Genomic DNA, 57,052 nt, shown 5'->3' on the forward strand with positions numbered 1-57,052 from the left:
CCCTATGAAAAAGATGAGCACGAACCGTTTGTATAGGCCGTGCTCATCTTTGTGTTTTCTTAGAGTAGTAGTGCTCTTCTCCACCTGCAAATCAGTCGGTTTCTCTACGCCATTTTTACGCCATTTCTGCGTGGGGCTGCATAGAGAAATATGAACTTATAATTTGGTCGGTTTTGCGTAAAACGGCGCTGTATCAGGCTCTAGCGGTGTTTGTGGAGAAGTATGAAGATATGGAATCCGGCGTCTGAATGCCGATTCCTAATTTCATTGTTTTTCCAGAACCTTTCCTCTTTTTGATAGCCTTTGGGGAGAGGGCGGATAAAAAATCCCGGCTCTCCCTCACCGGGGGCGAACATCACCGGAGAAGGCGTTTGCACAGTTCCTATTATAATGCCTCCCGCAGCCTGCCGCAACCCTGGAAGGGACCAAAGACTCCCCTCAAAGGGAAAACCGGCCTTTCCCTGGGGACGCCTTCTCCCCCCGCCGCTCAAACAGACTGATTATACCCAATTCTTTTCCGGGAAGCAAGGGCTGGTGCCGTTTTTTGTCCCCAAGGTTTCAAAAGAGGCGTATTTCCACAGAAAAGCTGTTTTTCATTCAAATATTTGTAACCTATCTTGCGGGAAAACGAGTATAATAGTAAAATGAAAGTGAACTGATTTTTTACGCTGGCGGAAGGATTGTTTCCCCAGTGTGACAAGCCCCCCGGCGGACAGAGGCGGACCCCGTCCTTGGCCGAACCCTCCGTCCGTCAGACAAGCAAATGAAAAAGGAGGCCCTTTGTTATGGCTATGGGAAAGATCCTGGTGGCGGACGACGACAAGAATATCTGCGAACTGCTTCGGCTGTATCTGGAAAAGGAAAACTACACCGTGGTCATGGCCCACGACGGCGAGGCGGCGGTGGAGAAATTCAACGCCGAAAACCCCGACCTGGTGCTGCTGGATATCATGATGCCCAAGCTGGACGGCTGGCAGGTCTGCCGGGAGATCCGCAAAAAATCCAACGCCCCCATTATTATGATCACCGCCAAGGGCGAAACCTTTGACAAGGTGCTGGGCCTGGAGCTGGGGGCTGACGATTATGTGGTCAAGCCCTTTGACACCAAGGAGATCGTTGCCCGTATCAAGGCGGTGCTGCGGCGCACCACCTCCGGCACTGCTCCTGTCAACGAGGTCAAGGAAGTCAGCTATGACAAGCTGGTGGTCAACATGACCCGGTATGAGCTGAAGGTCAACGGCAAGGTGGTGGACACTCCTCCCAAGGAGCTGGAGCTGCTGTTCCATCTGGCCAGCAATCCCAACCGGGTCTACACCCGTGACCAGCTGCTGGACGAGGTATGGGGCTTTGAGTATTACGGCGACAGCCGTACTGTAGACGTGCATATCAAGCGCCTTCGTGAAAAGCTGGAGGGCGTATCGGACCAGTGGTGCCTGAAAACCGTATGGGGCGTGGGCTACAAGTTCGAGGTCAAGGAATAAACGGCCTTCCGTTTCCTTCGGGCCATGGCCTGAAGCGGAAAAGGCACTGTCAGGCGGGGGGAATCTCCCGCCTGTTTGCAAAAAGGCCGCTTTTTAAAGTCGGTATACAGGAGGACAAAAGGCCTGCATGAAAAACAAAAGCCTATTTCAGCGGTATTTTTATATCTGCTTTACCATGATCCTGCTGAGTATGTTTATTTTGGGGGCTATTTTTCTGGTATTTGCTTCCCAGTACTTCAAGGAGGACAAATATACCCTTCTCTCCCAAAACCTGGATCAGGCGGCGGATCTGACAGTGGATTGCATGATCCAGATCGGCGGAGTGGTGCATATCACCAGCAATGTGGAAAACTACTATAACACCATTGGAGAATCCATCGGCGCCGATATTTATCTGGCGGATATGCGGGATGGCCGCATCCTCTACAGCGGCGGCGCGGGGGGCAGCGAGCATCAGCTGGAGTATGTGCCCATGTCGGTGATGGAAAGCTTCCGCACCAAAGCGGTGTATACCGAGACCGGACGGATGAAGGGGCTGTATGAATCGGCTCACTACACCGTGGGCAAGCCCATCCTTTCTCCCGGCAACCGGGTCATCTGCGCGGTGTTCGCCTCCACCTCGGCATCGGCTCTGTCCACCTTCCTGGTGGATATCTTCCAGATGTTCGTCCTCAGCGCTGTGGTGGTGATGATCCTGGCCAGCATCATCATCTACTTTGTCACCAGCAATATGATCCGCCCTCTGCGGCAGATGCTGGTGGCCACCGGCAGCTTTGCCCGGGGTGATTTTTCCATCCGGGTGCCGGTGGAAGGGGATGACGAGGTGTCCATGCTGGCGGCAGCCTTCAACGCCATGGCCTCTTCCCTGGCCACTTTGGAGCAAAGCCGCCGGTCCTTTACCGCCAATGTCTCCCATGAGCTGAAAACTCCCATGACCACCATCGGCGGATTCATTGACGGCATTCTGGACGGCACCATTCCTCCCGAGAAGCAGAACTACTATCTGCAGATCGTCTCCACCGAGGTCAAGCGTCTGTCCCGGATGGTACGGGCGATGCTCAACCTGTCCCGGATCGAGGCGGGAGAGCTGAAAATCAATCCTGAGCCGGTGGAGATCACCGATATCGTCACCCGCACCACCCTGATGTTTGAAAAGCCCCTGACGGATAAAAACATTGAGGTGCGGGGCCTGGATACGGAAAAACGGATGGTGGAAGCCGATCCCGATATGATCCAGCAGGTGGTATACAACCTCATTGAGAACGCCGTGAAATTTGTCAATCCCGGCGGATATCTGGAATTCCGCTATTGGGAAGAGGGGGACCGCACACTGGTGGCGGTGAGAAATTCCGGCGAGGGCATCCAGTCGGAGGAACTCAACCGGGTGTTCGACCGCTTCTATAAATCCGATAAGTCCCGCAGCAAGGACAAAAGCGGTGTGGGACTGGGACTGTATATCGTCCGTACCATCATCAACCTCCATGGAGGAGAGATCTTTATCCGCAGCGAAGTGGGCCAGTACACTGAGTTTGTTTTCAGCCTTACCACCTGTCCCCAGAAAAAGCAGCCCCGCTTCCGCAAGGCGGAAAAAGAGAATCTGCCTTCTCAGAAAACGGAATAAGGCGGCGCAGTCATAAAAGGGGTCGAAAACAGAAAAATATTTATCGGCTGGTCAAATCAAGTTTACATTTCTTTGGTATATTTTTTCACTGGATTATTTCACTGGATCACAGCAGTGCATCAAAGCCGCCGGCATATCCGGGGGCACAGGAACGGAGCGAAAAATCATGAACGATCAATTCAATCAACAGGATCCCCGGCAGTTGGATCAGGAATCCACCCAGCGGCCCTATCAGCCGGATTATTATGCCAACGGTCAAAATAACGGCTACAGCGGTCAGAGCGGCTCCAGCGGGCAAGGCGGACAGAATAACGGCTGGCAGAATTATGACCGCCAGTGGCAAAACGGCGGCAGCTACGGTTATCAGCGGGGCAATGGGCCTTATCAGTGGAATTTCGATCAAATGCATCAGACAGATCACCAAAACCGCAGTCCCAAAAAGAAAAATCACGGTCTGCGGGTGTTCGGCGTCATTCTGGGAAGCATCGCAGGACTGGTGCTGGTTTGCTTTGCCGCCTACGGCGGTTATGTGGCCGCTACCGGCAGCGTTCCCCAGCTGTCTTCTCCCACCCAGGAAAGTCAGCAGGAACCCTCCGGCGAGCCATCGGTGAACAGCGTTCCTGATGTCACCCTGGAGGACAAGCCTCAGGGCGAGTCTGCTGCCGCTTCCGACGGCGGAATGGCCAATACCGAGATCTACACCAAATGCTCTCCCTCCGTGGTGGGGATCGTCAGCTACCTGGGTACCACCAGCTATGGCTACAGTGAGCAGAGCCAGGGCTCCGGCATCATCATGAGCGAGGATGGCTACATCATTACAAACGCTCATGTGGTGGAAGGAGCGATGGATCTGGAGGTGGTCCTTTCCACCGGTGAAACCTATGACGGCGTAGTGGTAGGTTCCGACAGCCAGACCGATCTGGCGGTGGTAAAAATCGAGGCGGAGGGACTGACCGCGGCTGAATTCGGCAATTCCGATCAGCTGCTGGTGGGAGAACGGGTGGTTGCCATCGGCAATCCCGGCGGTCTCCAGTTTGCCACCTCTTTGACTGTAGGCTATGTCTCCGCCCTCAACCGGGAGATCGCTGCCGGTGACGCGGGATATACCATTGAGTGCATCCAAACCGACGCGGCCATCAATCCCGGCAACTCCGGCGGCGCTCTGATCAATGCTTACGGACAGGTGGTGGGCATCAACTCCGCCAAAATCGCCATGGAAGGCTATGAGGGCATGGGCTTTGCCATCCCCATCAACGATGCCATGCCCATCATCACCGATATCATCACCAATGGAAAAGTCACCGGCCGGGCCATGCTGGGCATTACCGCCCAACAGGTACAGCTGGAGGAGGCTCAATATTACGGCACACCTCTGGGGCTGCGGATCTATTCCTTCGTGGAAGGGGCCGATATCCAGGCCAAGGGAGCAAAAGAAGGGGACATCATCACCCACATTGAGGGCAAACCCGTTTACTCTTTCAATGAAAGCGCCGAGATCCTTCAGGATTACGCGCCGGGAGATACTGTCACCATCACCATCTACCGTTTGGATAACCGGAGCAAGAGCAGCACCTTTGATCTGGACATTGTCCTGATGGGCTCCTGACGGACAAAAAGTTTACCTCTGCAACTGAAAAATCATCTGCTCAAAAGGCGGCGGGGACCAGTCCCCGCCGTTCAAGCGTGTCGAAAAAGTTCGACACGCTTCCAGGGGGGTATCCAATACCCCCTGGATACGCCGCAGGTTCCTGACGAAACCAGCGGCGATACCCCCGGTTTCGCGCCCCGGTGGGCGCGGGTCGTGGTATAAAAATCAGGCACATGTCCTGATTTTTATGGTTTTGAATTTTTTCTTGGAAACAGATTTTTCTACAGTCTGAGGCGGCGGGGACCAGTCCCCGCCGCCTGTTTGCTTTTGATGGATTTTAATCGCATTGGGGCTGAAAAAAACGCCTTTTCTCCCAGCGCTGCTCCCCCATTCAAAAACACTTATCCTTCCATCTCTCCCCGTCCTCCCAGCACTTCAAAAAACACCTCCCGGAGGGCACGGGTGGCCCTGGAGCGGAATCCATCGGCATACATCAGCGCCAGCTCCAGAAACTCTCCCTCCGGGCCAATGGACAGATAAAGCGCATGGGGATTTCCCGCCCTGCAGGAGCGATAGGTGAAAGCCAGCCCCAGCCCCTGACAAGCCATGGCGGCGGCAAAGGGAGCGGTGATATTATCGTTGTGCACGGTGGGGGAAATGCCCGCTTTCTGAATAATATCCCTCCCACGATGTCCCAGAATCGTGTCCCGGTCACTGAGGATAAACTCAAATTCTCCCAGATCACGGGGGTCCACATAGCTGCGTCCTTTTTCAATGCGGGCTTTGGACAGCACCGGATGATCCGGCGCGGCAATGATGCAGATCTCATCCCGCATCAGCAGCTCCGGCTGAGAGGACAGGCGGGTCAGCGGCAGCGCGATCAGTCCGATGTCCACTTCACCTGCCTGCAGCATCTGCTCCAGCGCCATGCTGTTGGCCTCATGGATGTTGACAGTGACGCCGGGATAACGCCGGGAAAAAACATGAAGCACCGGCGGCAGCAAATAGGTTCCCCGGAAGGTACTGGCCCCCAGCTCCACCGTCCCTGCCTGCAGCTGCTGGATGTCGGAGATTTGCTGCTGCATCCGCTTGTATTCCAGCAGCATGGGGCCCGCTGTTTCCAGAAACACCCGGCCTGCGTCGGTAGGCCGTACACCGGTGGAGGAGCGGACAAACAACCGGGCGCCCAACTCCGCTTCATATTGGGTGAGAAATTCGCTGAGGCTGGACTGCGCCATAAACAGCCGTTCCGCGGCCCTGGAAATACTTCCTTCCTCCGCAATGGCCTTGATATAAAGCAGTTCTTTGAGGTACACAGTTTGGCTCCTTTCTGCTATCGGTTTTACCGATGACTAAAATCGTGATTATTTGTTTCGCCGATGTTTTATTCAGTATATACTGGTACCAGACCAAAATCAACGGAAGATTTTGAAAATAACTGGTTATTTTTGATATTTCTGACTTTTCTGTTACAAGAGGAGGCTGCAATGGGAAAGGTATCTTTACAAGGCGTCATTGATATGCACGTTCACAGCAATCCCGATATCCGTCATCGGGCCTACGACGACTTCCAGCTGATGGAGGCGGGCATCCGGGTGGGCGCCAGAGCCATTGTCATCAAGACCCATCAGGGGGTGACCATGGACCGGGCTTACCTGTGCAACCAGCACAACAAGATTGTCCATGGCGGCAGCAATGATTTCACCATGTTCGGCAGCATCACCCTCAACCGGGTGGTGGGCGGCATCAATCCCGCCGCGGTGGAATCCGCCCTCAAGCTGGGAGCCAAAGTGGTGTGGCTGCCCACTCAGTCCGCAGTCAACCATCGCCTGAAGAACAATGCCAGCCTGGATGGAGCCGTGGAGGTGACCCGGGATGGCAAGGTGCTGCCGGAAGTGCGGGATGTATTCCAGCTGATCAAGGACTATGATGTTGTGCTGGGCACCGCCCACATCTCCCCGGAGGAGTGCTTCATTGTGGTGGAAGAGGCCCGGAAGATGGGTCTTGAAAAGATCGTCGTCACACATCCCGAGTGGTGGATCGTGGGAATGACTCTGGAAGATCAGATCCGCATCACCAAGGACTACAACGTGTACCTGGAGCGGTGCTTTGCCCAGCCCATGGGCGGCGGCAAATATAAGAGCAACCTTCCCTCCAACCTGGAGACCATTCAGGCTGTGGGCTATAAAAATGTCATGATCAGCACCGACGGCGGCCAGGTGGAAAACCCCAACTGGGAAATCGCCCTGGGCCAATATCTGGACTATCTGGCAGACAACGGCATCCCCGAGGAGCAGATCCATTACATGACCCATACCATTCAGCGGCGGCTGCTGAATCTGGAGGACTGAAGTTCTTCCAGCCACGCCATCCATCAGATCATCTGATCAAATTCTGTGATTATTGCTGACAAGAGGAGGATGTATTCCTATGTTGAGCGCGCTGATCGTAGCCGCCATCGCCGTGTCGGTGGCCATCGGCTACAAGACCAAATACAACACCGGATTCTTCGCCATCGTTTTTGCCTATCTTATCGGATGTTTCGGACTGGGGATGTCCACCAAGAGCGTTATTGCCGGGTGGCCCATCAGCACCATGTTCGTCATCATGTCCGTTTCCCTGTTCTATAACTTCGCTCTGGTCAACGGCACCCTGGAAAAAACCGCCCGCAGCCTGCTTTATGCCTGCCGCCGTTTTCCCGGTCTGCTGCCCTTCGCCCTCTATCTGGCCAGCGCGGGCATTGCTGCCCTGGGCGCCGGATTCTTCACGGTACTGGCCTTTATGGCGCCTGTGACCCTGCTCATCTGTGAAGAGGCCCGGATGGATAAACTGGTGGGCGCTGTGGCCGTCAACTGCGGCGCTCTGTCCGGAGCCAACTTCATGACCAGCGGCAGCGGCATCATCTTCCGCGGCCTGATGGAAGAAGCCGGCCTGGACACCGCTGTTTCTTTCAGCAACTCCGCCGTCATCTTTGTGGCAAGCGTGATCTTCTCCCTGCTGCTCATCGCCGGTTTCCGCTACATCCCCAAAACCAACCGGAATATCGGCGCCGGCGTCAGCTTTGAAAAGCCCGAGCCCTTCACCCCCCAGCAGAAAACCACCCTCAACCTGATGATCGCCATGATCATCGTGGTCCTCATCTTCCCTGTGCTGCATATCATTCTCCCTGATGTGGAACTGATTTCCTTTATCAACAGCAAGATGGATGTAGGCCTGGTGGCCATTGTATTCTCCGTCATCGCCCTGTTCCTCAAGCTGGCCCCCCAGAAGCAGGTGGTGGACAAAATTCCGTGGAATACCATTCTGATGATCTGCGGCGTAGGTATGCTCATCAATGTGGCCATTGAGGCGGGCACCATCGATCTGCTGGCTTCCTGGGCCGGTTCCAGCCTCCCCGCATGGCTGATCCCCATCGCTTTCAGCATTGTGGGCGCTATCATGAGCTTCTTCTCCAGCACCCTGGGCGTGGTGTGCCCCGCTCTGTTCCCTCTGGTCCCCGCTTTGGCGGAGGCCGCCGGTCTCAACCCTCTGGTACTGTTTGCCTGCATCGTCATCGGCGCTCAGAGCTCCGCCATCTCTCCCTTCTCTTCCGGCGGCAGCCTGATCCTGGGTTCCTGTACCTCTGAGGAGGAGCGCAACACCATGTTCCCCCGTCTGCTCTTTATCGCCGTACCCGCCAGCGTCCTCAGCGCCACTGCTTTCAATACCATACTGTCTCTGATTCTCCGTTAATCTTCTCTCCTCATATATGTCCTTTCCATTACGAAAGGCGAACTGCAAGCCCCGGAAGTTTCCTTCCGGGGCTTGCGCTTCCAGGGGGACCCTGTCCCCCTGGATACGCCGCTGGTTCCTGCCGAAACCACCGGCGATACCCCCGGTTTCGCGCCCCAGTGGGCGCGGGTCGTGGTATAAAACGCAGGCGCATGTCCTGCGTTTTATGGTTTTAAATTTTGTTTATCCCCTAAAATAGGCTTCAGTCCCTTCCCTATCAAAGGAGTTTCCATATTTCTGGGCGACTTTCTCCCCAATGCCGTACAGAGGCTTTTTGCCCACCCCAGACTGCCCCTCCTCCACTACGGGAAAACTGTTCCCACAGAAAGCGTCCATCCCCACTTCCGCCTTTGCCCGGACGGATTTGATACGGGTGTGAATATTTTATGAAATATCTCCCAGCGATAGATTTCCCGCCGTTTTTTTGCTATAATAGTTCTGCTTGACAGCTATACCTGCCGGACTTGTTTTTGATCCGGCTCAAATATGTTTCCGGTCCGTTCCGGTCCGGATTTTTTATTCCGGAACAGTTCCGGCAATTTTAACACAGGTGATAAACGGCATGAACAATCGCAGTCAAAAGCCCCGGGGATACCGGGGACATAAAAAAAGAGGGTCCGACCTTCTTCCGGTGCTGACACTGACTTTGGCGGTGGCCATTCTGTCCGCTCTTGTGGCGGGAGTGTGGCAGTTGGCAGACCCGGTGGATTACATTCCCCCTGAGCCTAAAACCGTTTCTTCCTCCTCCGACACCTCGGGGGAAAGCTCTTCCCAGGATCCGGCCTCCCAGGAGGCTTCCTCTCAGGAGCAGAGCTCTGAAGAAAGCAGTACCGCCGATAACGGCAGCAGCACCCTGGTGGGGGAGGGAGAGTGGACCGCCTCCTCCTACTTTGATGACGCTCTGTTTGTGGGAGACTCCATTACAGAGGGCATCAAACTCTACGATGTGATGAGCAACGCCACTGTTTTGTCCTATACCGGCATCAATCTGGACAGCATCTTCACCCGGGAAGTCATCCCCATGGAGGATGGGTCCAAAAAAACCATTATTGATGCCTCCGCTGATTACGATCCAGGCAAAATCTACATCCTCATGGGCGTCAACAGCATCCAGATGGCAAAAGAGGACTTTATCAGCGCTTATGGACGGTTGGTGGACACGCTCCGTCAGCAGCATCCGGACGCCATCGTGTATGTCCAGTCTATTCTGCCGGTGACTGCCGACTATGAAAAACGGGCTGACGCCGTTACGGACAATGCCACCATTGATGAGTACAATGAAGCTCTGATGGCAATGGCGGAGGAGAAAGGGGTTTATTACCTCAACGTGGCGGAAATCTTCAAGGATGAGACCGGCGCTCTTTTCAGCGAGGCCAGCCCCACCGACGGCATCCATTTCGGCGCCACCTGGTATCGCAAATGGTTTGATTATCTCCGTACTCACGCGGTCAGCCAGTGAGTACACCGACAGAATTGAAAGAAAAGAGTGATCTCTATGGGGCCTGTTGGTCCTCGTTTGCTGGCAGTATGCCTGTGCCTGCTGCTGGCTGTGGGATGCGGCGGAGAAAGTGGGAAATCCCCTGCGTCTTCATCTGTTTCTTCCCCGGTTTCCAGTGCCTCCAGTCTGCCGGAGGAAAAATCGGCGGAGGAAAGCTCCGGCTCTTCAGAGCCTTCCTCCGGGGTCCAGTCCTCCTCCAGCCTGGCGGAAGACAGCTCTTCCTCCAGCGCTTCATCACCGGACGGCGGCTCTTCTTCCAGCACACAGCCGGAAACAGGGGACGAAAACAGCTCCGCTGCCCAAGGTGAAGGAGAAAATACCGATGCCTCCTCTTCCTCTTTGCCGGAAGAATCGGAGCCCCAGGAGGAGGAAGAAACCATCGACACCGCCTGGTTTGATGACGCCTTATTTGTGGGGGATTCCATTACCGAAGGCATCAAACTCTACGATATCATGAGCAACGCTGATGTGCTCTCCTATACCGGCATCAATCTCAACAACATCTTCACCAAAGAGGTCATTGACAAGGGGCTGGGAGACGGCTCCAAGGAGACCATTATCGATGCCTCCGCCAGATATGATCCCGGCAAGATTTATATCCTCATGGGTATCAACAGCATTCTGCTGTCTGAGGAGGATTTCATTTCCGCCTATGAGCGGCTGGTGGATACCCTGCAGCAGCAGCATCCAGAGGCCACCATCTATGTCCAGTCCATCCTGCCGGTAACCGCCGCCTATGAGCAGTGGTCCCAGGCGGTCACCGACAACGCCACCATCGATCGCTATAACAAGGATCTCCGGGCAATGGCCATGAAAAAAGGAGTTTATTACCTTAATGTGGCGGAGGTATTCAAGGACGATACCGGAGCCCTTTATGATGAGGCCAGTCCTACCGACGGCATCCATTTTGGTCCCAGCTGGTACCGCAAATGGTTTGAATATCTGGACACTCACAAAGGGGTTGCCCAGCCATAGCGGCCCCTGTCCCCCCGGAAAAAGCAGAAGCATTCCTGGTTTACAGCAAGGAGGACCGGACTTTTCCCCGGAAATCCTGTAACTGATTTTCAGAAAAATCACAGACAAAAAATGAAAGGAAGATCATATCCTATGAAACGGTATTCATTGATTTCTCTGGCGTTGGCGGCTCTGCTGCTGGTCACTCTGCTGGCCGGCTGCGGCGGTTCCTCTTCCTCCGATTCCAAGACCCTCACAGCCACTCCCGCAGAGCTGGCGGATCAGATGGTGGAGGCTCTGGCCCCCAAGCAGGAGCTGGTAGAGGCGGGAGAAAAGGTCATCAGCAACTACTATGCCATTGACAGCGAAGTGATCACCGGCTACAAGGTCTACATCAGTCCTGCTTTCCAGGCGGAGGAAATCGCTGTTTTCTCTGTTGCGGACGGACGGATGGATGACGCCAAGGCTATGGTGGCGAAACGGGTAGAGGATCTGAAAGCCAGCTTTGACGGATATCTCCCCGACCAGCTGACCCAGCTGGAGGAGAATGCTCAGATTCTGGAAAACGGAAACTGCATCTGTCTGGTGACCGGCCAGGCGGAAGGCGCCCAGGCGGCAGCCAAAATCTTTACAGACGCCCAGTAAGCATTTACAGACAGAGTTTTGAGGAAGGGGAACAGCCATGCTGACCGAATCTGTTGTTGTCGTCATCCTGACCCTGGTGATCGCTTATCTGTACCTGCGCAGAGGACAGCGGGGCTATGCCCTGGCGGTGCTGCCGGTAGGGGTGCTGCCGCTGGTATATCTGATGGGATGTGTCCTTTGCGGCCACCTGGGGCCTCTGACACCTCTGACCGATCTTCAGTGGCAGGTACTGTTTCTGTTCCTGGGGCTGGCAGCGGGGGCCATCTGCGAAGGGGTGGTCAGCTACAACATCAAGCGGGCCAGCGCCCGCCGGGGATATATCATCCTCTGCGGCGGCTTCACCGCCCTGTTTGCCTTCGCCATTCTTCATGCCATTATTCCTGTGGTGTAAGCTGACGCTTTTTCTCTTTCTGCGGGGTGATTCACTTCCCCCGAAAAGTTCCAAAAAACAACGCCGCTGCCTGCAATAGGGGCGGCGTTTCTGTTTGTCCCAAAAAAGTTTACAGCACAGGCCCCATCCGCAGAATCTGTTTTCTTGGAAACCCACCGCCATAACAATAGCCATCCAGAGCGTTCCTGAAGCCAAAGAAACGTACCGTTTTCCCAGGAAATAAGGGGATGCAGGAAAAAGCGCAGCCATGATTTTTTAACGCAGCAGAGCCCATTCCCCGCAGAAAAAGAGGAAAATCTCATCGTTTCAGAAAGCCTCTGAGCAGCCAAACACGCTGTCTGCGGACATTTGAGGAAATATGTTTCAGGCGCTAAGTTTTTCCACTGTCCCCAGTTTGGGGAGGATTTCCCCGTCCCCTTGTGTGTGCAAAACCCGGGCAAAGGTACTGCCCTTTTTTGGGCAGGAATCAGGGCGTTTTTACTCAAAACCCATGGAAAAAGAAAATCCCCGCCGGCTCCGTTCATCAGGAACAGAACCAGCGGGGAAAAATTTTGTCAGCAGCAGTCTCAGGCGCAACCCTTCTCCCTGGACAAACGGGAGAACAAACGGGCCAGCACAATCACCGCCGCAGCCGAAAGGATCACTTCCGCCACAAACTGCGCATAGGCCAGGCCATAGAGGGGGAACAGCCAGTTGAGGATGCACAGAGCGGGGATCTCCAGCAACACTTTCCGCAAAATAGCGAATACCAGAGCCTCCCGGCCCATTCCCACCGCCTGGAACACGCCCACTGCCAGAAAATCCACACACAGAAAGGGCAGCCCCAGGCAGAAGCCATGCAGGAAACGGGAACCATAATCAATGATGATCTGATTATCCATAAACAGGGACACAAAGAAGCCGGGGAAGATGAAATAGAAAACGGCCACTGTAGTAATCAGAGTAAGGGCGGCACGGGCGGCAAACCATACAGTTTGTTTCATCCGGCGGATGTTGCCGCTGGCGTAATTGTAGCTGATCAGCGGCATGATGCCCTGAGAAAGTCCCATGGAAATATACATGGGCACCATGTAGATCTTATAGGTGATGCCCATAGCGGCCACGGCATCCGCGCCATAGGCGGAGGTAAAGTTATTCAAAATGGTCATGCCGGTAACATTGAGGAGATTTTGGATGGCGGCGGGAATTCCAACACCGCAGACCCCCAGAACAATCTCCTTTTTGAGGGTGAACTTTCTGGGATCGATGCAGACATAAGTCCGTCCCCGCTTGACCGCCAGCAGCACCAGAAAATAGATACAGGCCACACAGTTGGAGAGGAATGTGGCACATCCCGCTCCCGCGGCCCCCAGATTCAGACCCCAGGGGAGAATGAAGATGGGGTCCAGCACAATATTGAGCAAACATCCGCTCATGGTGCCTATGCTGGCGTGAAGGGCAGAACCCTCTGCCCGCACCAGATAAGCCATCACCACATTGAGAATGGCGGGGGTGGCTCCCAGTGTAACAGTCCAGTAAAGGTAACCGGCGGTAGCTTCCCAGGTAACACTGTCCGCTCCCAGCAGGGTCATCAGCGGTCCCCAGAAAACCGTGCATCCCAGGGAGAACAGCAGTCCAAAAGCCACCGCGCAGCAAAAGCCGAAGGAAGAGCTGCGGGAAACGGTTTCATAGTCCTTGCGCCCCAGAGCACGGCTCATCATGCTGGAGCTGCCCACACCGAAAAGGTTGTTGACCGCGTTGAAGGCCAGCAGTACCGGCGCTGCCAGGGTAACAGCGGCATTCTGTACCGGATTGCCCAGCATACCTACAAAATAGGTATCGGCCAGGTTATAAAGAACCATCACCAGAGAACTGAGAATGGTGGGAACAGCCAGCTGCGCCACCGCTCTGGGAATGGGAGCTTGCTCAAAAAGGACGGTTTTACTGATGGATTGGGCCATGAAGTCATCTCCTGTAACTAGTCATGATATGCGGTTTGTCCCACAAAGCACCTGCCGCAAAATGGTGAGCCTTGTGGAAAAAGGGCGTTAAAGAATATTGTAGCACAAAAAAAAAATTTGTATACCCCTCCGCTTAAAAGGAAACGCTGCTGCCATCTTCTCCCTTTATCCCTGCTCCTGATGGATGAAAGTGTCCCCAAGGGGCAAAAATGGAGACAGCTTTCCAAGCCGGCAATGCGGAGGCAGAGTTTTTTTCTGTGTCAACATAGCTGCGGGGTCGGCAGGAATAAACTGTTTTCATCAGTACACTGCCCCATCGCCACGGCGAAAGTCCCAGGGAGGCTGTCTTTCTTTTGTCTGCCATTCTCTTTTCTCAGGAAAATGACTTATAAACAAATCCTCCCTGTGTATACACTCCCTTGTGGCCTGGCATTTTTGGGGGAACACCAGCATCACGGCAGCGTTTCGATCTGGCATTTTGTCAGCATCAGGCGGCGAAAACAGGCCCATTCCTCTCCCAGCTCCGCCAGCCTTTGGGCCATGGCACGGTCTGGCTGCTGCCACAGGGTCAGCTTTAGCTCCAGTTTTCCTTTTTTGACAGCGGACCGCCAAAAGCCTTTGATCACGCCCCCCTCCAAAACGGCCCCGGGATTTCCCACCGTTTTCCATACCAGCCGCTGGAGCCTGGGGTCCTCCAGGATCAAAGACCGGTCCCGCAGATCCAGGTAAGGGTCATGGGGCCCCAGAAGCATCAGACGCCTGCCCTCATCTCCATCCTCCACCGGGTCTGCCGACAGCATCCAGCACTTCTTCCCCTCCAACGTCACCGGTTCCAGCTCTTCCTCCATCCCTGCCCACAGACGCTTTGCCTGAGCGGGAGTACATCCCAACCAGTCCCCCAGTTCCCGCGGGACAGCAGGACCATAGCAGCGGAGGAATTTTCTCACCAGTTCCCGTTCCTCCTCCTCAGTGGGTTGGGCCAGGGGATGTCCCAGCCAGGCCCGGCAGGAGGTGAATTGGGGGCTGTCGTTCTCTCTGCGGCCAAACACCACCAACGACCGGAAAGCACAGGGCCGCAGCAGAAAGGAAACCACCGCGCCCCCCACAGTCTGACGGTCGGGACTGCCGTACATGGAAGGGGCCCGCCACAGAGGCAGCTTTTCCCGTGGAAGAAGAGGCTCCGCCTGCTGTGCCAGTACCCGGTCCAGTTCCTCCTTGCTGACAACGGTGTTTTCATCCAGATATCCGGCGGCCTTTTCCACCATGGGCAGCAGCTGGTCAAATGTCATCCCCAAATAATCCAGCGCCAGCCCTACACCCTTGGTATAGATCCAGGGTTCTTCCCCGTTTCGGGCGGCCAAAGGAGCCAGAAAGACATTCCTCTCTTTGGTGGGAAACACCACCGGCGCGCCCCGGTAGCTCCATGCCTGGAGCAGGGTTTTATTTTGATACAGGGCCTCCTCCAGTTGTTCCCGGGAGCAGTCCGTCACCCGGTTGAACATGGCGGTTTCCCACGCCCCGGGAGGAGAATTCTGCATTCCACAGGCCCCTGCCGCCTCTTCCAGGGCACCGGCGGGCAGCCTTTCCAGCAGGTGATGGGCACGCAGGCGATGGTGCCGCACCGCCTGAGAGGTGAGCATCATTCTTATATTCCCCCTTCCCACATCCAATCCTTTGGAACGATGTGACGTTTTTATCAAAACAGTTTTATAGGCACCATCGTTTCATGGGTCAGCCTGTTCCACACATCCCGGGGATGGGCTTGGAAAAACGGCCCGCTGTATTTTAAGGCGAAAACCCCAGCAAAAAACATCATCTGTCCCATGCCGCCTCAGGCTCAGGAAGGGTCCGTTTTTCACTGTCCCGCAAATTTCAAATCGTTTTTGGGCGGATGACAATTCTTTCTTTTCCTGACCCCTCTATACGCCCCGGCAGCTGTTACGCTTTCCACCGCAGGGTCCTGAGGAAGGTTTTCTGTTCCTCTGTGATTCTGCGGCTTTCCACCGCTTTCTGAATGGTTTTATTGTGCACCCACCGATCCAGCTTTCGCTCTTGGAGCAGCGGGAGCACGGCATCATATTGTTTGGCCAGGGCGGTGGCAAAATACCACGCGGCTATCATATCCACATAATACTCCCCTGTGGGTACCGACATGGCCCAGGAGAGATACTTGGGGTCAAAATATGGCTCATCCAGATAAAAGCTCATGAGCATCCCCAGGCCAAAACGGATGGTATAGGGATGGCTGCTGCCCATCCACCGCTGAATCTGCTCCGGCAGCTGATGGGGACGGCTGCGAAACGCTCTGGGAGAAAGCAGGTCACAGACAGCCCAGTTATCCACATAAGGCAGAAAGCGTTCCAGCTCCGCCACCGTCTCCTCATAGTCCGAAAGCTGGGACAAAAGCAGTCCATGAAGGATATTTTCCTCATAAAAACCATGGGGCAGCGCCTCCAGCAGCGTGCTGCCCTGCCCCGACTTCCGCAGCTCCGACGCCAGGCGGCGCAGCTGGGGGGTGCGCACCCCCACCATGGTCTCCGGCTGGATGCCGGGAATCAGACCCAGCTGAAAGTCCCGATAGCCGCTGTCCGCCATCTCGCTGAGCCTTTTTTCCAAAGCAGTCAGAAACTCTTCCATTCTTTCTGTCCTCCAGGTTTTTAATCTTGTCCACTAAAATTGGCCTGAAAATCCTTTTTTTGCTGTCTCAGCGGCTGGCTGCGGCAAGGGGAAATGCCTTAAAATCTCAGCTGCCGCCTTTTTCCGGCCCTGTTGCCCATACCCTTGCTTTTACAAAAAGGAGCTCCTTTCACAAAAGCAATAACCTGGGGCGGCAGGAAGATCCCCGCCGCCCCCAATTTCCACAGAAAGCAGTTGTGCCAAAAGCTGTTTTCTTCATCATTTATCCCACTGTCACCGGTTCCCGCTCGCCCCGATAGGTAGCTTGCAGCAAAGGACCCAGCTCCTGGATTTTTTGGATGATGGCGGTGGGCTGATATCCCAGGCCCTTGGGGGTCTGATACCGTCCAAAGCCCTGGAGGATCCGCACGGTTTTCATCCCCACCCGGTTGGCGGGATAAATATCCTGCTCCAGGCGGTCCCCCACCATCAGCGCCTGAGCGGGAGCGCAGCCCGCCTGCTGGATCGCCCGTCGGAACAGCTCTTCCTCCGGTTTTGCCACCCCCTGCTCGCCGGAAAAAAGGCACAGGGAAAAAAGCCCATCCAATCCCAGGCGGGCCAGCTTTTCCTTCCCGTCTCCGGTGAGATTGGCGATCACTCCCAGCCGATAGTGCCCGGAAAGCTCTTTGAGGGCCTCCAATGTGCCGGGATACAGCCGGTCCAAAGAGGGGTCCCGGTGGAGCCGGCCGCTTACCGCCTCCAGCTGCTCCTCGCTGCGGGCCAGAGAGAAAATCGTGGTGCGGAGCATGGGGCTGTAATCCATCATCGCCCGAACCATGGTGCTGCGGATCTGCTCCGGCGCATAGTCCAGGTCAAAGGAAAGAAACGCCTGCCGGATATCCCGGATCAACTGTTCCATCTGAGCGCTCTCGTCGATGAGAGTGCTGCCCAAATCAAAAAAAATCCATCGAATGTCATCAAACAATTTCATTTCTCATCACACTCGCTTGCCTTTTCCCGCCGCATTCGGGCTGTCAGGGCCAGAATGCCCAGCTGGGTCTTGCCATCGGGCAGCTGTCCTGAGAGAGCCATTTCCTCCGCCTGGGCAAAGTCCACCGCTTCCACCGACAAAAATTCCCCGGGGTCCAGATGCTGCCGTCCCCGGCGAAGCCCCCGGGCCAGATAGATGCGGATGACCTCGGTGCAATAACCGGGGGTAGGGATCATCTCGGTGAGAAGCTCCAGACTTTCTGCCTGATACCCCGTTTCCTCCTCCAGCTCCCGGGCGGCGGCGGCCATGGGGTCTTCTCCCTGTTCCAGCTTGCCCGCCGGAAGCTCCAGCAGCTCCTTTCCCGCGGCAAAGCGGAACTGCCGTACCAGCAGCAGTCTGCCCTTTTCGTCCAGAGCCACTACCGATACGCCTCCATGGTGATGGACAACCTCCCGTGAAGCGGTTTTTCCGTCCTCCAGCTCCACTTGATGGACGCAAAAATCCACAATATATCCATGATAGAATTCCTTGCGTGACAGCTCCTTTTCAAAATGGACCATCGCCTTCAGCCTCCTTGCCCCTCCCGGGGATGATTACGCCGCCAGTTGAGATAGCTTTCCAGAATAATAGTGGCAGCCACAGCGTCCACCACATTTTTTCTCTTTTTGCCCCGGGTGTCGGTGACGTTGAGATAACGGGTAGCGGTGACGGTGGTGCCCCGCTCGTCCCAATAAACCACCGGTACCTCCACCAGCTGCTGAAGGGCCGCGCCGAATTCATGGCACAGCTGGGAACGCGGTCCGGCAGAACCGTCCATATTCAGGGGGTTGCCCACCACGATCTCCTCCACCCGCTGCTCCGCCGCCGCCCTGGCCACAGCGGCCAGCACCCGGTCCCGGTTCCATTCATGGATCACACCCACGGGGGAAGCCAGCATCTCCCCGGCATCACATACCGCAAGGCCGGTGCGGGCATCGCCATAATCCACTGCCAAAATCTTCAAAAGTCGTCCTCCCTCCGGCCCCTTTTCCCGGGCCGTTCACCTCTTTGTACGGGAAACCCCAGGCAGCAAAAGGGGATGAAAAAACCGTTTTGTCATCCTCTGCCTGGTGTACCTGAAGCCCTCCACGGAGGCAGTGCCTTCTGTGTTTCAGACTGCCTCATCCAGGGCCTGTAAAAAATATTATAAGCTGAGCGTGTCGAAAAAGTTCGGCACACTTCCAGGGGGACCCAGTCCCCCTGGATACGCCGCTTGGTTCCTGACGAAACCAGCGGCGATACCCCCGGTTTCGCGCCCCGGTGGGCGCGGGTCGTGGTATAAAAATCAGGCGCATGTCCCTCTGAGTGTGCCGAAAGGATTCGGCACACTTCCAGGGGGACCCAGTCCCCCTGGATACGCCGCTTGGTTCCTGACGAAACCAGCGGCGATACCCCCGGTTTCGCGCCCCGGTGGGCGCGGGTCGGGGTATAAAAATCAGGCGCATGTCCCTCTGAGTGTGCCGAAAGGATTCGGCACACTTCCAGGGGGACCCAGTCCCCCTGGATACGCCGCTTGGTTCCTGACGAAACCAGCGGCGATACCCCCGGTTTCGCGCCCCGGTGGGCGCGGGTCGGGGTATAAAAATCAGGCGCATGTCCTGATTTTTATGATTTTGAGCTTCATTTGTCCCTTAAACCAGGTTTTTCTACAGTCTGAGCTTATAAAAGTATTATAAGCATTCATTGGTAAAATTGCAAATAACAGGCCATATAAAACGGAAAAATCAGTATAATTTTTCCAGCAGTTCCCTGGCCTTCTGCCGGCGGCGCAGGGTCTCCGCTCCATCGATGACATATTCCCCCGCCACTTCCCGGACGCAGTCTCCTTCCCGCAGCCCTTTGGGCAGCAGCACCTTGGGGATATTATGGGTACGCTGGGTCTCGCTGTCCTCACAAACAGCGTATTCTCCTTCAAAGCGGTCCACAATGAGCATGGTCAAAGACTCCTTTCCCAATATGATAAAGGGGGGCAGCCGGCATCGGACCAAAACACCCCGCTGTTTATACCGGAGTGACTGTACCGCTCCGGATATTTTCTTCCAAAAATGTTTCTTTTTCCTGTTATTTCTCGGTGGTAAAGGTGATGTCGCTGCCGTCGGTGGCGGCGATCACTGTTCCCTGATAATCGGTGCGGAAATAGCTGATGCCCATCTGGTCATACAGTTCCAGGGTCTCCTCATTGGGGTGGCCGTAGTCGTTGTCCAGCCCGCAGGAGATAACCGCCCAGGTGGGAGATACGGCAAACATGAAGTCATCCTCCAGGCTGGTGCGGCTGCCGTGATGGGGCGCGGCCAGCACATCCGCCTTCAAAGGCAGCCCCGAAGCGGCCAGATCGCCTTCCGATTCCTCCTCGGCGTCTCCCGGGAAGAGGAAGGAGGTATCCCCAAAATCCAGCCGCAGCACCATACTCATGTTATTGAGATCCTTATACTCCTCCAGGGGTCCCAGGATGGTGATGGTGGCTCCCCCGCCCAGGTCGAACTGATCCTCCGGGAGGGCGGCGCTGGTCTCCACCGGACAGCTGTCATCGGTGAGGTATGTGAGCAGCTTTTCATAGGTAACAGTGGTGGGCACCAGATCATCGGGCAGAGGCGCAAAGAGGAACTGCTCCACCGGCACCTGCTCCAGAATATCCAGCGCCCCGCCGAAATGGTCGCTGTGAGGATGGGTAACAAAGAAATAATCGATCTGCTCCACCCCGGCGTTTTCCAGATCCTCCAGAATGTCGGGAGCGGCGCTCCGTTCCGCCGCGTCGATGAGGGCGGTTTTCTCCGGCCCCAGGATCAAAATGGAGCTGCCCTGGCCCACATCCAGAAAACGCACCTCCAAAGTGCCCTCCGCCGGTCCGGCGGGGATATCGGTGTGGGTGAAATCCCCGGTGGGGATGGTGATATCCGTCCCGGAAAGCAGCTCATTGACGGAAATGCCATAGTCTGCCAGCACCGGCTCCGCCAGCACCAGCACGCCTACCAGCATCAGCGTCAGCAGTGCCGCCAGCAGCGGATTCTTTTTAGAACGCCTTCTTCTTCTGGTCATCTGCCTCGTCCCCCTTTACTCTGGCGGCCGCCGGTGCGCAGCCGCTCCTGGCCTCCCCGTCTTTTTTCCTTTCCGGGACGGCCATAGCCCACAGCGGGTCGCTCCTTGGCGGCGGGACCGTATTTCTGGAGATACTCCCGGTCTGGCTGTACCAGACATTTGGGGCCGTGGCCGATGAGGTCCCTCCGTCCCGCCCGGATAAGGGCTTCGATGACATACCGCTTGTTTTCCGGCTTGTAGTATTGCAGCAGGGACCGCTGCAGCTTCTTCTCATAAGGGTCGGTGGGGACATAGACCTTTTCCATGGTGTGGGGGTCGATGCCGGTATAGAACATACAGGTGGAGGCGGTGGCAGGAGTGGGATAGAAGTCCTGCACCTGCTCGGGGCGCATATGATGCTCTTTCAGGTACTCCGCCAGGATGACCGCGTCCTTCATGGTGCAGCCGGGGTGGGAGGACATGAGATAGGGCACCAGATACTGCTCCTTCCCCGCCTTTTTGGTCAGGGCGTAAAACTTCTTGCTGAACTGGTTGAACACCGTCACCGGAGGCTTGCCCATCCGGGCCAGAGCATTGGGGGCGCAGTGCTCCGGAGCCACCTTCAGCTGGCCGCTGATGTGGTACTGGATCAGCTCTTTGAGAAATTCATCGCTGGGATCGGCGCAGATATAGTCATACCGCAGGCCGCTGCGGACAAAAACCTTTTTCACCCCCGGGATGGCCCGCAGCTCCCGCAGCAGCTGGATATAATCGCTGTGGTCCGCCTTGATGGCAGGGCAGACGGTGGGAAAGAGACATTTCTTCCCCTGGCATACCCCTGCCTTTTCCTGTTTCTTGCAGGCAGGGCCCCGGAAGTTGGCAGTGGGACCTCCCACATCATGGATATAGCCCTTGAACCGGGGATTTTTCACAAAGGCCCGGGCTTCTTTGAGTACCGATTCATGGCTCCTGGCCCGGACCATCCGCCCCTGATGGAAAGCGATGGAGCAGAAGTTGCAGGCGCCGTAGCAGCCCCGGTTGTGGATGATGGAGAACTCCACCTCCTCAATGGCCTTCACGCCTCCCAGCGCCTCATAGCTGGGATGGTAGTACCGCTCATAGGGCAGGTCGGAGACATCGTCCAGCTCCTGGGTGGTGAGGGGAATCTCCGGCGGGTTCTGCACCAGCAGCCGGTCCCCATGCTTCTGGACCACTACCTTGCCGTAAACATGGTCCTGCTGCTCCAATTGCAGCTTGGCGGCACGGGCGTAGGCCATTTTGTCCAGGGAGACCTTGTCCACGCTGGCGCAGGTGACATGGCCGTCAGGGAGAGGGGCGTCCAGCGGGGCCAGATAGCAGATGCCCCGCAGATCGGTCATCTGGGCCGGGCTTTCCCCCTGGGCCAGACGGCGGGCAATATGAAGGATCTGATGCTCTCCCATGCCGTATACCAGCAGGTCCGCCTGGCTGTCCACCAGGATGGAGGGGCGCACCTTGTCATCCCAGTAATCATAATGGGCAAAGCGGCGCAGGGAGGCCTCCAGCCCTCCCAGAATGATGGGAATATCCGGGTAGGCCTGACGGGCCAGCCGGGAATAGACGGTGCAGGCCCGGTCCGGCCGCTTGCCCGCCTTGTTTCCGGGGGTATAGGCGTCGTCGCTGCGGCGCTTTTTGGCGGCGGTGTAATGGGCCACCATGGAGTCGATGTTTCCCCCGGTGATGAGGAACCCCAAACGGGGCCGTCCGAAGGCGGTAAAATCCCGGGTGGAAGTAAAGTCCGGCTGGGCCAGAATCACACAGCGGTAACCCTCCCGCTCCAGCAGCCTGGAAATGATGGCGATGCCGAAGCTGGGGTGGTCCACATAGGCGTCCCCGGTGACGCAGATAAAATCGGGCTGTTCCCAGCCCCGTTCCCTCATTTCCTGGGGATTGATGGGTAAAAAGCTCAAGTTCCTGTTCCTTTCCTTTCTCGCTGCTGCCCCGCTGCGCCTGTCTGTGGCTGCGGCAGATCCAAAGCCCCTCAGGCTTCCCGGCGGTATTCCGTGGGCACGCCTGAAGGCGCTGTGACCCTGCCGCTGTAAAGATCCGGTTTGTTCCGGTATTTTCCCAGTGGGGCAGCCTTCCTTTCGCCGGAAGTGGCTGACAGCACCATTATACCAGACCCGGAGCAAAAAAGACAGACCGGACAGGCTCAAATTGCCCAAAGGGTCTTGACATCATCAAACGGTTGAGTATAATAAACATATGAGCAAACGTTCAAATGAAAGGGGCGGTTCCATGACAGAATTGGAAAAGCGGCAGCAGACAGAGATGGATGACGGTGATCAGTGTGAATTTTTCCACGCCCATGAGGAGATCGTCAACCGCGTCAACCAAAAGATGCCGGATGAGGAAGAACTGTACGATCTGGCGGAGCTGTTCCGTCTGTTTGGGGATTCCACCCGTATCCGCATTCTCTATGTACTTTTTGAATCAGAGATGTGCGTCTGTGATATCGCCCAGCTGCTGAATATGACCCCCTCGGCCATTTCCCACCAGCTGCGGGCCCTTCGTCAGAGCCGTCTGATCAAATACCGGCGGGAAGGCAAAACCGTCTTTTATTCCCTGGCCGACGGCCACGTCCGGGACATCATCAACCAGGGCATGGAGCATATCCGGGAGTAAAAGGACCTCATTGGAGGAGGAATCTCCCTTTCAGGTTCAAGAGCATATTTTAAAATCAAATTTTATAATCAGGAGGAACCCATCATGAAAAAGACCTTTCGCATGACCGATCTGGACTGTGCCAACTGCGCCGCCAAAATGGAGAACGCCATCAAGAAGATCGACGGCGTCACAAACGCTTCGGTGAACTTTCTCACCCAAAAGATGGTGGTGGAGGCGGACGACAGCCGCTTTGATGAAATCATGGCCCAGGTGGTTCAGGTCTGCCGCAAGGTGGACGGGGACTGCACCATCCAGCTGTAATGGAAGCAGGACATTGCTTCATCATTCCCGTCTGCCGGAGCTGACGGAAGGGAAATGAAGATAACGGGACAGGAGGCGTATTTTTTGCGGGCCTGTCCCCAGCTGTATTGATCCCGGCAGGCGCGCTCTGCCTATCAGGAACATCGGCCGAAAGCTTTCCCAGCATTTTGTCCGGCAGTTCCCGCAGCCTTCCCGAAAGGGGCAGGTGGAACCATTCCCCGCCCGTGGAAAAAAGCAGCGGTTTTCTCAGCAAGAATTTTTTCATGCATCAGGCGGCTTTTCAGCCTGCCCTAAAATTTCCTTCTTATAAAGAGGAGCGAGTACCATGACCAAAAAGCAAAAAAAGACCCTGTGGCGCATCCTGACAAGCGCCGCTTTCTTTGCCGCCGCCCTGCTGGGGCCCTGGAGCGGCTGGCTGCGGCTGGCTGTTTTCCTGGTCCCCTACATCGTGATCGGCTATGATGTGCTGTGGAAGGCTGTGCGCAACATCAGCCACGGCCAGGTGTTTGATGAAAACTTTCTCATGTCCCTGGCAACGGTGGGGGCCTTTTTCATCGGGGAATACGCCGAAGCGGTGGCGGTGATGCTTTTTTATCAGGTGGGCGAGCTGTTTCAAAGCTACGCTGTGGGCCGTTCCCGCCGCTCCATTGCCGCGCTGATGGATATCCGCCCCGACTATGCCAACCTGGAGCGGGACGGTCAGCTGTGCCAGGTGGACCCGGAGGAGGTGGAGGTGGGCCAGACCATCGTCATCCGTTCCGGAGAGCGGATTCCCCTGGACGGCGTGATCCTTACCGGCAGCTCCTCTCTGGATACAGCGGCCCTTACCGGTGAATCGGTTCCCAGAGACGTGGCGCCCGGCGATGCCGTTATCAGCGGCTGCATCAACGGCGGCGGTTTGCTGCGGGTGCAGGTAACCCGGTCCTATGGCCAGTCCACGGTGGCCCGTATCCTGGACCTGGTGGAGAACGCCAGCGGCAAGAAGGCCCGTGCCGAGCATTTTATCACCCGGTTTGCCCGGTACTATACTCCCGCGGTGGTCATCGCGGCGGCCGCTCTGGCTTTGGTTCCTCCCCTGCTGCTGGGTGGCGGATGGAGCAGCTGGCTGCGGCGGGCGCTGATCTTTCTGGTGATCTCCTGCCCCTGCGCCCTGGTCATCTCGGTGCCTCTCAGCTTTTTCGGCGGCATCGGCGGGGCCTCCCGCCAGGGTATCCTGGTCAAAGGCGGCAACTACCTGGAGGCTTTGGCCAAAACCAAAGTGTTGGTCTTTGATAAGACCGGCACCCTTACCCAGGGCACCTTCCAGGTAACAGAAGTGCGCCCCGCCTCAGGTGTGGATGGGGATCATCTGCTGGAGCTGGCGGCTTTGGCGGAAGGCGGTTCCAACCATCCTATCGCTCAGTCTCTCCAGGCGGCCTGGAAGGGCAAAGATACCCGGGATCGGGTAACGGAATTTGAGGAAATCCCCGGCATGGGCGTCCGGGCAGTGGTGGATGGCGCCACTGTCTGGGCCGGCAACAGCCGTTTGATGGAAAAGGCCGGCGCATCCATGGAGGCTTCCGCAGCAAATCAGGGTGGCACCGTGATCCATCTGGCTGTTGGAAGCGACTATCAGGGCTCTATTCTCATCTCTGATTCTCTCAAGCCTGACGCTGTGGAGACCATTCGCCTGCTGAAGGCCCGGGGTATCCGTACGGTCATGCTCACCGGAGATTCCCTGGAGGCTGGCCAGGCGGCAGCCCAGCGGCTGGGCATGGATGAGGTACATACCCGCCTGCTGCCGGAAGATAAAGTCCACATCGTGGAGCGTCTGCTGGCAGAAAAGCCCTCCGGCAGTACCCTGGCCTTTGTGGGGGATGGGGTCAATGACGCTCCGGTTCTGTCCCGGGCGGATGTGGGCATCGCCATGGGGGGATTGGGCTCCGACGCAGCCATTGAAGCGGCGGATGTGGTGCTGATGGACGACCAACCCCACAAGATCGTGGACGCCATGGATATCTCCCGCAGGACCCTGAAAATTGTCCGGCAGAATGTGATCTTTGCTTTGGGGGTCAAAGCTCTGGTGTTGCTGATGGGTGCCTGGGGCGCCGCCAATCTGTGGGAAGCGGTATTCGCCGATGTGGGTGTATCGGTTATCGCCATCCTCAACGCCAGCCGCGCCCTTCATACCGGCAAGAACTCTGCCGGCGGTGAGAGATAAGCACTGACGCTTTTGGAGCGTGGATGGCAGCCTTTATAAATTTACAAAATCCAAAGGAACCGCCTTGAAGGATTTTCTCAGGGCGGTTCCTTTGCGCTTATGTAAAGGGACTTGAAAGAAGTTATGGCGACATATGCCCGAGGCGCTCATCCCCTCAATTCCCCCATTGTTGTGCCTGGGGTGTCACGCCCGCCGCAACTGCTCCAGTACCGCTTCCCGCTTTTGTCGGGGAAGGGCATCCCCTGCCAGCCGAATGGCCATATTCAGGGTCATTCCCTTGGCCCTGCCCGCCAGAGGATGGTGTATCATCAGGGGAAACTCCCTGGACAGAATAGCCTTGGCGGGCGGATAGGCCAGAAGTTCTCCAATGGTGATGTTGCCGTTTTTCAGATCCATAATCCTCGCTCCTTTCTGTTATCAGGTTATGTTTTTCCTCCAAAAAGGTTCCTCCCAAGGCTTTTTCAGCCCTTTCCCGTAAAATTCAGCCGCACATTTTCCTTTTGAAGCAGCGCCGTGCCCCCTGCCATTTTTCCCCTGGATACGCCGGGAAAAACACAGACCCCTGAGGCAATACTACCTTTCAGCGGAAGATCTGATCCGTTGTTGCTGGTGTTTGAGCCGGTCCCTGCCACAGCAGAATCGTTTACGTTCTCTTCCCCCCTGCACTGAGATGTCCGGACATTTCGGCAAATCAAAAGATGCAGTGTTTTTTCTTTCAGACCCTCCTCGCTTGTTTTTTCTTCTCAGATATGGTACCCTCAATAAACAAAGGAACGGAGAATTTTTCCATTTTCTCAGAAAACACACTTTCCCCGGAAAATTTTCTTTCCTTGGGCGGGCGGGGGCGTTCTGGCATCCTGATCCATCCCGATCTCTCAAATGATTGGCAGGCTTGACCACCTATCATAAAACCAAAATGAAGCGAAACCCATAAAGGAGGCTGATCCATCTATGAAAAAATTCGCGGCCCTTTTTACCGCTGCGATCATGGCCCTCTCCCTTTGTTCCTGTCAGGGAGAGATTCTGTCCAAGCAAACGGAATCGGAGCGGTTTGAGGAATATCTGGACGATTCCTTTACAGAAGCCCTGAGCAGCGATTTGTTCAATCTTCATTTTTTCCTCATCCATCCGGAAAATTACGGCATTGATGTCAAGGATGTGCCGGCAAATGTGGGCTTCATCGACCTGGAAGAGCTGGACAACAGCGCCGCTGACCTGGAGGAGGACTATGAAGAGCTTACTTCCTTCGACACTGCTCAGCTGACTGAAAGCCAGCAAACTACCTATGATGTTCTGCTGTGGATGCTGGAAACAGACCGTGAGGCTGTGGGGATGGAATATTACCAGGAGCTGTGCAGCCCGCTGCTGGGTATCCAGAGCCAGCTGCCCAGCCTGCTGGGGGAGTACGCTTTCCGTGAGCAGCAGGATGTGGAGGACTATCTGACCCTGCTGACCACAGTGGATGACTATTTCCAGGATGTGCTGGATTTTGAAACCCGGAAATCGGAGCTGGGTCTGTTCATGTCCGACAAAACCCTGGACGATATGCTGGCAAACTGCGAAGCCTTTGTGGCTGAGCCGGAGGAAAATTACCTGATTACCGGCTTTGAGGAGCATTTGGACGATCTGCCGGAGCTGACGGAGGAGCAGCGGGCGGACTATACAGAGCGCAACCGTCAGGTGGTGCTGGAGGAAGTGATCCCCGCCTATACCCTGCTGATGGAGGGGATGGAAGCTCTCCGGGGTACAGGGGTCAACGACGGCGGCCTGGCCGGGTTTGAGAAGGGCAAGGAATATTACAGCTATCTGGTGGCCAGCAGCACAGGCTCGGAAAAATCTGTGGAGGAAATCATTGAGATGACCGATGAGCATCTGGAGGATTCCATGAAGGAGCTGATCACCATCGTTTATCAGTCTCCGGAATCCTTGGAGGCCCTCAATGATTTTTCCTTTCCGCTCACCGATCCGGTGGAGGTGCTGGAGGATTTAAAGGCCAGATGCGCCAACGATTTTCCCTCCCTGGAAGAGCTGACCTATGAGATCAACTATGTCCATTCTTCCATGGAAGAGAGCAGCAGTCCCGCTTTTTATCTCACTCCTCCCGTGGACGCGGACGGCGCCAATGCCAACATCATTTATATCAACCGTTCCTCTCTCTCCGGTCTTTACAATACCATGGCCCATGAGGGATATCCCGGTCATATGTACCAGCGCAACTATTTCCTGACTACCGGTTCCCATCCTCTGCGGTGCATCCTCAGCTTTTCCGGCTACACCGAGGGCTGGGCCACCTATGTGGAAGGCTTGTCCTATGAAATGGCGGGACTTGAGGATGAGGCCCTGGTGCGGCTGCTTCAGCTGAATGATGAAATCTCTCTGGCCATTTCCGCCCGGGCGGATCTGGGGGTCAATTATGAAGGCTGGGACAGCAATACGCTGCGGCAGTTCCTGGCGGCATACGGCTTTTCTGACCAGGAAACGGCGGGAAGCGTTTTTCAGGCGGTGGTGCAGGATCCGGCCAACTATCTGTCCTATTATGTGGGAATGATGGAATTCCAGCAGCTGCGCCAGAAGGCGGAAGAGGCTTTGGGCGAAAACTTTGAGGCCATGGAATTCCACCGGACGGTGCTGGATGTAGGCCCCGCTCCCTTCGCTGTGGTGGAGCAGGCAGTGGACGCCTATATTGCCGGAGGCGGAGAGCAGCAGGCCGCCGCCTGACGCCTCCTTCTTTTCCCATCAGCCTGGTTCCAATGTGAGCCAAAATTTCTCCAATGAGCGCAAAACGGTCAAAGGAATCTGCCAGGAGGGAAAGCCTTCTTTCCTTCATGACAGCATTTCCTTGGACCGTTTTTTGATGCCGGCGGGATTTTTACCTCTTCTTTTTTCTGGATCAAAAATATTCTTTCCAGGGGAATTTCATACTTCCGGGTGCAGCCCCCTCTTCCCGGAAGGATCGCCGGGATCTGTTTTTATGGTTCCCTGCCGTTGGCGCTTACCAGCGCCAGGATCAGCATCATTGCGGCGGCATAGCCCCCGATTCCCCATAACCAGTTCATGATGATCCCTCCCCAGGCTTTTTATTTTATTGTATCCGTCCCTGAGAGGGAACATTCCCCAAAGTGCGGTGTTTGACAGGCCTGACAAGGGGGGATATAATAAAAAACATCAATACCCTTTGAATTTATGGACCGGGGGTGGCGCTGCGGTGCATGACATTCTCAAATCCTGTGAGCTGAAAAATACAAAAACCCGGAAATTGGTACTGGAACTGCTGGAGCAAACTCACATTCCGGTTTCCGCCGAAGAGCTTTATGACCGTGCCCGGGCAATGGGCGCATCCTTAAGTCTGGCCACGGTTTACCGCACATTGTCGGTACTGACTGAGCGGGGAGCGGTGCTCAAGCAGTCCAACCGGGATGGGAAAACCTATTATCAGCTCAACGACCACCATCACAAGCATTTTCTTGTTTGTACCGTCTGCGGGGAGATCGTCCAGGTGGATGCCTGCCCCCTGTGCAAGCTGGAAGAGGAGCTGGCCAAAAGCACCGGCTACCGCATCACCGGCCACAGTCTGGAATTTATGGGCACCTGCCCACGCTGTCAGAAGGAAGGAAAAGAAAAGCCATAGTCTCTTTCATCCCGGTATACAGAGAATGCAAGGGTATCTTTTCCTTCTTGGGACAGGGGGAATATTTTGGTTGAGCTGCACTGAAAAGTTTATTTCAGGTGAGCATTGCTGCCGGATGCGGCAGCAGTTCATGTTTTAGCGCCTGATTCTTTCTGAGCCGGCAGAAGCCCGGCCAGTAACCAAAAAGCGGCGGCAATGGACTAATCCATTGCCGCCGCTTTTACTTTTTGTTTAAACTCAATGGAGGCGCTGAGCCGCCGTGGTCATCAGCCCAAAGTCAGCTGAATGTCCACCTTGTTCTCAAAGGAAGCCTTGATGGCGGAGAGAATGTCGCCGTGGCTGTCCTGGAGGCTCATGGTGGCAGCAGAGGTCACATCAGCCAGCATCGCCTTCTCCTCATCGGTAAGGGCGTCATACTTAGCCTTGTCCTCAGCGTTCTCCAGGCCATCCTTCAAAGGCCGGCCATTGGAATCGGCGCAGTATTTGGCAAACCAATCCGCCACCTCATCCACAGTCTTGCCTACAAACAGCTGCTGGAACTTATCCATCTGGCTGCTCCAGGTGCCGGTGCCCATGACATAGTCGGCGCCGCGCTCTCTCTTGGTAGCCCAGGAAGCGATCTCAGCGTTGAAGTTGTCCTCGGTGTCCTCGGTCTTGCCGTCCACCTTGGCGTCGTGGTCGCTGTCCAGGTTATAGCCGCCCTGTCCGGGGAAGCCGCTGAAATGAGGCATGGAAGCGCCGTCGTAGTTGGGGGTGGAAACCTCCAGCTGGTCCACATAGATGGCGGCGATTTTGCCCTCAGCGTCAAAGAGGGTGGTGGCGTACACTTCATTGAAGCTGTAAACCTGGGTGCCGGTGTCATCCTTGCCGGGTCCGATACGGCCGCTGTTGGCCAGACCAAAACCAAAGCCGGAAGCGCTCTTTACATCCAGAGGCACGCGGTTTTCATAAGCGTTCTTGATGGCGGTGAGAATGTCGCCGTGGCTGTCCTGGAGGCTCATGGTGGCAGCGGAGGTCACATCAGCCAGCATTGCCTTCTCCTCATCGGTAAGGGCGTCATACTTGGCCTTGTCCTCAGCGTTCTCCAGACCATCCTTCAGAGGCCGGCCATTGGAATCAGCACAGTATTTGGCGAACCAATCCTCCACTTCCTCCACAGTCATACCCACAAACAGCTGCTGGAACTTGTCCATCTGGCTGCTCCAGGTGCCGGTGCCCATGACATAGTCGGCGCCGCGCTCTCTCTTGGTGGTCCAGGAAGCGATCTCGGCGTTGAAGTTGTCCTCGGTGTCTTCGGTTTTGCCGTCCACCTTGGCGTCGTGGTCGCTGTCCAGATTATAGCCGCCCTGTCCGGGGAAGCCGCTGAAATGAGGCATGGAAGCGCCGTCGTAGTTGGGGGTGGAAACCTCCAGCTGGTCTACATACAGGTCCAGGATCTTGCCTTCGCCGTCAAAAAGCACATTGGCAAACACCTGGTTGAAGCTGTAAACCTGGGTATCGGTATCATCCTTGCCGGGTCCGATGCGTCCGCTGTTGGAAAGACCAAAGCCCATATAAGCCTCGGCCGCTTCGATGACGGCGGGTGCCTCGGGCTCAGCGGGAGCCTCTTCCTCGGGCGCCGGATAGGCCGCAGGGTCCATGGCGTTCTTCACCGCGTAGATAATGGCTTCACTGGTGACGGTGGCGCCGGAAACCACTTCCACATCAGCGGAATTGGCCTCCACGATCTTGGCGGGGAGCTGCTCCAGCGCATTGGTGCCGATGCCGTTTGTTTCCTTTTCTCCCGCGGCCTCCACCGCCACGATCTTGTCACCCTCCATGGTGACAGTAACGGTGACCGGTCCGCCAAAGCCCTTGCCGGTACCTGTCAGAGTAGAGGCGGCGGCGCTTTCAGAGGCGGGCTGAGAGGAAGCGGCTGTTCCGCCGCAGGCTGCCAGACTGGCTACCATAGCGGCGCAAAGCAGAACTGTGAGAATTTTTTTCATACACGTCTCTCTTTCTTTTTCTTCAGCTTTTTTTCGTACCATCCCTTTCCTGAGACGGAAAAAAGACAACTTTATTTTATCAGCAGCAAAGTATGGTGTCAATACAATGTCCACCAAAGTACTCCATTTTTCTGAATTTGAGAGAAAACGTTCATTTTTGCGCCACAAATTCGTCAATATGACGGCATTTAAACTGATAAGCACGGTCTAACTGACAATTTTCACGGTGCTTGATAAAAATAAATCATTCTTTTCCCATCGCTCCATCCACCGCCAGCGTCTCTTCCACCGGGGGAGTGAAGCGCAGGGAACAGCTGAAGTCTCCCTGTTTCCACAATACCAGCGCGCATCCCTCCTCATTTCCTTTCAGTGTCAGCGTCACCCCATCCCGCTCCACCTGCCAGATATGATCATAAAGGGTATAATCTCCGGAAATATCCTCTTCGCTTACCGCTTTGCGGTAGACGGCGGTCTGTTCCTCCCCCACATATCGCACCTGGGCCATCTCCCCATAGGCGGTATATTCCACCTGGGTGGGTGTAAAGGGCAATCCGGTTAAGGTCTCCACCGGAAATCCCACCAGCTCCTCCAGCTCCTGCTGTGTGGCTGCACTGACCATCTGGGGAGTAACCGTCACTGGTCCCGGCTCCACCGGCTGGCTCCATAACCCGGGCAGAAGCAGCGCTCCCGCCGCCATCACCACCAGGCAGGCAGCCAAAGCCCCCCAGCGCCGAAATCCGCAAGCCCTGGAGGAGGCGGAAGATTCCATGGCTGCAAGTGCTCCCATGAGCACACGCTGTTCCATTTCTTCAGTGAGCCGCACCCGTTCCATGATCTCTTTATAGGCCTTCGTCAAAATCATACGCCTCCTTCAGTATCCCGCGCAGCCGCTGCCTTCCCCGATAAAGGTCGGAACGAACCGTGGCGCCGCTGCGGCCCAGAATTTCAGCGATCTCCTGGGTGGAGTAGCCCTCCTGATAATACAGATGGATCACCTCCCGGTATTTGACCGGCAGCGCCTTGACCGCTTCCCACACGAAGGACAGATCCTCCCGCCCCTCCGATACCAGCTCTTCTGACAAAGGGTCGGCCGCCCTCAGACGGTTGTAGCGGATCCGGTTTTTGCTCAGGTTCGCCGCCACCCGCAGCAGCCACGCCTTTTCATGAGCCGGACTTTCCAGCTGCGGAGCGGCCTGGGGATATCGGATCAAGGTATCCTGGACGATCTCCTCCGCGTCGCTGCTGTTATGAAGATAGGACCAGGCCAGACGCAAAATGCAGTCGCCATAGCTTTCAAGAAGCTCTCCCGCCCGGCGGTTCAGCTCCTGCCGGTCCGCCTGGGAACAAGGCTGCCTGTCCTCCGGCTTTTTCCCCCAGGCTTCCTGTATGCCGTTCCAAAACCGGCACAGCCGCCGCAGCCACGGTATTCCGGCAGCAACCCCGGGCAAACAAATTTCCATTGGCACTCATCGCCTCCCCACCTGTAAAATTATTCAGGAAATCTCTTCAATCAGCGCCAGCAGCTGTTGCTGCTCCGCGCCATCGCTGACCGTGATGGAAAAGGACGCTTCTCCCTGGCTCCAAACAGCCACATAAACCAGATCGTCCTGTCCCCGAAGCGTTACCTCCCGCTCCCCTGCCATAACAGTTTGCTCCTGGGGGTATTGGTTGTAATCGCCGCTGATGTCCTCGCCGCTCAGAGCTTTTCTGATCCGCAGCTGCTGCTGTTCATCGGTGCAGATAACCTCCACCATCGTTCCCTCCTGGGCTCTGAAGGTTTCAGTCCCTTCCCAGGCCGAGGCCGGCACCGTCAGTTCAAATCCCACCAATGCCTCCGCCTCCTCCAGGGTCTCACAGTCCACAAAGGGATTGGGGATCTGGACATCCTGCTCCTCCTCTGATGAAGCCGGCTGCTGTGCCGCTGTACAAGCAGTCATATAGACCAGTGTTATTGCCAAAACCGCCAGTTTCATCCACCTGCTCCAAAATTTCATGATCCAGTCATCCTTTCAGTATAAAGTATGTATCGGTCTCAAAGACCCTTTCGCCTTTGATACAACTGAGAATGGATGATTGTTGTAGCCGGAAAAATTTTTTAAGCAGAAAAGCCTGGAAGCCGGTAAACGGCCTCCAGGCTCCGAAGCGCTGAAGAATAAAGGCGTTCTCAGTCGTTGAGCAGGCTGAGGGTAATATCATATTTGGAATCCATGGCATTCTTATCTTTGGCCTGGTTCTTGTATTTTGCCACAGCGGCAGCAGCCTTCTCCACCGGCTGCAGGGTTCCCGCTCCGGCCACGCATCCGCCGGGACAAGCCATGCCTTCCAGCAGATATCCGTTGTATTTTCCCGCTTTGGCCATCATCAGCAGCTTTTTGCAGTCCTGGAGGCCCTGGGCGCTGGCTACCTTTACCTCACGGTCAGGGTCCATCCGCTTGACGGCGTCCACCACGGCCTGGGCCACACCGCCGCTGACGGCAAAGCCCCGCCCCGCGGCGGTGGCATCCTCCTGCAGCTCGCTGTCAGCCAGCTGGTCAAAGTCCACATTTTTTGCCTCGAACATACCCATCAGTTCCTCAAAGGTGAGGACAAAGTCCACATCACTGCGGATGGTGCGGCGGCTGGCCTCCAGCTTTTTGGAGGAGCAGGGGCCCACAAAGGCGATCTTGCAGCCGGGATGCTCCTTTTTCTGCAGACGGGCGGTGAGCACCATGGGGGTCATGGCCATGGAAATATAGGGGGCCAGGGTGGGGAACAGCTTCTTTGCCATCACCGACCAGGAAGGGCAGCAGGATGTAGCCATAAAGGGCTGCTCTGCAGGCACCGCCCGCATAAAGTCCTTGGCCTCCTCAATGGTGCACAGATCGGCGCCGATGGCCACCTCCACCACCTGGTCAAAGCCCAGCTGCTTCATGGCGTTGCTGAACTTTTCAGGGGTCATCTTGGGGCCGAACTGCCCCACAAAGGCGGGAGCCACAATGGCGATGACCCGGTCTCCCCGCTTGATGGAATGGATCAGCTGGAAGATCTGGCCCTTATCGGAAATGGCGCCGAAGGGGCAGTTGACGATACACTGGCCGCAGGAAACACACTTGTCATAATCAATGGTGGCCTTTCCCTGGTCATCGCTGCTGATGGCGTCCATACCGCAGGAACGGGCGCAGGGGCGCTCCACCTTGATGATGGCATGATAGGGGCAGACATTTTCGCACCGGCCGCACTTGATGCACTTGCTCTGGTCGATGACCGACTTGCCGTGCTGGATGGAAATGGCTCCCTTGGGGCAGACCTCCTTGCAGGGGTTGGCCAGACAGCCCTGACAGACATCGGTGACATGATAATGTTTTTCCGGACAGCCGTTGCAGGCGAATTTGATGATGTTCACCAGGGGCGGATCATAATATTTTTCCGCCACGGCGCTGGCGTCAATGCCCATGGACAGAGGGGCGTGTTCATCCATGGGGCGCAGGGGCAGGCCGATGGCAAGGCGCAGCCGCTCCCCTACAATAGCCCGTTCCAAAAAGATGGAATCCCGGTATTTGGCGATCTCACCGGGGACAATTTTGTAGGGCAGCTCCTCAATACGGGAGTAGTCTCCCCCCTCGTAGGCCAGCCGCGCCACCTCGGTAAATACCTTGCGGCGGATGTCGGTCACGGAAGAATAAATACCTCTCATATGCCTCTCCTTTTTTGGGGGACCTTTCGGGAGGGCGCCTTCTTGAAGAAAAGGCGGCGGCAGCGCCGCTGACCTCACCAAACCGGTCCTTGTATGGATGGTGTAACAGGTTCATGTTTCTTCTTCATTATTCCCGATAAAGGGCCATTTTGTCAATGGAAGAATGAAGCTTTGGCACATCAAATATTATTTTTTGGCGGAAGCGGCGGCAAACCCTCCTTTCCGGGGAAAAAATGTAGCAAACTTCCCGCCTCACACCTGCGGGCGGAAGCTGTCGAAACAGAACGGGAGCTGTCCTTTTCCATGGAGAAAGTCAATCTTTTCCCTGAAAATGACCGGCTGGCCGCATTGATAAAGGGGGCGGCATATGGTACAATGTTGCTGACAGAAAATTTGGAAAGGTCGCTGAAAAATATGAAGCCTGATCGGGATTTTGCCTGGAAACTCTTCCGTGAATATAATGAAAGCGAATCTCTGGTCCACCATGGCCTGGCGGTGGAAGGCGTGATGCGTCACTTCGCCGTACTCTTTGGGGAGGACCCGGACAAGTGGGGGGTCATTGGCCTGCTTCATGATCTGGACTATGAAAAGTATCCTGAGGAGCACTGCACCAAGGTGCGGGAGATCCTGACGGAACAGGGCGTGGACGAGGAATATATCCACGCCATTGCCAGCCACGGCTGGGGCCTGTGCTCCGACGTGGAACCGGTGGAGCGGATGGAAAAGGTCCTTTACGCCACCGACGAGCTGACGGGGCTGATCACCGCCGCGGCGCTGATGCGTCCTTCCCACAGCGTGATGGACCTGGAGCTGAAATCCGTTAAGAAAAAATTCAAGGATAAGCGCTTTGCCGCCGGTGTGGACCGGGATGTGATCACCAAAGGCGCCGAAATGGTAGGGATGCCGCTGGACGATCTGATTCAGGAAACCATCCTGGGGATGCGTGAAGTGGCCGACAGCATCGGTTTGGCAATGGCGGAGTAAGAGTATCCCGCAAAAAAGGGGGGATTATGATGGCGGAGGTTTTCTGCGGTGTCGCCGCTTCCCCGGGGTATGCCCTGGGACCTGCGTTTCACTATGTCCCCTATGAACCGTCGGTGTCTCCCAGCATCATTGAGAACCGGCAATCTCAGGAGAATATCGGGTATTACAGCGCCGCCCGGGAAGCTGCCCGGGAAGAGCTGGAGACCCTGCGCCGCCGTGTGGACAAATCGGATCCGGAGCGGGGCAAAATTCTGGCGGCTCATCAAAGTATCCTGATGGACGCTGTATTGGATGAGGAGATCCGGGACAGGGTTCTCTCCGACCTGTGGGGGGCGGACTGGGCCATATGGGAAAGCTACGGGGCTTATATCCGCCGGATGGAAGGCGCCAGCGATCCCCTGCTTCGTGAGCGGGCGGCGGACCTTCGGGATGTCCGTGACCGGCTTCTCCGGTGCCTGGAGGGTCAGCCCTCCAAAGAGCTTTCCCTGATGGATACGCCGGTGGTGCTGGTCACCCGGGATCTGCGCCCCTCCGACGCCGCTGTGTTGGATCGGCAGAAGGTGCTGGCCATCATTACCGAAACCGGCGGAGCCACCTGTCACAGCGCTATTCTGGCCCGGTGCAGCGGCATTCCGGCAGTGCTTGGGGTGGAAAACGCCCTGGCCCTGCTCCCTGCGGGGGAGGAGGTGCTGGTGGACGGAACTGAGGGCCGGGTGGTACTACAGCCGGACGAAAGCCAGCGGGAAGAATTCCGCCGCAGCCAGCGTCTGTTTGCCAGCCGGGTCCAGGAAAACGCCCGTTTTCTGGCTTTTCCCGCCATCACCGCTGATGGTGAGCGGGTGAAGATCCACCTGAATTTGGGAACGGGACAGCTGAAGCCGCCGGAAGTCAACCATGTGGATGGGGCGGGGCTGCTGCGCACCGAGTTTCTTTATCTGGAACGGGAGGATTTGCCGTCGGAGGAGGAGCAGCTGTCGGCCTACCGCCAGGTGCTGGAGGCCTTCGGGGGCAAGGAAGTGACCGTGCGCACGCTGGACATTGGCGGCGACAAACAGCTGCCCTATCTGGAACTGCCCCGGGAAGAAAATCCTTTTTTGGGCAGCCGTGCCCTTCGTCTCTGCTTTGATCATCCCGATCTGCTCAAAACCCAGCTGCGGGCCTGTCTGCGGGCGGGGGTATATGGATCACTGAGGCTGATGTTCCCCATGGTGTCGGGCGTGGATGATCTGCGCCGGGCCAAACGGATGCTCACTCAGTGCCGTCTGGAGCTGGAGCGGGAAGGGATCGCCTGCGCTGAGGATTTTCCCGTGGGTATCATGGTGGAAATCCCCTCTGCCGCCATCATGGCCGATCTCATCGCGGAAGAAGCGGATTTTGCCAGCATCGGCACCAACGATCTGACTCAATATGTTCTGGCGGCGGACCGGATGAACCCGGCAGTGCGCCAATATTATCGTCCTTTCCATCCAGCGGTGCTGCGGCTCATCGCTCAGGTGTCCCGCAGCTTTGGAAAAAAGGGAAAACCGGTATGTGTCTGCGGAGAGATGGCGGGCGATCCCCTGGGCGCCGCCGTACTGGTGGGGTTGGATATCCGTCAGCTTTCCATGAACTCCGCGTCAGTGGCCCCGGTAAAAAGGGCTCTGTCCCTGCTGGATACCCGGGATGCCCGGGAGGCTGCCCAGGCGGTGTGTTCCATGGCCACCGGTGAGGAAGCGGAGCTTTATCTCCGCAAGCGCTTCGCTTACCTTCTATAAAGGGACGCGCATTGTTATTGTCAACGAGCGAAAGCAGTTTCGCTGCCAAATTTATACCGTTTTGCGCCTGACCGCGCAGAACACATCAGGAGGTTACGTTTATGTACAGCAGAAAAACCACTATTCGCAACAAGACGGGTCTCCATGCCCGTCCCGCTTCTGATTTTATCGGATGCGCAAGCAAGTTCAAATCCAAGATCGTCATCAAAAAGCTCTCTGACGAAGAGGAGGCCAACGCCAAGTCTATCGTTATGCTGCTGGCTCTGGGCCTGGGCGAAGGAGAAGAGATCGAGATCTACGCCAAGGGCGAGGATGAAGTCGAGGCGGTTGATACCCTCATCGATCTGGTGGATTCCAAATTTGGAGAGGACAAATAAGCTTCCTGCCCAAGCGGCTTACAGCTGCTGATGAGGAGAACTTTGTTTGAATTTTCATCCCTGATGATACGGGCCTGAAAAAAGTGACACAAGCAAAAGGGGCACAGTATTTCCGAAAGGAAATACTGTGCCCCTTTTAATCATATGCCGCACACCGGAGCCTTGTCAAAACAACAGCAGCCGGTTTCCTGGGGAGGGTAAAAAAAATCCCAACCGGGCAGCAGCATCCGGGTCAAAGGCGGGCTACCGTTTTTTTGAAAAGATCTGGCGGACGATATGAATCAACCCATTGACCTGCTCTGAAAAATAAGCGTCTTTATGGGTAGCAGCTACAAAGGAAAAGGACTGCGGCGTTTGTCCCACTGACAAAAAAACCGGCTTATGGACAGAGTAACAATAATCTGCCGAAATTTCTATGCAAAAGCACACACCAAATCCTTGTGCCGCCAAGTTGATATTCAAATCCAAATCCGAAGTGCGGATCATTTTGGGGCGGAAATCATATTGCTCAAAAAGCTCATGGCTCAGCGGCCCCATACGCATGGAACTGGAGTTGACCAAAAAGGTCTCTCCCTTGAGCCGGTTCAAATCGATCCATGGATAATGAAATCCTTTGCGCCACTGGCCCATGGCGGGATAGGGGGAATCCCTGCCCACGCACAGCAGCACCTGTTCGGTGCAGATTTCCTCCATCTTCAGCTTTGGATATTCCTCCCGCTTGGGGTCCCGGAGAAATAATCCTACATTGGCGGTTCCCTCCTCCAAAAGCTGCTCCACCTGGCATACATCACCCTCATATATCTCGATCTCACAATCAGGGTACCGCATCCGGAACTCCGGCAGGATATTGGGCAGCACATACCGGCCCCGGCTGGGAGTGATGGCAATGGCAATGTGGCCCCCATCCCGGTTGCTCAGATCCCGCATCATGTCCTGAAGCTGGTATCCCAGGCTGAGAATCTCATGACCCTTTTTGATGTATTCCTGGCCGGCGTGGGTCAGGATCAGCTGCTTCCCCAGCCGCTCAAAGAGGCGCACCCCATATCTTTCTTCAGCGGCGATGATGCATCTGCTTAAAGTAGGCTGGCTGATCCCTAAAATCTCAGCCGCCCTGGTGACACTTTTATACTTTGCCAATGTTTCAATGTACAGCGGCTCCCTGAAATCCATTCTCGCACCCCTTCAGATTTGCTGCGCCCTGTCTGCGGGAAATCCTGATGAAAAACCAGTTTGGCCCGCCATGACAGACCGCATTTATTATACCACAAACGATTCAGTTTTTGCATTAAAATAATGTTTTTCATGTATTTGACTTTCTGTTTGAGATGCTATATGGTTTGTACTGCAGTCAATCGGCCGATTGAAAAAGCAGCGTAAAAATTCTTGCGGCAAACAAAATCAAAGGTGTGGTCCTATGTTAAAAAAATGGGGAGATCTTCTCCCGAATAAACCGACAGTCCTCTTGCTTCCGGGATCTTTGACCTCCCCCTGTGTATATGATCAAGTGGAATGCGACAGTTTCTTTCAGCTGGCAGCCATTGATTACTGTACATCGGAAGGACCGTGGGATGTTACAACTCTGGGAAAACGAGTCATCGGGATGATCGATGAGCTGCAGCTGGGTCCAACTGTTTTGGCCGGCTATTCCGCCGGGGGCGTTATTGCCATGGCTGCGGCTTCCATCGCTCCTGAGAAGATTTCCGGGCTGATGCTTTCCAATACAGGCCCCTGTGGGAAAGGGCATGGAGACCCCAGTTTTCCCCAAAAGATTTTAGACAACTGGGGCAGCGAGGAGTTTGAAAGAAGCTTTTTCACCAGATGTTTTTCCCGTCCTGTTCCGCCTCTGCTTTATAAGCGCCTGCAGGCGTATATCCGCACAGTGGATCCCCAGGCCGCTTATGAAATATCCCTTTCTCTGCGAAATGTGGATTTCAGGCAGGACCTGACCCATTACCATCATCCTGTGGTCATCGCCCACGGGAAAGCTGATACCTCCCGTACAATAGCCCATGTGGAGATGATGAAAACCGCCATGCCCCAGGCTGAGGTGTTCCTGTTGGATGGCGGCCACACCATCATGGTGGAGAACAAGCAGGATTGGCAGAAGGCTTTTGACCATCTGCTGCAAAAAGTACGCTCCGGTATGGAGAGAACAAATTGATGAGGAGGCCGTGATATGCTTGCAATTGTGGGGTTTATTTCCATTGCTGTAATGATGTTCTTCCTGCTGAAAGGAAAAATGCTGCCCATTACAGCATTTGTGGTGTTTCCGCTGTGCGCGTCCATCCTGGCGGGTTTCAGTTCAGGTGAAATCATTGACTTTGTTACCAAAGGCATCGGTTCCACATGGTCCACAGCTGTTTTGTTTCTGTTTTCCATCGCCTATTTCGGACTGATGAATGATGTGGGGCTTTTCGATAAGCTGGTGACCAACCTGGTGCGGATCTCCGGCACCAATATCATGATGGTCATGTTGGTCACAGGCTTTATCGCCGTGGTAGGACATCTGGATGGTTCCGCTACCACCACCTATATCATCACCATCGGCGCCCTGCTGCCCCTGTATCAAAAGCTGAATCTGCGTCCCGTCGTGCTGCTGCTCATCTGCGGCGCTGCCACCGGTGTCATGAATCTGGTCCCCTGGGGCGGCCCCACCGCCCGGGTAGCCGCGGTGACCGGCATTGACGGCAATATCCTGTGGCATACCATGGTGCCCATGCAGATTTTTGGACTCGTGGCTGTGTTCGCTGTGGCAGTCATCATGGGCCTCACGGAAAAGCGCCGTCTCACCACTGCCGGAACCCTTGTTACTCAGTTGGACGACACAACTGTGGAAATCCCCGGTGAAGCGGAAGGAGACGCTTCCCTCAAACGGCCCAAGCTCTTTTACTTCAACCTGCTTCTGACCCTGGCAGTCATCATCGTCCTTACCGTCTTTAAGGTCAACGCCTACCTGGTTTTCCTTATCGCCACGGTGCTGGCGCTGCTGATCAACTATCCCAACCCCAAGGACCAGCTCAAGCGTCTGGAAGCTCATGGCGCTTCCGCCGTACCTCTGAGCGCAACACTGATCGCCGCCGGCGTTTTCCTTGGCGTCTATGTCAACAGCGGTATGATTGAAGCGATGGCCTCGGTACTGATTCAAATCGTTCCCGGCTTCCTCCAGCCTTATCTCCATATTATTGTGGGCGCTCTGGGCGCTCCTATCGGTATGGCTATGGGTCCCGATCCTTACTATTATGGCATTATGCCCCTGATCGGTGAAGTAGTGGCGCCCTACGGCGTCTCTCTGGAGCAGGTGGGCTACGCCATGCTGATCGGTGAAAATGCGGCTCTGGCAGCCAGCCCCTGCGTACCGGCCACCTTCCTTGCCATCGGTCTGGCGGGAGTGGAACTGAAAGATCATATCAAATTTTCTTTCCTGTGGCTGTGGGGAATCAGTCTGCTGATGCTGGTGTTCGCCGTCTTTACGGGCATTGTTTAAACTGATTTTGGAAGCAGCGCCCACGTTTTAACTTCTGCATTTTCTTTCCTCATATCTCCCCTTATGGACAAAAAATCTTTCCCAAGCCCTGGAAGGGCATCATACGGACAACGCCCCTTCAGGGGCGTTTCTTTATGCCTTGGTATTCTTGCTGTCCGTAAACGGGTCTATGAACTCTTTTAAACTCATTTGATCCGCTATTTGATCCGTCTCTAATTGTTGTTTGCTGTTTCCCTTCATCATGGAGCCGACTTTTTCTTTCGTTTCTCAGCGGCGCAGACAGGGCATCCGCTCCCACGGGACCGGGCGTCCGGTGTTGCCTGCCAGCTATGTCCACGTTCGCATCGCCACCAGACCTTCTTATTGGAATGGGCAGCACATTCGTCGGGGGAACAGCCATTTTTCAAGGTATCCCATTGGGGAACCAATTCCGGGTGCTCCTGGGCAAAAGAACCATGGCGTATCTGTTTGCGGTTGCAAACCGGGCAGCCCTTACCTTTGAGGCGCCCCACAACGGTGCTTTGCCATGTATAGCCGCATTTTTCACATTTCCACCAGATACGTTTACTGCTTCCCGCCGTTACGTCATAAGGGGTCAGCGGGGCGTTGCGGTCCTGATCCCACTGGACAATCAGCTCCGGGTGTACCGCGGCAAAACAGTTCTCCGCTGACGCCCGACGTCCGGAGCAATAGGGACAGCCGTCTTTTCTCACATATCGTTTGGCAACGGAAGTCTGCCATGTATGTCCTTTTGAACATCTCCACCACACCTTTTTGCTGCTCCTGGGCAAAACCTTTTCCGGCGTCAGGGGAAGATTTTTTTGCGTATCCCACTCCGCCGCCAGTTCGGGAGCCAGCCTGGCCAGCGAATTGCCTTCCCAAACCTTACGGTCATTGCAGTAGGGGCAGGCTTTTTCTGCTCCAAAGGTCTGCATCCGGCTTATACTTTCCTGCCACTGGTGTCCCTTTTCACAGCGCCACCAGAATTTTTTATTGGAATAGGGAGCTACTTCCTGAGGACTTTGAGCGTTTTTTTCCGGATGCCAAAAGACGGCCAGCTCTTTGTTTTGGGACGCCAGGGAATATTCCGGGGATACCCTGCGATGATTACAGTAAGGGCAAACCCTGTCCGGCAGATGCTTCCGCAGATTGTTGGGAGAATCCTTCCACTGATGACCTTGTGAACATCTCCACCAAAAAGATCGGTTGGAGGCCGGGGCAACCTCCGTGGGTGAAACGGTATTTTTGACCGGATGCCAATACTGCGCCAGCTCCGGTGATTTTGCCGCCAAGGAACTTTCAGCGTCCACAGCTTTTCCATAACAAAAAGGACATTTTGTCTTGTGGGGCCCTGTACGTGCACTGACTGAGGCTTGCCAGCTGTGTCCTTTTTCACATTTCCACCAGACCCGTCTGTCTGTTCCGGGAAGAACATCTGTGGGGCTGAGGGACGCGTTTTTTATTTTATCCCATTGGGCGGCAATTTCCGGAAACACCGCAGCCAGGCAGTTCTCCGGCGTCACCCGGGAATGATTGCAGTAGGGACAATTTGAACCATTCTTGGTGCGGTTTGCCACGCTTGCCTCATACTCCCGATTGCATATGGGACATTTCCACCATCGTTTGACATTCTCCCCTGGAGAAACCATATCCGGGGTGTCTGAATTCCGCTCGCTCCATTCTTCCGCCAGTTTCGGATACTGCGCCGCCAGAGAATGCTCCCGACAGGTATGATGATAGAATTCTTCAATTTTAAAATGATCCCTTGTATGGTTTACCTCTGTCTGAATCCCCGCAAGGAACATCAGCACAGTTTCAGTTACACGGTCCAGATAGCGATACTGGTTGGAAACAGGATAGGCAATTATATCGCCGTTTATCCGAATTTCTTCCCCCAAGCCGTCAATCTCTTTGACCCGGATAACACGGTATCCCTTTTTGCGAAGAAAAGCATCCTTTTGCCGGTCCCGCTCCACAGCTTCAGGAAGTCTGTGCCGATAACCGTCTATTTCCAAGGCTATGGGAGGCAGATCCTGTTGGTCGGGGCGGACTTCGATATCAATTTTATACCGCCCTGCCTGAACCTCACAAGCGCAGCTGTATCCTTTTTGATGAAGATATTGGTTCACATAATAGAATATGGTGCGGGCGGTATAGGAAATACGAAACTTTTTAGCGCAAAACGGACATCCCCTGAGCAGCAGAGTGCGGTTGGAAATCCGATCTTGCCATATGTGCCGAGGATTGAACGAACACTGCCAATACACTTTTTTGGGGTTGTAGGGAGTAACATTTCGGGGTGTCAGGGCGCCATTTTTGCTGTAGCACCACTGTTTTGCCAGGTCGGGGAAATATTGCTCCAAATTATAGTGGGCGGAAACCCTTTTATTGCCGCAGTAAGGACACATATCCTCCATTTTCTCAGAAGGATTACGGCGCTGCCGTTCCACAGAACGCGTCTGTTCCTTGATGGGGCGCTCCCAGATGTGTCCTTGTTGGCATTTCCAGCGGGCGATATATCCGGATTTTGGAGTATAGTCCTCCAGGGATTTTCCCCCGTTAAGTTCCGGATCCCAGTAGAAAACCATTTCAGGATACATTAAAGCCGCATTGAAAAAGTAACTGGGGCGTTCATGGCTGCAAAAGGGACAAACTGACCGACCCCGGCGCTTTCGATTCATTTTATTGGGGGAAGCCTCCCATTCCAGCCCACACACCGAACATTTCCAACGAACTCGCTTACCTGCTGAAAAGCCCATCTGCTCCGGCGGAACTGGGTTTCTGCCATTCAAATAGAGGTTCAAGATATCTTCCCTGTGGTTTTCCAGGCACCACTCTTTTAAACTCTTCATGTTAACTCACCTCTTTATTATAGTTAAAAATTATCACAACAATTCCATTATGTCAAGTTATAAAAACGATATCCTTTTCATTTGTTCAATACCTGCAGTAAACATCCCGTACATTTGCAGAAAAACTGCGTGCAGCTTGGTTTCCTCCCTGGCCGGGGAGTTGCAAACATATCCACTCAGCTTAAGCACGGGCCACCGTCCCAGGCATAAAAAAAGAACCGCAGTGCAACCTGTCTCCGGCCCTGGCCTATATAGTAAGACGATGGTCCCAGGCCGGTTTGGACGCGGGCCGCAGTTTATGACCTAATATAGGTTCGTGCGCGACCTGGCTCCGGCCCTGGCCTATAAGTAAGATGATGGTCCCAGGCCGGTTTGGACGCGGGCCGCAGTTTCTGACCTAATATAGGTTTGTGCGCGACTTGGCTCCGGCCCTGGCCTATAAGTAAGATGATGGTCCCAGGCCGGTTTGGACGCGGGCCGCAGTTTCTGACCTAATATAGGTTTGTGCGCGACTTGGCTCCGGCCCTGGCCTATAAGTAAGATGATGGTCCCAGGCCGGTTTGGACGCGGGCCGCAGTTTCTGACCTAATATAGGTTTGTGCGCGACTTGGCTCCGGCCCTGGCCTATAAGTAAGATGATGGTCCCAGGCCGGTTTGGACGCGGGCCGCAGTTTCTGACCTAATATAGGTTTGTGCGCGACTTGGCTCCGGCCCTGGCCTATAAGTAAGATGATGGTCCCAGGCCGGTTTGGACGCGGGCCGCAGTTTCTGACCCAATATAGGTTTGTGCGCGACTTGGCTCCGGCCCTGGCCGGAAAATCTGTGTCTCATTGGGGCATACCTTACTTCTTGATGCTTCACCGTTGATTCTTTACTTTCAAAACCGGTTCTTCAAGTTTAGTGAGGAGTAAAAATAAATCACAAAGAAAAAAATCGGCAGGCACCTGACGGTACTTGCCGATTTTTTGAAATATCAAAACACTATGGATGCTACCGGGCAGAAGACTCATCCGTTTCGTGAAGCTCCTCCAAAGCCGCACGGACCGCGGCGATCACGAAGGCAGAAAACGTACAATTTTTGCCCTGAATTGCCTTTTCCACATCTTCCACCACATCGCTGGGAAAGCGGATGGTTTTATTGATCGTAGGCGGTGTGGATGGTATCTGAAATCTGCCCATAAGTCTTTCCTCGCAATACATTTGTATTACAATTAGTCTATCTCACCATCTTTCAAAAGTATGCATTGCATTTGCATTGCACATCTGATATCATGGAATAGAGGTGATATCCATGGCAGAACTCTGTTTGGATTGCTGGAATAAACTCATAAATTCTCAATACCGTCCCCAATGCTTCCTTTTGTCCAAAGAGCTGGATCTTTGTGAAGAGTGCGGAGAATGGAAACCAGTGATCGTTCGCTTCAAACGGCGATACCTTGCGGTGAAATGGTTTCACGAGAGACTCCGTGCCCTTTCCGGTAAAGAGCCCTAAAAAGCTTTCCGCCCCTTGTGAAGGAAGTCTCTCTCCCCGCAGACGTACCCCGTGCAAAGCACCGGGGGCCGGCCTGTTGGAGTCCTCACCACGGCAGACCGAAAAGAGCCCCTCATGGCGGGATACGCCATGAGGGGCCTTTTTATGGAACATCGAAACAGTATAGATGCTCTTATTTCTGATTCTTTTTTGCAGTGTTAATGGAAGCGATGAGCAGCCGCTTGACTTCGGTGCATTGTTTCAAAACGGCAGGATTATCATAGCAGCCGCTTTCCATAAGCAGCTCCAGTCAATATTCGCTTTCTGAACATTCTTTCAATGCGATTTGTAATTTCGCAATAAAATCGGCCTTACCGTGAGCATACATAGCTGATATTGGCGCCCACGCTGGTACCGGAGCGAATGAGCTGGTTAGTGAGGACGCTTTCCCGTTTGGAGCGCTTGATTTCATTGCACACTTTTATAATTTCCAACGCGAAGGCTTTGGATTTATCTTGCAGTGGACTGGACATGGGAGATCTCCCTGAATATCAAATCCGTGCCGCTTGCGGCACACCTCACTTCTTCGCTATTCACTATTACCTCTTCACTTCCAAAAATCCCGGGTAGGCAGTACAGGTTAGCGAAAAGTGAAAAGTGAATAAGTAAAAACCCCGAACGCTGCCGCATCCGGGATTTTTGGTGCCGGTGGTGGGACCTCTACCCGCGGCCTAAAAAACAGTCCCCCGGACTGTTTTTTGCCCTCTGCGGAGGGCCGGCCTGTTCGAGTCCTCACCACGGCAGACCAAAAACAGCCCCTCATGGCGGGACACGCCATGAGGGGCCGTTTTATGGTGCCGTTGAGCAATCCAAATCCGAACCTGTTTTCATATCGGCAAGGGCGGTCTTGAGGTCATCAAAAGTGATGGTGTCCGTCCCGTCCTTGTAGTTGAAGGTTATCACCATTTTATCATCATACAAGAAAATGGCGTTGATGAAAGTATCAATCAACATCTTCCGGTGGGACTTCTGCCGCACATCCAGCTTGCGGAAGCGGTGGAGCCAGAAGGTCATGAACTCGGCGCTCACCTTGGGCTTCGCCAGCTTCTCGCAGGCGATCCTCGTTTCCAGTTCCTCTTTTGTGGCCTCCAATTCCTCCAAACGGCTTTTGGTGGATTTCGTGAGGATGCCCTGCTGGATGGCGTTCAGCAGGTTTTGGATGGCCGTGTCCGCCTCCCGCAGCTGCTGTTCGTAGAGGGGCAGGTTCACATTCTCCCTGTCCTGCAAGTCCATCAGCATGGACACGATAGCTTCAATCGCCTTGTCGTCCATCACCATCTTCATGGTTTCGTTTACCACCAAATCCTCGATCCATTCTTTGCGGACGGACTTCTTGTGACACTCAGTGCGCTTCTTTTTCACCGACACGCACTTGTAGTAATGGTGGACATTCCCCGTGTGGCTGGTGCCGCTCTCGCCGCAGAGGTAGGCCCCGCAGTAGCCGCAGAACAGCTTGGTCGTGAGCAGGTAATCGTCCTCGGCCTTGTGGCGGGCAGGAGCCTTTCTGTTCTTCGCCAGTTTTTCCTGCACCCGGTCAAAGAGGTCCTGGGGGACGATGGCAGGAATACCGTCCGGCACTACAATGTCCCGGTAGGTATATTCCCCGATATAGCGGCGGTTGCTCAGAAGGTGCTGGACGCTGTTGTAACTCATCTTCTGGCCCCGTGTGTTCTTCACGCCCTGCTCGTTGAGCCAGTCCCGTATCTGCGTCATGGTGGCTCCTTCGTCATAACGCTGGAACGCCTCCCGGACAAAGGGAGCGGTGAGCGGGTCAAGCTGAAAGTACTGCTCACTGTCGATCTGGTAGCCGATGGGCAGGGTGCCGCCGTTGTACTTGCACTTCAGGGCGTTCTCCGTCATGCCCCGGACTACCTTCTCGGACAGGTCTGCGGAGTAGTATTCAGCGTAGCCCTCCAGCACACTTTCCAATATGATGCCCTCGGCCCCGTCAGAAATGACCTCGGTGGCGGACACCACCTTGACCCCATTCTTTTTCAGTGCGGCCTTGTAGCGGGCGCTGTCGTAGCGGTTGCGGGCAAACCTGTCCAGCTTCCAGACGATGATCATATCGAACAGGCGCTTGCCGCTGTCCTTGATCATGTTCTGAAATTCCGGGCGGTTGTCCGTCTTGGCAGAAAAGGCCCGGTCTATGTAATGGCGCAGGACGGTGATGCCGTTCTTCCCGGCAAAGGCGGTGCACTCCCGGATCTGTCCCTCAATACTTTCTTCCCGCTGGCTGTCTGAGGAATAGCGGGCATAGATAACTGCTTTCATTCTCCATCCTCCATCATACGCAGCAGGGTCTCTTTCAGCTTCTCATTCATAGGGGACTGGGGGTCAAAGCACATCTCGATAAAGCGGCGCATCTCCTCCCGCGCCGGGCTGGCCTTGGGCCTGAACTCGTATATCTTGCCCTGAGGCTTGTCCGTCCGGGCGAAGATATAATCCAGCGACACATCGAAGTAATCCGCATATCGGCGGAGCAGTTCGACGGAGGGGCTGGACTGCCCGTTTTCGTAGCGGTTGACACTGGACTGCGTGGAGCCGATGGCCTCGGCCATTTTCACCTGAGAGATGCCGATGCTCTCCCGCAGGGCCTTCAACCGCTTACCCACTTCCTTCATTTCGTGACCTCCTATTTGGGTTAGATTTATTATAACCCAAATAATGAAAAATTACAACCCGGAGATGCAATTTTTCTGAATTACGGTTTTCTCCCCCCGTCCCGGCCCGGTGGCCGTACAAAGAAGCGGCGCACATCAGCCTATGGGGATGGGCTGGCGTGGCCGCTTCATTTGGTTTTGGAGGGATGGGACATGGGCGCAGGATTGCGGTCTGTGGCCACACCCCGACAAAACCGGGGTTTCCAAAGGGGTACCCCCTTTGGCACACGACCTTGCTTGCAAGGTATAGTGTGTTATACCTGCCGGTGCGGCTGACGGGCAAAAGGAGGGTTTCGCCGGATGGAAACGCTCGGTTTGCCCGGCAGGGGAACGGGCAGGGTTTTGTGCCCGGGAGGGGACAAAACCCCTGCCTGTTCCCGGAGAGCGGCGGCAGGTATACAAGCCCCCGTCCCTCATCCTTCGTCCCCCGCAGGGCTGAGATAAGTGCCCCGGATGACGCACCACTCAGAAAAAATCAAAGAGGGCGGGCAAGCACTTTTGGGCTTGCCCGCCTTGATTACCCGAAAGCAAGACCGGGCGGAGGCGGTCAATGGCGGCGCACTTGAGCGCCGTTCATCTCGACCATTGACGGCCCCGCCTGGGTTGCTATTGCGTGCACCCCGAAACAGTGATTTTTACTATCCGTTAGGAAGAGAACCTGATGTTGAGAGGAAACTCAATCTTCCCAAGAGATATTGCCCAGTTCGATTTGTTTCAGTATCTCGGCCCATTCCTCGGGAGTGAATTTGGACTCGTCATCATGGCTGACAGAAACTAAGGTCATATCCATATGGACTGTATTTTGCAAATCAGGACTATCCATGTTCGCCATATGGTCCATGTTTGTTACTGAATTGAGCGCATATGTGATTGACAATTTTGCATTTGTAGCGGATAGATTTTCAACGCTGATTTCAAACTCTCCGTCATAAGGAGCAGTAAAGGTAATGCTTCCTGTCCCGGTTTCCAGAATATAGGGCCAAGTCTCCCCTGTGCTTGTGCTGCAAATAGTGAGTTTTATTTCGTTTGCCTTTTCACTTTGGCTATTAAGTTCAAATGTATTGCCTTGCTTCCAATTTCCGACACCAATCGTCATGGGCATCCCATTTTCGAGCGACATAAAGCAGTCTCCGGCACTTTCAAGGATGCGGCCTGTGGAATTATCGTCCAGTAGTTCCACCATGGCTAGTTCCCCATTCTCAAAAATAGAGCCTGCATCGGTCAAATCAATTAGTTTGGGTTCATCAGCCTCATCCGCAAATTGTATTGCGTCTGTACCAGTGTTACTAAATTTTGCGTTAATACTCTCCAAATCGATCAAGGTTGCATCATCCCTGCTGATCCAACTATGTGCCCCGTTGCCATCAGACGAGGAAACAGCAAAGGCCGTTGTGGCACCGACCGTCACAACTAGGGCCAAAGCACAAGCGGCGATAGAGGTTTTCTTGAATTTCATAATTGCTTCAATCCTTTCTGTAATTGCATTTTTGCTGAAATGACTGTATAGGGCAGACATCCCGCTTTTTCTTTCCTCCATGCGGATTAGAGCCCGGGCGTAAGCAGATTTTTCCTTTTCGCCAAGCATACGGAGGACGCACCCATCACATGACAATTCCACATCCCTGTTTGCAAGAACATACATCACCCAGACCAGCGGGTTGAACCAGTGGACGCAGAGAGTGGCGGCAAAGAGAATTTTCGTAATAGCGTCAAACCGCCGGATATGGATATACTCATGGGCCAACACATACTGGAGCGCCGTTTCATCGCTCCGGTCAAACTTCTTCGGCAATAGTATCACCGGACGCAGGATGCCGTAGGTCAGGGGGGACGAGATCAAATCGGAACTGCGTACTTCAAGAGGTCTGGTAATTCGGTGTTCGGACAGCCACCTTTGAACATACGGCGTGTTGTCTGGAAGGGACATCCTGAACTTCTGCAAACTTCTCAGGTAAGAGATCGTAAAATACGCTGCCAAAAGCAGGGAACCTGCCAGCCAGACCACCACAAAAACAGGAACGCGTTCTATTTCCTGCGCTGTTGCTTGGAATTGTTCGCCAGGTTCCACATCAGGGGCAAAAGATGGCGGAGCCTGAGTGGACGAAGAACCCTCCTCGTTCCCTTGGACGAAATTTTGAGCGGCAAAATCCTGAACCGCATCAGAAATCGAGGCGACATTTACCGGCAATCCGCCCGGCAAGGGGATGGACAGCGGCAGGAGCAGACGCAAAGCAGCGATAAGCCACAACACGAAAAAGGTCGTTTTCGGCAGGCGATGGATCGCCACGGCCCGGATGACGACAATAAATAAAATCAATACGCCCCCGGCCACGCTCATTTGAAAAAGGCTCATACGCTCACCCCTATTCCAGTGCATCCACCATCCGGCGCAGCCTTTCGATCTGGTCTCTGGACAGTTTCTGGTGGCCCAGCAGGGAGGCAAAGAGCAGGTCGGGGGAACCGTCAAACAACTTCCCGATCAGTTCTGCCGTTTCCGCCTCCTGTACCACTTCCTTTGGGATCAGTGCATGGCACTGGAAGTTCGGCTCCGTCCGCTCGATTGCCCCCTTGGCGATGCACTTCTTGATAACGGTGTAGGTGGTGTTCATGTTCCATCCGATTTCCTCTTTGAGGATATCAGAGATCTGCTTTGCGGTCTTATCACCTTCTTTCCACAACACATCCATGACTTTTAACTCAGAGTCAAAGAGTTTGATTGCCATATGACACACCTTCCTTCGGACTATTGCAATAGATCCTGCTATGATACTACCACAATAGTTCTGCATTGTCAACACTATTTTAGTAGTGCGGCGGCAAATTTTTGTGCCCATGGGACAGCCAGACATGGCGTGCTTCAGACGAAAAAATCTTGCCGTTGTGGAACATTTGGTATATACTTGTGTCGTAAAATATTGCAGGCAGATTGATTTCAGAAAGGAGGCCGCTTCCATGTCCACTGTCTATCAGTTCCCCTACGACAGCCCCGTCCGCTACCTGCCCCTCGTATATATGCTCCCACCGGACTTGCTCTCCCGCTTCCCCACCCTCCGCAGGCTGCCCCGGAGCATGGGCGCCCTGAACGCCTCCCCCGAATGGGCGGAAGTCATCCTGAGCGACGCATTCCTGAACGAGGCCATGGACGCCGTGGCCTCGCTGGCCTTCCCCCACTTCGGCTTCGGCGGCTGGAAAGAGCACTACACGGGCTTCTCCCCCGTGTGGCGGCTGGCCTACGCCCTGCCCCTGTGGGCCAAAGGGGTGGAACAGGTGCGGGGCTGGGGCGTACAGGCCCTCTTTGCCTTGCCCCCGGACTTCGAGATACCCTTCTTTGACCCGGAGGATGTGCGCGCAGTGATGAAGCAGGTGGTGGAGCAGGCCATCGAGGAGCAGGGCTGGGGGCCGGTGCTGGAAGTCGTGCGGGAGATGCCCTGCGACGAGGACTTTGAGAAGTGGGACACCAATGTCCGCAGGGACTTCCTCCGCAAGTGGTACCACACCCGGTCAAAACGGGTGCAGACCGTTTCGCTGGAGGGATGTATGGAGGACGAGGGCAGCAGCATCCATTCCCTGCCCGCCCCGGAGGGGGACTTCACGGAGCGGGTGGAGGCGGAGGACTTCTGCCAGCGGTTCAAGGCCACCCTGTCCAAAAAGGATATGGCGATTTTGGAGTTGCGGGTGGAGGGGTACACCTATGAGGAGATCGCGGACAGGCTGGGGTACAAGACCCATAGCGGGGTCATCAAGCGGATGGAGGCGGTGAAGAAGCGGTTCATCCAAGAAGCAGGGCGGTGAAGCCACGCAGGCCGGACACGGCAGGCGTGGCTTTTTCACGCCCAAAACCGGAAGGAAGGTGAAAATGTTCCATATCAAAGAGTTGCCGCCCGTGGAGCGGCGGGCGAACGGTTCCCTGTACCGTATGGACGCAAAGCAGCGCCGGGAGGCGGTGCGGCTCATCCGGGAGCGGTGCAGCTACTACGACAGCGGCAACTGCCTGTATCTGGACAGGGGCGAGGAAGTGGCCTGCCCCCAGAGCATTTCTTATTCCGTCTGCTGTAAGTTCTTCCGCCATGTGCTGCTAAAGGACGAGGCGGGCAGAGGGCTGGAGGCGGAAGTGTTCCGGCAGGCGGCAGGGAGGCGCTGCGCGGTCTGCGGGCGGGCCTTTTCCTCCGCCTCCAACAACGCCAAATACTGCCCCGCCTGCCGGGCGGCGGTGCAGCGGCGGCAGAAGGCCGATTACGCCCGGAAACGGAGGGCGGGAGTAGAAAAGTAGGGGGTGAAAAGGCAAGGGAAATCAGGGCCTCCGGGTCCTGTTTTTTCCTGCCCCCGTATGTTTCTATCCTCCCCTCGAAAAACGGCTCAACTTTTCTACATCACATCATCCCTCAGCGATGGAGGGATGGGAAAGGAGTTCCATGGCACAAAAAGCCCAGCACGCGATCTTACGCTTCGCCAAACACAAGGCGGGGCCGGCTGGGGCGCTGGAGGCCCACCACGAGCGCACCAAGGAGCAGTACGCCAGCAACCCGGACATCGACACCAGCAAAAGCAAAGACAACTTCCACATCATCCGTCCCGTACAGAGATACCGGCGGGAGATAGACAGCCGCATCAAAGCGGCGGGGTGCCGCACCCGGAAGGACAGCACCATGTTCGTGGACACCCTCATCACCGCCAGCCCGGAGTTCTTCACGGGCCGGAGCAGACAGGAGGTACAGGCCTACTTCACGGAGGCGGTGGCCTTCATGGAAAAGAAGGTGGGCCGGGGCAACATCTTCTCCGCCGTGGTACACATGGACGAGAAAACGCCCCACCTCCACCTGTGCTTCACCCCCATCACGGAGGACGGGCGGCTGTCCGCCAAGGAGATTTTGGGCAACCGGGCACAACTCTCACAATGGCAGGACGAGTTCCACGCCCACATGAAAAAGGCGTTCCCCGTCCTCAAGCGGGGCGAGAGCGCCCTTGTCACCAAGCGGAAACACATCCCCACATGGCTGTTCAAGCAATCCGTCCGCCTGGTCAGGCAGCAGAGGACGATTGAAAAGGCGGTGTCGGAGATAGGGGTGATGAACGCGGGGAAGAAGCGGGACGAGATACTGGAGATGGTGGGGCCGTACTTCGCCCGGCTGGAAAGGCATCTGGGGCAGATGCAGAAGTATCAGGCCACCATAGACTATCTGACGCAGGAGAACAGGGGGTTGAAAGAGAAGGTCAACAGTGAAAAGAGCATACACAAGCAGATGGAGGTGCTTGCGCTGCAAAAGGAGAATGAACAGCTCCGGCGGTTTGTCCAGAGCATACCCCCGGAGGTGCGGCAGGCGTTGAAGGAGCAGCAGCGGCAGCAAAAGAGGGACAGGGGCCACCAGCGGTAACAAAATCTTGAGAAACACGGAGGTAAATTTGGGAAGAAGGAAAAAGCTGATCAACAATACCGACATCCCCCAGCACAAGATCGAGGCAATAGCCCGCTGTATCATGCCGGACATCCTTGCTTTCTACGAGAGCGAGGAAGGCCAGCGGGAATTTGCTGAATGGAAGAAGCAGCGGGAAGCGGAGGGACAGGAGGGCAAGGCAGAGTGAGGACAAAAAGGGCGGGCGCACCGTGACACGGCTGCGCCCGCCCTTTTTGCGTTTATGGGGCTGCTTTCTTCTTCCGGGGACCTCGCGGTTTGGAGGTTGGCCTGCGCCGCACCCCGTTGCGGAAATAGGTGCTTTCGTAGCGGTCAAAGAAAAGCAATAATCCGAACCCTTCACCGATTGGAAATGGGTTCGGATTATATGGGTTTGGTGCCGGTGGTGGGACTCGAACCCACACGGTATCGCTACCAACGGATTTTGAGTCCGTCACGTCTGCCATTCCATCACACCGGCGTATACTTTTGCTTAGCTATGATACCACAAAAATCCACTGATTGCAAGAGGAGAATGCGCATCGGCTCACCGCTGCCGGGAAACCGCTTTACAGCCAAGCTTCCGGTATGCTAGAATGGCCATGCGGTCCCGATCAAAGGGGCTAGCTTTTGCCTGTGGGCGGCCGGAGAGGTGCGATATGAAAACCCTGGATATTTTTCGGGACAAACAGTTGACACGATCCCTTATTGCCATTTCGGTCCCCATTGCCATGCAAAACCTTATTACCTATTGCACCAGCATGATGGATACCGTCATGTTGGGACAGCTGGGAGAAGTGCAGCTGTCCGGCGCTACGGTGGCCAATCAGTTCACCAATATCTTTATGGGGCTGACCTTTGGCATTGCCAGCGGTACCAATGTTCTTCTGGCTCAATATTGGGGCAAAAAGGATGTCCGCTCCATCCGCTCCATCCTGGCGGTGATGTACTGGACTACCCTGGCACTGGCGGCGGTATTCTTCTGCTCTGCCCGCTTCTTTCCCCAGGAGATCATGCGGATTTTCACCCCCGATCAGGAGGTAATCGCCCAGGGAGCTCAGTATCTGGAAATCGTTTGCTGGTCCTATTGGGGCATGGGGCTGAGCAATGTCATGCTCATGTCGCTGCGTTCTGTGGGTACTGTGCGCATCTCCCTGGTGGTCTATCTTTCCTCCCTGTTCATCAACACCGGCTGCAACTGGCTGCTGATTTTTGGTAACCTGGGCTTTCCCCGGCTGGAAATGCGGGGTGCTGCCATTGCTACCGTTCTGGCCCGTCTGGTGGAGCTGTCTATCGCCGCCTTCTACATTTTCCGCCTGGAAAAAAAGATTTCTCTGCGTCCCCGGGATGTGGTGGCTTTCGACCGAACCTTTATACGGGATTTTGCCATCAATGTCTCTCCGGTGATTCTCAACGAGTTTCTCTGGTCCATGGGCAACTCCGCCCTGATGATGATTATGGGCCGCATGGGCCGTGCCTTTGTCACCGCCAGCAGCATCACCAACATCACCAGTCAGTTCGCTCAGATCTTTATTATCGGCCTGAGCAACGCCACTTCGGTCATTATCGGCAATACGGTGGGAACAGGCGATTACGACCGGGCCAAGTCGGTGGCCAAGGGGATCACCATATTCAGTGTATTGCTGGGCGTGGGCGCGGGCCTGATCATCTTCCTGCTGCGTCCGGTGATCGTAAGCTTTTACAACATTCCAGACAGCACCAAAGAGGTGGTTCTGTCCGTGATGACCTCCGCCTCTGTGATCGTATTTTTCCAGTGTATGGCCATTATTGAACTGATGGGCATCCTCCGGGGCGGCGGCGATGTACGTTTCGTGCTGGTATGTGACATCATCTTCCTGTGGCTGTGCTCGGTTCCTTTGGGAACGGTGGCCGGACTGTATCTGGGGCTGCCCCCCGCCATCGTTTATCTGGTGCTGAAATGTGACGAAATGCTGAAAATCATTGCGGGTACTTATCGGATTTTCAGCGGCAAATGGGTGAAAAATTTGACGAGACAGGAAATATGAAGTATTTTCCAGTCGCTTTTTTGTGAATTATGCAAATAAACTAAAAGAAATCCGACACATAAAAAACTTTTTTGGTTGCTCTGAACAAACAGCTTGACAAATGACACAAAAAGAGGTACAATACAAACACCATGCGACAGTGGGAAGATTCCCACAACATTGACAGGAGCTGCCCATGCCTGTATCCAAATATCCATATTCCGATGAACAGTTGATCGCCCTGGTCCGGCAAAAGGATGACGGAGCGGCCACCGAGTTGGTCACCCGCTATCTTCCATTGGTGCGGAAACGGGCTTCCGGTTATTTTCTGCCGGGTATGGAGGCAGAGGATATCGTGCAGGAGGGACTGTTGGGGCTGTTGAAGGCCATCCGTCTCTACCAGCCGGGAAAAAGCGAATTTGCTGCTTTCGCTTCCCTGTGCATCAGCTCCAGCATGGCGGACGCCGCCCGCTCCGCTCTTTCAGGCAAAAGCATCCCCCTGCGGGATTATGCCTCTCTGAGTGAAGAAGGGACCATTCTTCTGCCTGCCGGAGATCCGGCTCAGCAAGTGATGGCCAGGGAACAGCTGGCGGAGCTGGAACGGAAGATCCGTACCAGTTTGTCCGTTTTTGAGCAGCAAGTGTTGAGGCTGTACCTTACCGGGCGCTCTTATGCTGAGATCTCCAGACTACTTCTTACCACCCCTAAAGCTGTGGATAATGCCCTGCAAAGAGTCAGACGAAAACTCCGGTCGGCATAACCGGCCAACCCCCGTCATCAACCTGAATCCGTCAGGTTGTAAATAATACCCTGACCCGCCGCTGCGCAAGCCGGAACGGGAGGGCAAAATCCATAAGCGAGGTATTTAGTATGTACGAGGACAAGAAATTAGTGTGCAAAGAGTGCGGCAAAGAGTTCATCTTCACCGCCGGCGAGCAGGAGTTCTACGCTGAGAGAGGCTTCGCCAACGAGCCCCAGAGATGCAAAGCCTGCCGCGACGCCCGCAAG

General features: G+C 55.1%; 51 protein-coding genes and 1 tRNA gene (1 of these 52 running past the window's edge). 26 read left to right on the top strand and 26 right to left on the bottom strand.

Annotated features, from left to right (window positions below; translation table 11 throughout):
* Positions 1–785 precede the first annotated feature (785 nt).
* The 3 genes from BQ5383_RS04730 (at position 786) to BQ5383_RS04740 (ending at position 4,708) form a co-directional block, all read left to right on the top strand.
* A complete protein-coding gene (locus tag BQ5383_RS04730) occupies positions 786–1,481 on the top strand; it encodes a response regulator transcription factor (RefSeq protein ID WP_071429685.1) in 696 nt (231 codons plus the stop codon).
* 127 nt (positions 1,482–1,608) lie between these two features.
* Positions 1,609–3,102 carry a sensor histidine kinase gene (locus BQ5383_RS04735; protein ID WP_071429687.1) on the top strand — a complete coding sequence of 498 codons (1,494 nt, stop codon included), beginning with the start codon at positions 1,609–1,611 and terminating at the stop codon, positions 3,100–3,102.
* Positions 3,103–3,268: 166 nt separating this feature from the next.
* Entirely contained in the window at positions 3,269–4,708 is a 1,440-nt protein-coding gene (locus BQ5383_RS04740) for a S1C family serine protease (protein WP_071429689.1), read from the top strand.
* A gap of 383 nt (positions 4,709–5,091) precedes the next feature.
* Here the strand turns inward: BQ5383_RS04740 and BQ5383_RS04745 are convergent, their stop codons facing one another.
* Positions 5,092–6,006, bottom strand: a complete 915-nt coding sequence (locus BQ5383_RS04745; protein ID WP_071429691.1) for a LysR family transcriptional regulator — start codon at positions 6,004–6,006, stop codon at positions 5,092–5,094.
* A gap of 171 nt (positions 6,007–6,177) precedes the next feature.
* Between BQ5383_RS04745 and BQ5383_RS04750 the strand changes: the two genes are divergently transcribed.
* From BQ5383_RS04750 to BQ5383_RS04775, 6 genes are all read left to right on the top strand, one after another.
* Positions 6,178–7,041 carry a DUF6282 family protein gene (locus BQ5383_RS04750; RefSeq protein WP_071429693.1) on the top strand — a complete coding sequence of 288 codons (864 nt, stop codon included), beginning with the start codon at positions 6,178–6,180 and terminating at the stop codon, positions 7,039–7,041.
* Between the two features lie 79 nt (positions 7,042–7,120).
* Complete coding sequence (locus BQ5383_RS04755) at positions 7,121–8,422, top strand: SLC13 family permease (RefSeq protein WP_071429694.1); 1,302 nt, start codon at positions 7,121–7,123, stop codon at positions 8,420–8,422.
* 601 nt (positions 8,423–9,023) lie between these two features.
* Positions 9,024–9,920: a GDSL-type esterase/lipase family protein gene (locus BQ5383_RS04760; RefSeq protein ID WP_071429696.1), complete on the top strand. Its 897-nt coding sequence runs from the start codon at positions 9,024–9,026 to the stop codon at positions 9,918–9,920.
* Between the two features lie 36 nt (positions 9,921–9,956).
* Entirely contained in the window at positions 9,957–10,934 is a 978-nt protein-coding gene (locus BQ5383_RS04765) for a GDSL-type esterase/lipase family protein (protein WP_071429698.1), read from the top strand.
* 132 nt (positions 10,935–11,066) lie between these two features.
* Positions 11,067–11,558: a DUF4358 domain-containing protein gene (locus BQ5383_RS04770; protein WP_071429699.1), complete on the top strand. Its 492-nt coding sequence runs from the start codon at positions 11,067–11,069 to the stop codon at positions 11,556–11,558.
* Positions 11,559–11,595: 37 nt separating this feature from the next.
* Complete coding sequence (locus BQ5383_RS04775; RefSeq protein WP_071429701.1) at positions 11,596–11,949, top strand: hypothetical protein; 354 nt, start codon at positions 11,596–11,598, stop codon at positions 11,947–11,949.
* Here the strand turns inward: BQ5383_RS04775 and BQ5383_RS20610 are convergent.
* The 10 genes from BQ5383_RS20610 to BQ5383_RS04820 form a co-directional block, all read right to left on the bottom strand.
* Complete coding sequence (locus BQ5383_RS20610; protein ID WP_139193345.1) at positions 11,925–12,473, bottom strand: hypothetical protein; 549 nt, start codon at positions 12,471–12,473, stop codon at positions 11,925–11,927. The genes BQ5383_RS04775 and BQ5383_RS20610 overlap by 25 nt on opposite strands.
* 42 nt (positions 12,474–12,515) lie before the next feature.
* Positions 12,516–13,889: an MATE family efflux transporter gene (locus tag BQ5383_RS04780; RefSeq protein ID WP_071429703.1), complete on the bottom strand. Its 1,374-nt coding sequence runs from the start codon at positions 13,887–13,889 to the stop codon at positions 12,516–12,518.
* 452 nt (positions 13,890–14,341) lie between these two features.
* Positions 14,342–15,532, bottom strand: a complete 1,191-nt coding sequence (locus BQ5383_RS04785; RefSeq protein WP_071429705.1) for a winged helix DNA-binding domain-containing protein — start codon at positions 15,530–15,532, stop codon at positions 14,342–14,344.
* 295 nt (positions 15,533–15,827) lie between these two features.
* Entirely contained in the window at positions 15,828–16,526 is a 699-nt protein-coding gene (locus BQ5383_RS04790; protein WP_071429707.1) for a DNA alkylation repair protein, read from the bottom strand.
* 262 nt (positions 16,527–16,788) lie between these two features.
* Entirely contained in the window at positions 16,789–17,496 is a 708-nt protein-coding gene (locus BQ5383_RS04795; protein WP_071429709.1) for an HAD family hydrolase, read from the bottom strand.
* The gene (locus BQ5383_RS04800) at positions 17,493–18,056 is read right to left on the bottom strand and encodes an NUDIX domain-containing protein (RefSeq protein WP_071429711.1); all 564 of its coding nucleotides are present in this window, start codon (positions 18,054–18,056) and stop codon (positions 17,493–17,495) included. The genes BQ5383_RS04795 and BQ5383_RS04800 overlap by 4 nt, the downstream gene beginning before the upstream one ends.
* Positions 18,057–18,061: 5 nt before the next feature.
* The gene (gene ruvX / locus BQ5383_RS04805; protein ID WP_071429714.1) at positions 18,062–18,499 is read right to left on the bottom strand and encodes a Holliday junction resolvase RuvX; all 438 of its coding nucleotides are present in this window, start codon (positions 18,497–18,499) and stop codon (positions 18,062–18,064) included.
* A 760-nt stretch (positions 18,500–19,259) separates the two neighbouring features.
* Positions 19,260–19,469: a DUF3006 domain-containing protein gene (locus tag BQ5383_RS04810; RefSeq protein WP_071429716.1), complete on the bottom strand. Its 210-nt coding sequence runs from the start codon at positions 19,467–19,469 to the stop codon at positions 19,260–19,262.
* A 127-nt stretch (positions 19,470–19,596) separates the two neighbouring features.
* Complete coding sequence (locus tag BQ5383_RS04815; protein WP_071429718.1) at positions 19,597–20,571, bottom strand: ComEC/Rec2 family competence protein; 975 nt, start codon at positions 20,569–20,571, stop codon at positions 19,597–19,599.
* Positions 20,568–22,499, bottom strand: coding sequence for a YgiQ family radical SAM protein (locus tag BQ5383_RS04820; RefSeq protein WP_071429720.1), 1,932 nt, complete (start codon positions 22,497–22,499; stop codon positions 20,568–20,570). Before BQ5383_RS04820 ends, BQ5383_RS04815 begins: the two co-directional genes overlap by 4 nt.
* A 328-nt stretch (positions 22,500–22,827) precedes the next feature.
* On the opposite strand from BQ5383_RS04820, the gene BQ5383_RS04825 reads away from it, so the two are divergent.
* From BQ5383_RS04825 to BQ5383_RS04840, 3 genes are all read left to right on the top strand, one after another.
* Positions 22,828–23,214: an ArsR/SmtB family transcription factor gene (locus tag BQ5383_RS04825; RefSeq protein ID WP_420835662.1), complete on the top strand. Its 387-nt coding sequence runs from the start codon at positions 22,828–22,830 to the stop codon at positions 23,212–23,214.
* A gap of 84 nt (positions 23,215–23,298) precedes the next feature.
* Positions 23,299–23,517: a cation transporter gene (locus BQ5383_RS04830; RefSeq protein ID WP_071429722.1), complete on the top strand. Its 219-nt coding sequence runs from the start codon at positions 23,299–23,301 to the stop codon at positions 23,515–23,517.
* Positions 23,518–23,842: 325 nt separating this feature from the next.
* Complete coding sequence (locus tag BQ5383_RS04840; protein WP_071429726.1) at positions 23,843–25,717, top strand: heavy metal translocating P-type ATPase; 1,875 nt, start codon at positions 23,843–23,845, stop codon at positions 25,715–25,717.
* Positions 25,718–25,900: 183 nt separating this feature from the next.
* Here the strand turns inward: BQ5383_RS04840 and BQ5383_RS04845 are convergent, their stop codons facing one another.
* Complete coding sequence (locus BQ5383_RS04845) at positions 25,901–26,113, bottom strand: hypothetical protein (protein WP_071429728.1); 213 nt, start codon at positions 26,111–26,113, stop codon at positions 25,901–25,903.
* Positions 26,114–26,668: 555 nt separating this feature from the next.
* Between BQ5383_RS04845 and BQ5383_RS04855 the strand changes: the two genes are divergently transcribed.
* Positions 26,669–28,435, top strand: a complete 1,767-nt coding sequence (locus BQ5383_RS04855; protein ID WP_083389824.1) for a DUF885 domain-containing protein — start codon at positions 26,669–26,671, stop codon at positions 28,433–28,435.
* A gap of 487 nt (positions 28,436–28,922) precedes the next feature.
* A complete protein-coding gene (locus BQ5383_RS04860) occupies positions 28,923–29,345 on the top strand; it encodes a Fur family transcriptional regulator (RefSeq protein WP_071430012.1) in 423 nt (140 codons plus the stop codon).
* 266 nt (positions 29,346–29,611) lie between these two features.
* Here the strand turns inward: BQ5383_RS04860 and BQ5383_RS04865 are convergent, their stop codons facing one another.
* From BQ5383_RS04865 to BQ5383_RS04885, 5 genes are all read right to left on the bottom strand, one after another.
* Positions 29,612–31,330, bottom strand: a complete 1,719-nt coding sequence (locus tag BQ5383_RS04865; protein WP_071429732.1) for an FMN-binding protein — start codon at positions 31,328–31,330, stop codon at positions 29,612–29,614.
* A gap of 244 nt (positions 31,331–31,574) precedes the next feature.
* Positions 31,575–32,192 (bottom strand): hypothetical protein, encoded by a 618-nt coding sequence (locus BQ5383_RS04870; protein WP_139193346.1) that lies wholly within the window; start codon positions 32,190–32,192, stop codon positions 31,575–31,577.
* Complete coding sequence (locus tag BQ5383_RS04875) at positions 32,170–32,790, bottom strand: RNA polymerase sigma factor (RefSeq protein ID WP_083389826.1); 621 nt, start codon at positions 32,788–32,790, stop codon at positions 32,170–32,172. The genes BQ5383_RS04870 and BQ5383_RS04875 overlap by 23 nt, the downstream gene beginning before the upstream one ends.
* Positions 32,791–32,823: 33 nt before the next feature.
* On the bottom strand, positions 32,824–33,324 hold the full coding sequence (locus BQ5383_RS04880) for a hypothetical protein (RefSeq protein WP_071429736.1): 501 nt from the start codon (positions 33,322–33,324) through the stop codon (positions 32,824–32,826).
* 170 nt (positions 33,325–33,494) lie between these two features.
* The gene (locus BQ5383_RS04885; RefSeq protein WP_071429738.1) at positions 33,495–35,003 is read right to left on the bottom strand and encodes a 4Fe-4S dicluster domain-containing protein; all 1,509 of its coding nucleotides are present in this window, start codon (positions 35,001–35,003) and stop codon (positions 33,495–33,497) included.
* A gap of 414 nt (positions 35,004–35,417) precedes the next feature.
* On the opposite strand from BQ5383_RS04885, the gene BQ5383_RS04890 reads away from it, so the two are divergent.
* The 3 genes from BQ5383_RS04890 to BQ5383_RS04900 all read left to right on the top strand — a co-directional run bounded on the left by BQ5383_RS04890 (position 35,418) and on the right by BQ5383_RS04900 (position 38,118).
* Positions 35,418–35,987 (top strand): HDIG domain-containing metalloprotein, encoded by a 570-nt coding sequence (locus BQ5383_RS04890; protein WP_071430017.1) that lies wholly within the window; start codon positions 35,418–35,420, stop codon positions 35,985–35,987.
* Positions 35,988–36,013: 26 nt separating this feature from the next.
* Positions 36,014–37,741 (top strand): phosphoenolpyruvate--protein phosphotransferase, encoded by a 1,728-nt coding sequence (gene ptsP / locus BQ5383_RS04895; protein ID WP_235821940.1) that lies wholly within the window; start codon positions 36,014–36,016, stop codon positions 37,739–37,741.
* A 101-nt stretch (positions 37,742–37,842) separates the two neighbouring features.
* Entirely contained in the window at positions 37,843–38,118 is a 276-nt protein-coding gene (locus BQ5383_RS04900; RefSeq protein ID WP_071429742.1) for an HPr family phosphocarrier protein, read from the top strand.
* A 243-nt stretch (positions 38,119–38,361) separates the two neighbouring features.
* Here BQ5383_RS04900 and BQ5383_RS04905 read toward each other — a convergent pair whose 3' ends face one another.
* Positions 38,362–39,288 (bottom strand): LysR family transcriptional regulator, encoded by a 927-nt coding sequence (locus BQ5383_RS04905; RefSeq protein ID WP_071429744.1) that lies wholly within the window; start codon positions 39,286–39,288, stop codon positions 38,362–38,364.
* 244 nt (positions 39,289–39,532) lie between these two features.
* Here BQ5383_RS04905 and BQ5383_RS04910 point away from each other — a divergent pair, with 244 nt between their 5' ends.
* Positions 39,533–40,279, top strand: a complete 747-nt coding sequence (locus tag BQ5383_RS04910) for an alpha/beta fold hydrolase (protein WP_071429746.1) — start codon at positions 39,533–39,535, stop codon at positions 40,277–40,279.
* A gap of 15 nt (positions 40,280–40,294) precedes the next feature.
* Entirely contained in the window at positions 40,295–41,602 is a 1,308-nt protein-coding gene (locus BQ5383_RS04915; protein ID WP_071429748.1) for a CitMHS family transporter, read from the top strand.
* A gap of 239 nt (positions 41,603–41,841) precedes the next feature.
* Here the strand turns inward: BQ5383_RS04915 and BQ5383_RS04920 are convergent, their stop codons facing one another.
* The 7 genes from BQ5383_RS04920 to BQ5383_RS04955 all read right to left on the bottom strand — a co-directional run bounded on the left by BQ5383_RS04920 (position 41,842) and on the right by BQ5383_RS04955 (position 51,371).
* Positions 41,842–44,454 carry a zinc-ribbon domain-containing protein gene (locus tag BQ5383_RS04920; protein ID WP_071429750.1) on the bottom strand — a complete coding sequence of 871 codons (2,613 nt, stop codon included), beginning with the start codon at positions 44,452–44,454 and terminating at the stop codon, positions 41,842–41,844.
* Positions 44,455–45,444: 990 nt separating this feature from the next.
* Positions 45,445–45,633: a YlcI/YnfO family protein gene (locus BQ5383_RS04925; protein ID WP_071429752.1), complete on the bottom strand. Its 189-nt coding sequence runs from the start codon at positions 45,631–45,633 to the stop codon at positions 45,445–45,447.
* Positions 45,634–46,296: 663 nt separating this feature from the next.
* Complete coding sequence (locus tag BQ5383_RS21485) at positions 46,297–46,458, bottom strand: four helix bundle protein (protein ID WP_235821941.1); 162 nt, start codon at positions 46,456–46,458, stop codon at positions 46,297–46,299.
* 316 nt (positions 46,459–46,774) lie between these two features.
* The gene (locus tag BQ5383_RS04940) at positions 46,775–48,259 is read right to left on the bottom strand and encodes a recombinase family protein (RefSeq protein WP_071429758.1); all 1,485 of its coding nucleotides are present in this window, start codon (positions 48,257–48,259) and stop codon (positions 46,775–46,777) included.
* The gene (locus BQ5383_RS04945; RefSeq protein ID WP_071429760.1) at positions 48,256–48,609 is read right to left on the bottom strand and encodes a helix-turn-helix domain-containing protein; all 354 of its coding nucleotides are present in this window, start codon (positions 48,607–48,609) and stop codon (positions 48,256–48,258) included. Before BQ5383_RS04945 ends, BQ5383_RS04940 begins: the two co-directional genes overlap by 4 nt.
* Before the next feature lie 715 nt (positions 48,610–49,324).
* Positions 49,325–51,001, bottom strand: a complete 1,677-nt coding sequence (locus BQ5383_RS04950; RefSeq protein WP_071429761.1) for a M56 family metallopeptidase — start codon at positions 50,999–51,001, stop codon at positions 49,325–49,327.
* 10 nt (positions 51,002–51,011) lie between these two features.
* The gene (locus tag BQ5383_RS04955; RefSeq protein ID WP_071429763.1) at positions 51,012–51,371 is read right to left on the bottom strand and encodes a BlaI/MecI/CopY family transcriptional regulator; all 360 of its coding nucleotides are present in this window, start codon (positions 51,369–51,371) and stop codon (positions 51,012–51,014) included.
* Positions 51,372–51,600: 229 nt separating this feature from the next.
* On the opposite strand from BQ5383_RS04955, the gene BQ5383_RS04960 reads away from it, so the two are divergent.
* The 4 genes from BQ5383_RS04960 (at position 51,601) to BQ5383_RS04975 (ending at position 54,228) form a co-directional block, all read left to right on the top strand.
* Positions 51,601–52,440 (top strand): RNA polymerase sigma factor, encoded by an 840-nt coding sequence (locus BQ5383_RS04960; protein ID WP_071429765.1) that lies wholly within the window; start codon positions 51,601–51,603, stop codon positions 52,438–52,440.
* Between the two features lie 64 nt (positions 52,441–52,504).
* Positions 52,505–52,918: a cysteine-rich VLP protein gene (locus BQ5383_RS04965; RefSeq protein ID WP_071429767.1), complete on the top strand. Its 414-nt coding sequence runs from the start codon at positions 52,505–52,507 to the stop codon at positions 52,916–52,918.
* 142 nt (positions 52,919–53,060) lie between these two features.
* The gene (mobV, locus tag BQ5383_RS04970; protein WP_071429769.1) at positions 53,061–54,020 is read left to right on the top strand and encodes a MobV family relaxase; all 960 of its coding nucleotides are present in this window, start codon (positions 53,061–53,063) and stop codon (positions 54,018–54,020) included.
* Positions 54,021–54,048: 28 nt separating this feature from the next.
* A complete protein-coding gene (locus tag BQ5383_RS04975; protein ID WP_071429771.1) occupies positions 54,049–54,228 on the top strand; it encodes a hypothetical protein in 180 nt (59 codons plus the stop codon).
* A gap of 205 nt (positions 54,229–54,433) precedes the next feature.
* Here BQ5383_RS04975 and BQ5383_RS04980 read toward each other — a convergent pair.
* Positions 54,434–54,519, bottom strand: a tRNA-Leu gene (locus tag BQ5383_RS04980).
* A gap of 178 nt (positions 54,520–54,697) precedes the next feature.
* On the opposite strand from BQ5383_RS04980, the gene BQ5383_RS04985 reads away from it, so the two are divergent.
* From BQ5383_RS04985 to BQ5383_RS04995, 3 genes are all read left to right on the top strand, one after another.
* Positions 54,698–56,065, top strand: a complete 1,368-nt coding sequence (locus BQ5383_RS04985; RefSeq protein WP_172724586.1) for an MATE family efflux transporter — start codon at positions 54,698–54,700, stop codon at positions 56,063–56,065.
* A gap of 175 nt (positions 56,066–56,240) precedes the next feature.
* The gene (locus BQ5383_RS04990) at positions 56,241–56,804 is read left to right on the top strand and encodes a sigma-70 family RNA polymerase sigma factor (RefSeq protein WP_071429772.1); all 564 of its coding nucleotides are present in this window, start codon (positions 56,241–56,243) and stop codon (positions 56,802–56,804) included.
* A 110-nt stretch (positions 56,805–56,914) separates the two neighbouring features.
* A protein-coding gene (locus BQ5383_RS04995; RefSeq protein WP_071429774.1) for a zinc-ribbon domain containing protein crosses the window boundary here: on the top strand, positions 56,915–57,052 show its start. Its footprint extends 144 nt past the window's final position; only the first 138 of its 282 coding nucleotides appear in the window; its start codon is at positions 56,915–56,917; its stop codon lies beyond the right edge, outside the window.

It is taken from the genome of Angelakisella massiliensis (assembly GCF_900104675.1).
Taxonomy (GTDB): domain Bacteria; phylum Bacillota; class Clostridia; order Oscillospirales; family Ruminococcaceae; genus Angelakisella; species Angelakisella massiliensis.

What these genes read in the sequence shown, in the direction of transcription:
- BQ5383_RS04990 (WP_071429772.1), top strand. Translation starts at nt 56,241, where the DNA reads ATGCCTGTATCCAAATATCCATATTCCGATGAACAGTTGATCGCCCTG.
- BQ5383_RS21485 (WP_235821941.1), bottom strand. Translation starts at nt 46,458, where the DNA reads ATGTCCAGTCCACTGCAAGATAAATCCAAAGCCTTCGCGTTGGAAATT.
- BQ5383_RS04735 (WP_071429687.1), top strand. Translation starts at nt 1,609, where the DNA reads ATGAAAAACAAAAGCCTATTTCAGCGGTATTTTTATATCTGCTTTACC.
- ptsP (WP_235821940.1), top strand. Translation starts at nt 36,014, where the DNA reads ATGATGGCGGAGGTTTTCTGCGGTGTCGCCGCTTCCCCGGGGTATGCC.
- BQ5383_RS04890 (WP_071430017.1), top strand. Translation starts at nt 35,418, where the DNA reads ATGAAGCCTGATCGGGATTTTGCCTGGAAACTCTTCCGTGAATATAAT.
- BQ5383_RS04765 (WP_071429698.1), top strand. Translation starts at nt 9,957, where the DNA reads ATGGGGCCTGTTGGTCCTCGTTTGCTGGCAGTATGCCTGTGCCTGCTG.
- BQ5383_RS04880 (WP_071429736.1), bottom strand. Translation starts at nt 33,324, where the DNA reads ATGAAATTTTGGAGCAGGTGGATGAAACTGGCGGTTTTGGCAATAACA.
- BQ5383_RS04760 (WP_071429696.1), top strand. Translation starts at nt 9,024, where the DNA reads ATGAACAATCGCAGTCAAAAGCCCCGGGGATACCGGGGACATAAAAAA.
- BQ5383_RS04825 (WP_420835662.1), top strand. Translation starts at nt 22,828, where the DNA reads ATGACAGAATTGGAAAAGCGGCAGCAGACAGAGATGGATGACGGTGAT.
- BQ5383_RS04985 (WP_172724586.1), top strand. Translation starts at nt 54,698, where the DNA reads ATGAAAACCCTGGATATTTTTCGGGACAAACAGTTGACACGATCCCTT.
- BQ5383_RS04775 (WP_071429701.1), top strand. Translation starts at nt 11,596, where the DNA reads ATGCTGACCGAATCTGTTGTTGTCGTCATCCTGACCCTGGTGATCGCT.
- BQ5383_RS04885 (WP_071429738.1), bottom strand. Translation starts at nt 35,003, where the DNA reads ATGAGAGGTATTTATTCTTCCGTGACCGACATCCGCCGCAAGGTATTT.
- BQ5383_RS04730 (WP_071429685.1), top strand. Translation starts at nt 786, where the DNA reads ATGGCTATGGGAAAGATCCTGGTGGCGGACGACGACAAGAATATCTGC.
- BQ5383_RS04920 (WP_071429750.1), bottom strand. Translation starts at nt 44,454, where the DNA reads ATGAAGAGTTTAAAAGAGTGGTGCCTGGAAAACCACAGGGAAGATATC.
- BQ5383_RS04960 (WP_071429765.1), top strand. Translation starts at nt 51,601, where the DNA reads ATGTCCACTGTCTATCAGTTCCCCTACGACAGCCCCGTCCGCTACCTG.
- BQ5383_RS04790 (WP_071429707.1), bottom strand. Translation starts at nt 16,526, where the DNA reads ATGGAAGAGTTTCTGACTGCTTTGGAAAAAAGGCTCAGCGAGATGGCG.
- BQ5383_RS04900 (WP_071429742.1), top strand. Translation starts at nt 37,843, where the DNA reads ATGTACAGCAGAAAAACCACTATTCGCAACAAGACGGGTCTCCATGCC.
- mobV (WP_071429769.1), top strand. Translation starts at nt 53,061, where the DNA reads ATGGCACAAAAAGCCCAGCACGCGATCTTACGCTTCGCCAAACACAAG.
- BQ5383_RS04780 (WP_071429703.1), bottom strand. Translation starts at nt 13,889, where the DNA reads ATGGCCCAATCCATCAGTAAAACCGTCCTTTTTGAGCAAGCTCCCATT.
- BQ5383_RS04915 (WP_071429748.1), top strand. Translation starts at nt 40,295, where the DNA reads ATGCTTGCAATTGTGGGGTTTATTTCCATTGCTGTAATGATGTTCTTC.
- BQ5383_RS04755 (WP_071429694.1), top strand. Translation starts at nt 7,121, where the DNA reads ATGTTGAGCGCGCTGATCGTAGCCGCCATCGCCGTGTCGGTGGCCATC.
- BQ5383_RS04770 (WP_071429699.1), top strand. Translation starts at nt 11,067, where the DNA reads ATGAAACGGTATTCATTGATTTCTCTGGCGTTGGCGGCTCTGCTGCTG.
- BQ5383_RS04940 (WP_071429758.1), bottom strand. Translation starts at nt 48,259, where the DNA reads ATGAAAGCAGTTATCTATGCCCGCTATTCCTCAGACAGCCAGCGGGAA.
- BQ5383_RS04865 (WP_071429732.1), bottom strand. Translation starts at nt 31,330, where the DNA reads ATGAAAAAAATTCTCACAGTTCTGCTTTGCGCCGCTATGGTAGCCAGT.
- BQ5383_RS04950 (WP_071429761.1), bottom strand. Translation starts at nt 51,001, where the DNA reads ATGAGCCTTTTTCAAATGAGCGTGGCCGGGGGCGTATTGATTTTATTT.
- BQ5383_RS04855 (WP_083389824.1), top strand. Translation starts at nt 26,669, where the DNA reads ATGAAAAAATTCGCGGCCCTTTTTACCGCTGCGATCATGGCCCTCTCC.
- BQ5383_RS04840 (WP_071429726.1), top strand. Translation starts at nt 23,843, where the DNA reads ATGACCAAAAAGCAAAAAAAGACCCTGTGGCGCATCCTGACAAGCGCC.
- BQ5383_RS04945 (WP_071429760.1), bottom strand. Translation starts at nt 48,609, where the DNA reads ATGAAGGAAGTGGGTAAGCGGTTGAAGGCCCTGCGGGAGAGCATCGGC.
- BQ5383_RS04750 (WP_071429693.1), top strand. Translation starts at nt 6,178, where the DNA reads ATGGGAAAGGTATCTTTACAAGGCGTCATTGATATGCACGTTCACAGC.
- BQ5383_RS04905 (WP_071429744.1), bottom strand. Translation starts at nt 39,288, where the DNA reads ATGGATTTCAGGGAGCCGCTGTACATTGAAACATTGGCAAAGTATAAA.
- BQ5383_RS04740 (WP_071429689.1), top strand. Translation starts at nt 3,269, where the DNA reads ATGAACGATCAATTCAATCAACAGGATCCCCGGCAGTTGGATCAGGAA.
- BQ5383_RS04810 (WP_071429716.1), bottom strand. Translation starts at nt 19,469, where the DNA reads ATGCTCATTGTGGACCGCTTTGAAGGAGAATACGCTGTTTGTGAGGAC.
- BQ5383_RS20610 (WP_139193345.1), bottom strand. Translation starts at nt 12,473, where the DNA reads ATGAACGGAGCCGGCGGGGATTTTCTTTTTCCATGGGTTTTGAGTAAA.
- BQ5383_RS04925 (WP_071429752.1), bottom strand. Translation starts at nt 45,633, where the DNA reads ATGGGCAGATTTCAGATACCATCCACACCGCCTACGATCAATAAAACC.
- BQ5383_RS04785 (WP_071429705.1), bottom strand. Translation starts at nt 15,532, where the DNA reads ATGATGCTCACCTCTCAGGCGGTGCGGCACCATCGCCTGCGTGCCCAT.
- BQ5383_RS04800 (WP_071429711.1), bottom strand. Translation starts at nt 18,056, where the DNA reads ATGGTCCATTTTGAAAAGGAGCTGTCACGCAAGGAATTCTATCATGGA.
- BQ5383_RS04870 (WP_139193346.1), bottom strand. Translation starts at nt 32,192, where the DNA reads ATGATTTTGACGAAGGCCTATAAAGAGATCATGGAACGGGTGCGGCTC.
- BQ5383_RS04910 (WP_071429746.1), top strand. Translation starts at nt 39,533, where the DNA reads ATGTTAAAAAAATGGGGAGATCTTCTCCCGAATAAACCGACAGTCCTC.
- BQ5383_RS04955 (WP_071429763.1), bottom strand. Translation starts at nt 51,371, where the DNA reads ATGGCAATCAAACTCTTTGACTCTGAGTTAAAAGTCATGGATGTGTTG.
- BQ5383_RS04830 (WP_071429722.1), top strand. Translation starts at nt 23,299, where the DNA reads ATGAAAAAGACCTTTCGCATGACCGATCTGGACTGTGCCAACTGCGCC.
- BQ5383_RS04845 (WP_071429728.1), bottom strand. Translation starts at nt 26,113, where the DNA reads ATGGATCTGAAAAACGGCAACATCACCATTGGAGAACTTCTGGCCTAT.
- BQ5383_RS04815 (WP_071429718.1), bottom strand. Translation starts at nt 20,571, where the DNA reads ATGACCAGAAGAAGAAGGCGTTCTAAAAAGAATCCGCTGCTGGCGGCA.
- BQ5383_RS04965 (WP_071429767.1), top strand. Translation starts at nt 52,505, where the DNA reads ATGTTCCATATCAAAGAGTTGCCGCCCGTGGAGCGGCGGGCGAACGGT.
- BQ5383_RS04795 (WP_071429709.1), bottom strand. Translation starts at nt 17,496, where the DNA reads ATGAAATTGTTTGATGACATTCGATGGATTTTTTTTGATTTGGGCAGC.
- BQ5383_RS04875 (WP_083389826.1), bottom strand. Translation starts at nt 32,790, where the DNA reads ATGGAAATTTGTTTGCCCGGGGTTGCTGCCGGAATACCGTGGCTGCGG.